Raw genomic sequence first — 55,939 nt, 5'->3', positions numbered from 1 at the left:
TTTGTATTCTTTAAAGAGGGCGATAAAATCGCAGAAGTGATTGGCGTCGCGAAAGAAATAATTGATGACGGTACCCTTGGCAATCGCAAGGCAGCTTAGTCAAGTGGTCTTTTCTTTTTGGCTAGTAGAAAGGGTCGTTTTAACAAAATTTCAGAACGACCCAAGATTTAAAAAACGGATTGAGTTTTTCTTCCGGCCTTAACTCAATTCAATCAAAACCGTTCTCCTCAAACCAACTCTCCAAAATCAAACACGCGGAAATGCTGTCCACTTTGCCTTTTTTTAACGCGCGAAAACCGCTGCGCTCAAAAATTTCGCTACGGGCTTGAGTAGTGGTCAAGCGTTCATCTTGAAACGCCACTTTTATGCCGAAACGCCCGTTCAAACGATTGCCAAATTTGCGAGCGCGTAAGGTGAGCTCTTGTTCCGAGCCATCCATATTAAGCGGTAACCCCACAACGACGATCTTTGGTTTCCATTCTTTCAGACATTTTTCAATTTCGTTCCAATTTGGAATACCGTCCTGTGCTTTAAATGCAGGTAAGGCTTGTGCTGTGCAAGTAATATTTTGTCCGACGGCACAACCGATACTTTTTGTGCCGAAATCGAAAGCCAATGCGGTGCTCATCAGCTATGTCCCACTTGCGCACAGGCAAAATTGTGCGAATTAATGCCGAGTAACCGGCTTGCCGCGAGATAGCGTTCTTCATAAGGCGCGTCGAACAAAATGCTTTCATCGGACGGTACTACTAACCATGTATTATCCATGATTTCTTGTTCCAACTGGCCCGCTCCCCAGCTCGAGCAGCCAAGCGCCACTAAATATTTTTCTGGCGCCTGCAGTGAACCGAACGTATCTACTACATCGGCGGAAGTAGTCAGCGAAAGTTCATCAGTGATTTTGTAACTATGCTGAAAATCGTTGGCGGTTTTCTTATGTACGATAAAACCGCGTTCCATATGCATCGGACCGCCGGCAACCACCATCGCATCATCAAAAGTGCGATCGTTTTTCATCATAAAATTAAGTTTAGAATACAGTTCAGCAATGCTTAAATCCGTCGGTTGATTAATTACGATGCCCATTGAACCTTGCTCATTATGCTCGCAAATAAAAACTACAGTGCGATGAAAATAATCGTCTAAATGCGGCATTGCGATAAGAAATTGTCCTTGTAAATCCATCATTCGCCTAAGTCTCCAAAATAAATTTGTAATGCACTGATTGCCGCCAGCGAGGCAGTTTCCGTGCGTAACACACGCTTTCCTAATAATATTTCGATAAACCCCTGCCGTTCTGTTTGTGCAATTTCTTGTGGCGATAAGCCACCTTCTGATCCGATTAACAAACGTACGCCTTCGGGCGGAATTTTCGGCAAGGTCTTAATGGAATATTGGGCGCGAGGATGTAAATTCAACTTCAGTGCGCCGTCATTTTCTGCGCACCAATCTTGCAATTTCATTATAGGACGTATTTTCGGCACCGCATTGCGACCGCATTGTTCGCAAGCAGCGATAGCGATTTTTTGCCATTGTTGAATTTTTTTATCCATGCGTTCGGTTTCTAATTTTACACCGCAACGTTCTGACCACAACGGTGTAATCACATTTACGCCGAGTTCGACGGATTTCTGAACGGTAAATTCCATTCGATCACCGCGCGAAATCACTTGGCCTAAATGGATCTTCAAGTTTGATTCTTTGTCGACGAATTCACGCCCTAAAATTTCTGCTTTCACAATTTTTTTGCCGGCTTCCGTAATGCGTGCCGGATAAATGTGATTACTGCCGTCAAAAAGCTCAATTTGTTCGCCTTCGCTCATACGCAGTACACGCCCAACATGGTTTGCAGCGTCATCGGAAAGTCGGCATTGGATTTGATTTTCAAGTGATTCAGGGTGATAAATTCGAGGTATACGCATAATCTGTTTTATCTTCATTTAAAAGTAAGCTAACAAAATCCAAGGGATTTTGATGGCCGGTTTGACCAATAATAGTGACATCGTAAGTAATCGCGAAATTATGTAGCAGTTGCACAATGCTAAAATTACCCTTGCAAAATAGCACCGCATTGGAGCCACTTTCAATGCGGTGCTGTTGTTTGATGTAAACTCATGCTTAATTCAAATGGTTGTTTTGTGCATTTGCTACATAATTACGAGTAATCGTGCAGGTGATTACGCTTAATTTTTGATAGTTTTTATTTAGGCGCGTAAGCCGACGCCTTTTTCGATTAAGACGTAAGCGAGCCAATATAAGCCGATCACCAATGAACCTAAGACGAGAAACGAACAGTAAATCGGCACGTCGCTGATACCTAAAAAGCCGTAACGAAAGCCGCTAATCATATAAACAATTGGGTTAAATTTCGATACCGACTGCCAAAAATCCGGCAATAGTGAAATCGAATAAAACACGCCGCCTAAATAAGTGAGCGGAGTGAGTACGAAAGTCGGGATAAGCCCCACATCATCGAAGTTTTTTGCAAAAATTGCGTTAATTAATCCGCCAAGCGAAAAAGTCATTGTGGTGAGAAACAACGTACTAAAGATCATCCACCAAGAATGAACGTTCAATGTAATGAAAAATAGCGTTACCAATGTCACTAAAGTGGCGGACAATACGCCCCGTAAGACGCTGCCGGTGATATAGCCGCAAATGATGTTATGGCTTGAAAGCGGCGATACTAATAATTCCTCATAAGTCTTATTGAATTTACTCAAGAAAAAAGATGATACGGTGTTGACGTAAGATGCGCTGATCGCCGTCATCATCATTAATCCTGGCGCGATAAACCGCATATAGCTTACGCCCTGCATATCGCCGATACGAGCACCGATAAGTTGCCCGAAAATCAAGAAGTAAAGTGTAGTAGTGATCACAGGTGGCACCAGAGTTTGCTTCCAAATGCGAATCACGCGTTTGGATTCTTTCATTGCCAACGTGAGGAATCCGATTAAATTCATATTAATTTGCTATTCTAAGGAAAAGTTCTTCCAGACGATTGGATTTATTTCGCATACTCAACACTTCTATATTTTGTGCGGTGAGTTGCGAGAATAAGTTGGTGAGTCCTTGCGAGCGTTTGACTTCCACTTCAAGCGTGTTTTCATCCAGCCATTGGTACGGGTAATTGTCGATATGAAATTCGGTATTTTGTGCGATATTTTGCAAATCTAGCATAAAAACTTCCGTTTCCAGCTTTGCCAATAATGCTTTCATTGAGGTGTTTTCGATTAATTTCCCTTGTCGAATAATGCCGATATTGCGGCAGAGATTTTCCGCTTCCTCAAGATAATGGGTCGTTAAAATGATCGTAGTGCCTTGTGCGTTAAGTTCACGTAAAAAATTCCACAAAGATCGGCGTAATTCGATATCCACGCCGGCGGTCGGTTCGTCTAGAATCAACAACCTAGGGTCATGCATTAATGCGCGGGCGATCATTACTCGGCGTTTCATTCCGCCGGAAAGCTCGCGGATAAGATGGGTACGTTTTTTCCACAAATCGAGTTTTTGTAACCATATTTCTGCACGCTGGAGGGCTTCTTTCAACGGAACGCCGTAAAAACCCGCTTGTTGAGTGAGCACATCAATGACTTTTTCAAATTGGTTGAAGTTAAACTCTTGCGGTACTAAGCCGATTTGTTGTTTTAGTCGGGCTTTTTGCGTGTCTAAATCATAGCCGAACACTTTCACCGAACCGGAGGTTTTGTTCACCAATGAGCTGACGATGCCGATAATGGTCGATTTTCCGGCGCCGTTGTGGCCAAGTAAAGCATAAAAATCCCCTTGTTCAACGGTAAGATCAATGCCTTTTACTGCCTGGATACCGGCACTATAAGTTTTGATGAGATTTCTGATTTCAAGCGCGTGCATAAATTGGTTAATAAGAAAATTAAGGACGTATCGTTGATATTCTTTACGATATTTTAATTTCAGGCCACTTAAAACAATATTGATTGCAATCGTATCTTGGGCGATGGAATTAATCGGAAAGATTTTGCGGTAAACGTTCTAGAATCGAATGCCAATAGGTTGCCGAACGCGCATTATGTTTACGAATGCATTCCACCACCGCATTGGCGTTGCCTGTTTGACAGATTTGTTGCATTTCCAGATAGAATTGTCTGGCTAATTCGCGGTGTTTTTGCTCTTTGAAAAATAATAAACCGATACGTTGATAAACGCCTTGCAGGCTATTGAAAATTAAGCGGTAAAAGGGTTTATTGGCGACCACGGTAAATTGGCGAAACAGACGATAATCAAATTCGGTGTAATCTTTCGCCGTATTTTTCAGTTCATTTAAATCATGAAATAACATTGCAGATTGCTGAGGTGAATTTTTCACTGCTTCATAAATATAGGATTCCGACATTTTGCTGCGTAACGACAACATATTGTCAATAATCAGCGGTGCGGAATTTTGATCGAGCGTAATTAAGGTTTCAATAATACTCGGGCTTGCGGTATCCCAAATATTATTTATTTTTGTCGGTTTGCCGTGTTGAATCGTCAACCAACCATCGCGTGCTAAACGCTGTAATACTTCACGCAAGGTGGTTCGAGTCACTCCGATTTTATCGGCAAGATCACGCTCGGAAGGTAAATGAGTACCTGCCGGAAACACATTATCCCAAATACTTTTAACGATATATTCTTCGGCCAGTGCGGCAGGACTTTGTGCTTTTAAAATGGTACTTTCCATATTATTCATAATAAAAAATAACGAATAAACCGTAGCGAGAAGGTCTAACAAGATCAAAAAAGAGCGATTTATATAGTAAATCTTTATCTTCGGTATTATCCTTTAAAGCTCTCTATATTACAATGAGAGCACAATAAAAAAACAGGAGTAACTTATGACTTACACACAAGCATTTATGAAAAACTTTCTTGGCGCGAGCCCGGATTGGTATAAACTTGCGATCGTGTCTTTTCTGATTATTAACCCTATTCTTTTCTTTTTTGTGAGTCCCTTTCTGGCCGGTTGGCTTTTGGTCGCCGAATTCATTTTCACCCTTGCCATGGCATTAAAATGCTATCCGTTACAACCGGGCGGTTTACTTGCAGTTGAAGCCATTGTTATTGATATGACAAGCCCTACGCACGTAAAAGCGGAAATTATGGCGAATTTTGAAGTAATTCTGCTTTTAATGTTTATGGTGGCGGGAATTTTCTTTATGAAGCAACTGCTACTTTTCGTGTTCACTAAATTGCTCGTAAAAATTCGTTCAAAAATTGCGCTTTCTTTGGCATTTTGTTTCAGCGCGGCATTTTTATCGGCGTTTCTTGACGCATTAACCGTGGTTGCAGTTATTATCAGCGTGGCGATGGGCTTTTACGGCGTGTATCACAAAGTGGCGTCCGGTCACACATTAAAAGATGCGGTAGATATTGCCGATGATAATAAAATCGGCAATAACCATGAAACCCTTGAAAAATTCCGGGCCTTCTTGCGCAGCTTAATGATGCATGCCGGTGTGGGTACCGCATTGGGTGGTGTGATGACGATGGTTGGCGAACCGCAAAACTTAATTATCGCCGAGCAAGCCAAATGGAATTTTATCGAGTTCTTTTTCCGTATGGCACCGGTGACGATTCCTGTGTTTATTTGTGGTTTGCTGACTTGTTACTTAACCGAAAAATTTAAAATTTTCGGTTATGGCGAAGAATTACCTGAAGACGTTTGGAAAATCCTGGCGGATTTAGACCACGCTAATTCCGCCAAAATGTCCAAACAAGACAAGCTTAAATTAGGCATCCAAATGTTAATTGCGGTTTGGTTGATTTTAGGCTTGGCCTTCCACTTAGCTGCCGTCGGCTTAATCGGTTTAAGTGTTATTATTCTGGCCACCGCATTCACTGGCGTAACAGACGAACACACCATCGGTAAAGCTTTCCAGGAATCCTTGCCGTTCACCGCATTACTTGTGGTGTTTTTTACGGTAGTGGCGGTTATTATCGACCAAAAGTTATTTGCGCCGATTATTCATTATGTTTTATCCGCCAGTGAAAGCGCACAGCTCGTGTTGTTCTATATATTTAACGGTTTGTTATCAGCCATTTCCGATAACGTATTTGTGGCGACGGTTTACATTAACGAAGCCAAAAACGCATTAACCAACGGCGTAATTGCACCGCATCAATTCGAATTGCTTTCCGTTGCCATCAATACCGGTACAAATTTGCCGTCCGTGGCGACTCCAAACGGCCAAGCGGCGTTCTTATTCTTGCTGACTTCTTCCCTTGCACCGTTAATCCGCCTTTCTTACGGTAGAATGGTTTATATGGCCTTACCTTACACGCTTGTATTATCTTTGGTCGGTTTATTTGCCATCGAATTTATTTTACCGTCGGCTACCGTTTGGTTTGCGAATTTAGGCCTAATTTTGCCGATCTAAGGAGAAAAAATGCTCGCATTATTTAAACAATTTTCAGAAAAACGTTCCGCTTGGTTTTTACTGGCATGTTCAAGTTTAGCGCTAGAATTAACTGCGCTTTATTTCCAATACGGCATGGGCTTGCAACCTTGTGTGCTCTGTGTGTACGAACGTTTAGCCGTAGCCGGTTTATTTATTGCGGGCATTATCGGTATTTTTGCGCCAAGTGCTCTTTTTATGCGCTTAATCGCGTTGCTGCTTGCGCTATTTAGCGCAGTAAAAGGGTTGCTTATTAGTGTTCGCCATCTTGATTTACAAATGAATCCGGCGCCGTGGAAGCAATGCGAAGTTGTTCCGGACTTTCCGGAAATGATGCCGCTGCACAAATGGCTTCCGAGTATTTTCGGTCCTACGGGCAGTTGTAACGACAGTCAATGGTCGTTGTTTGGTATTAGTATGGTGCAATGGTTGGTATTTATTTTTGCAGTGTATGTGGTGGTGTTGACGCTGATGTTTATTGCACAGATTAAAAAAAGTCAAAAACAGCGAAGATTATTTCACTAAAATAACAAGAAATTTAGCCAATAATATTGGCAAATATGCTGTTTAGTATTGCGTTCGGCGTTATTATCGCAGTGTCAAAACAGCACCGCATTGGAAGCCGTGAATTAGCTAAGCGGTAAAATCGACTGTTTCGGCGAATTCTTGAAGAGGACGACCTAGCTAGAAATCGTCCTTTGCGAATTTTCGCCTACATCAACGGCTAAGCCATGTAAATTAATACTGAGTTTACGGCTTAAACCAAATAACGCTCGCCATTCTTCCTGTTTTCCCTTCTCTTCGATAAGAAAAAAACAGTTCTTTTTCATTGACGGTGCAGTGATGGCCACCAAAGATTTCGCGGATGCCGAGTTTATTGAGGCGTTGTTCGGCGATTTGGTATAGGTTGCCTAGATATTTGCCTTCTTGTGTCGGGTCAGGCTTGAATGCGGTGCTGGCTGAGAGATCGAAGGCCGCAAACTGTTCGACGACATTGCGTTCCACTTGGAATGCGGTCGGTCCTATAGCAGGGCCGAGCCAGGCAATAATATCTTGTGTTGGAGTTCGGAAGCATTTCACCGTTTCTTCCAATATGCCGTCGCATAATCCTCGCCAGCCTGCATGAGCAGCAGCGACTTCGGTGCCTTGTTTATTGGTGAAGAGCACCGGTAGGCAATCGGCGCTCATTACAACGCAAACTTGGTTTGGTTGATTGGTATACGTCGCATCAGCTGCCAAATTGTTGCCGAAATAGGGCAGTTGAATTACTCGTGTACTGTGGGTTTGAGTTAAAAATAGTGGTGTTTGCGGGAGATTGAATTTTTCTACCAGCAAAGCGCGATTGGTTTTTACCGCGTTTTCTTCATCGCCTACGTGATCGCCGAGATTGAAACTGTTGAACGGCACCGCACTGACACCGCCTACGCGTGTGGTGGTGAAGGCTTGGATATTGGCCGGCGCCGGCCAATTTGGAAAAACTGCGCGCATATTAATAATCCAATTCGCTTTTGTGTTTGATATAGTCGGTTTTTAATGCGTTCAGCAATTCGACAAAATCCTCCGGTAACGGCGCGTACCATTCCATCATTTCGCCGCTGATGGGGTGCGCTAAACGCAACATTACGGCATGTAGCGCTTGGCGTCTGAAATTGCGCAACACTTCCATAAATTGCTCATCGGCATTTTTCGGCGGGCGCGGGCGTCCACCGTAGGTTTGGTCGCCTAATAAGGGATGGGCAATATGGGCCATATGTACGCGAATTTGGTGGGTTCGACCGGTTTCTAAACGTAAGCGTAAACGTGTGTAGTTGCGGTAATTTTCCATAATGCGATAGTGAGTGATCGCTGGTTTGCCCATCGGATGTACCGCCATCAGTGTACGTTTGGTAGGATGGCGCGCCATCGGCTGCTCTACTGTGCCGCCTTTAGTCATAATGCCGGATGCCACAGCTTCGTATTCGCGGGTGATTTTGCGTTTTTGCAGTTCGCGCACTAATTTTGTTTGTGCCGGAATAGTTTTCGCTACCACCATTAAACCGGTGGTGTCCTTATCTAAGCGATGCACGATGCCTGCACGTGGAACTTCCGCGATTGGCGGATAATGATAGAGCAAGGCATTTAGCACGGTGCCGGTTGGGTTGCCGGCGCCTGGATGTACTACCAGATCTTTCGGTTTATTAATGACTAAAATATCGTCATCTTCGTAAACGATATTGAGTGGAATATTTTCAGGTACAAAACGCGTTTCCTCTTCTACTTCTACGGTGATTTCGATTTGTTCCTCGCCGAGGACTTTTTCGCGCGGTAGATTAGCAACGCGCCCATTTATTTTCACAAGTTCCGCTTCAATCCAGGTTTTTAGACGCGAACGGGAATATTCGGGGAACAACTCGGCGAGAGCTTGGTCTAATCGCTGCCCTATTTGTCCGGGCTGAACTTCAGCAGAAAGGGTAATTTGCGGCATAAAATCTATCTCAATAACTTGAAAAAGTTGGCTTATTTTCCAATGTTCTATAAAATGGCGGCCAATTGTATCTTATTTATTAGTTTTCGTAAAAATTAAGGAAAAAACAATGCGTAAAATAAAATCTTTGGTGGTGTTTGCGATGGCTGTGTTTATTGTCGGATGTTCAAGCGCCAATAAAAGTGTGGAAGATTCTTCGGTGGAGGAACTTTATAACAAAGGTTCAAACGCATTGCAAGAAGGAGGATATTCGGAAGCGATTCGTTATTTGAATGCGGCTACGGAGCGTTTTCTTGGCAGTACTTATCAAGAGCAAGCGATGCTAGACTTAATTTATGCGAATTATAAATCGCAAGATTATACGGCGGTATTAGTGACCGTCGATAAATTTTTAAATCAATTTCCGCAAAGTCCAAACCGTGATTATGCAGTATACATGGCGGGTTTAACGAATTCGGCAACAGCGGATAATCCGATTCAAGATTTCTTCGGTATCGATCGCGCAACCCGTGAGACTAGCTCGCTGAAGACCGCATTCGCGAATTTCCAAAGTCTTGTACGAGCCTTCCCAAATAGTCCGTATTCGCAAGACGCGCTAGCGCGTATGGCTTATATCAAAGATTCTTTAGCACGTCATGAATTAGATATTGCAAAGTTTTATGCCAAACGTAATGCAGACGTTGCTGTGGCAAACCGCGTAGTAGGAATGTTGCAACAATATCCTGATGCGCAAGCCACTTATGAAGGTTTATTCTTAATGCGTGACGCTTACCAAAAGATGGGTTTAGAAACGCTTGCAAAGCAAACTCAACAAATTATTGACGCGAACAAAGACAAACAGTTCGGTAATGTTAAGAAACCGGCAGAACCGGAACTTGTCGTACCGACAGCAAAATAAAAGCAGAAAGAACCCCGATGTATATCGGGGTTTTTCTTTAACAGCAAATATCTTGTACCACGAATTGTAATTCGTGGCGTGCAAATAATTTTTGTTTGTGGTGTTTTAGACGTCTTAAACGCAAATTGCGTGATGATGAAATATCGCGTGATTTCATTTTCTTTAAAAAAGTTTTACGTTTTAACATTTTTACCTACTGTTTGAATACTGTTCTTATCAAGGATAATGAAACAATAACTGATTAAGCGATTACACGGAATTTTCGGTAAGTTTTTGCAAACCGAAATGACGGTAAGTTTGCGAAGTCGCAATGCGTCCTCTCGGAGTACGCTGTAAAAAACCTTGTTGGATGAGATAAGGCTCCAACACATCTTCAATAGTATCGCGTTCTTCACCGATTGCCGCTGCAAGATTATCCAGCCCTACCGGTCCGCCGTCAAAGCGTTCAAGCAGCGCGGTCAGTAATTTTCGGTCTAAATAATCAAACCCTGCATCATCCACATCGAGCATCAAAAGCGCTTGTTTGGATAGAGCGTATGAAATAATTCCATTATTTTTTACATCCGCATAATCACGGACGCGACGCAGTAAGCGATTAGCAATGCGCGGTGTACCGCGAGAACGACGCGCAATTTCAAATGCCGCTTGAGGTTCTAATTGCAGATTTAAACAGGCTGCACTTCTCGCCACAATAGAGGTTAAATCTTCCTCGGAGTAAAATTCTAAGCGCTGTACGATACCGAAACGATCACGTAGCGGTGAGGTTAACGAGCCGGCTCGTGTCGTTGCACCGACAAGAGTGAATGGCGGCAAATCTAATTTAATGGACCGTGCGGCCGGCCCTTCGCCGATCATAATATCTAGCTGATAATCCTCCATCGCCGGATAAAGCACTTCTTCAATTGCCGGCGAAAGGCGGTGAATTTCATCAATAAACAATACATCGTGTGGCTCAAGATTAGTTAACATCGCCGCCAAATCGCCCGCTTTTTCCAATACAGGCCCGGATGTGGTGCGAATATTCACGCCCATTTCATTGGCAACAATATTCGCCAACGTCGTTTTCCCTAATCCCGGCGGGCCGAAAATTAACAAATGATCCAACGCGTCTTGACGCAATTTTGCCGCTTTAATGAAAATCTCCATTTGTTCGCACACCTGTGGCTGCCCTACATAATCTGCCAATAATTTCGGGCGAATAGCGCGATCAATTACGTCTTCATCAAGCTTCGCTTGGCCGCTAATAATTCTGTCTACTTCAATCATTAAGCTATCCTATTACAAAGCCGTTTTTAAGGCTTCGCGAATTAATTGCTCACGGCTTAATTCCGGTTTCGTCACACGTTTTACCATTTTTTCCGCCTCCGTCGGTTTATAACCGAGCGCAATTAATGCGGCTACTGCTTCTTCGGCTGCGCTTTCCGAATGCGGTGCTGTCAGCGATGTTGAAATATGGCTGTTTTCCACGAAGAAATCGTTTTGTATCAAGCCCTTAAATTTGCCTTTTAATTCTACTAATAAACGTTCTGCCGTTTTCTTGCCTACCCCGGGAATTTTAATTAATTTCGACAATTCTTCGTGTTCAATCGCATAAGTGAATTGTTCCACCGACATGGCAGACAAAATTGCTAACGCCAGTTTTGGTCCGACGCCGTTGGTTTTGATCAGTTCGCGGAATAAAGTACGGTCGGTTTTTTGCGCAAACCCAAATAGTAAATGGGCATCTTCACGCACTACAAGATGAGTAAATAAAGTGGTTTCTTGCCCAGTTTCAGGCAGATTATAGAAACTCGTCATCGGCAATAGTAGCTCGTAGCCCACGCCTTGTACGTCGAGTAAAATTTCAGGAGGGAGTTTTTCTAACAGAATGCCTTTTAAACGGCCAATCATAATCGATCCATAAGCAAAAATTTTTGCATAGAATAAAATAAAACTGGACGAACATCCAGTTAAATTTTTAAACGGAAGCGACCTCGACTGTATCGAGTTTGCAAAAGTGTAGCCGGTTTTTCCTGTATTTTATGTTGACTTGCCGCACCGGCAACGTGAAAAGAATGTTGTATGGAATGGGCGTGGGTAATGGCGATTGCCAAAGCATCGGCTGCGTCGACTTGCGGCTTGTCGGAGAGTTTAAGAATGCGGGTAACCATTTCCTGTACCTGAACTTTATCTGCTGAACCGATACCGACTACAGTTTGCTTCACCAAGCGCGCCGCATATTCGAACACCGGTAAATCATGATTCACCGCCGCGACTATCGCCGTACCACGCGCTTGTCCCAGCTTTAATGCCGAGTCAGCATTTTTTGCCATGAAAACTTGCTCAATGGCAAACATATCCGGTTGAAATTGCGTAATAATTTCTGTTACACCTGCATAAATTCGTTTTAAGCGGGTCGGCAAATCTTCCACTTGGGTGCGAATCGTACCACTACCAAGATATTCCAATTGCCGTCTATTCTGCTGAATCACACCATAACCGGTCACACGGGAACCGGGGTCAATGCCTAAAATAATGTTCATGGTTTTAAATAAAAATGGGTAGCTTTCCTACCCATTTATTACATAATTACAGTTGTGCAGCGACTTCATCGCTAATTTCACCGTTGTGATAGACATTTTGCACGTCATCACAGTCTTCCAACATATCAATTAAACGAAGCAGTTTCGGTGCGGTTTCAAGATCAAGATCCACGGTAGTTGACGGAATCATCGTTACTTCCGCTTCTTGCACTTTAAATCCCGCAGCTTCAATGCCATCGCGTACGGAACCTAATTCTTCCCACGCGGTATAAATTTCAAAAGAGCCATCATCTTGCGGCTGAACATCATCTGCTCCGGCTTCAATTGCAGCTTCCATTAGCGCGTCTTCATCCGCCTGGTTTACTAAAATCAGCCCTTTTTTGCTGAATAAATAACCGACAGAACCTTCTGTTCCTAAGTTACCGCCACATTTAGTAAAACTCGGGCGTACTTGGGAAATAGTACGGTTGGCGTTATCGCTTAAGCATTCCACCATCACTGCCGTGCCGCCAGGGCCGTAACCTTCATAGATTTTGGTTTCCATATTGGTGTCATCGCCGCCGCCCACACCGCGCTCAATAGCACGATTGATCGTATCGCGGGTCATATTGTTGCTTAAGGCTTTATCCACCGCCGCACGTAAACGTGGGTTAGAACCGACATCGCCGCCACCGATTTTTGCTGCGGTCACTAATTCGCGAATTAATTTAGTAAAAATTTTGCCGCGTTGCGCATCTTGCGCTGCTTTGCGGTGTTTAATATTTGCCCACTTACTATGGCCTGCCATATTGTTTCCTTCTATTTTGTTAAATCGAGTAAATATTTTCTTATCGCTTCTGCGTTATTTGGGGATTTCGTGATTTTAATTGCTTGTGTTGGCGAAACCCATTGAAAAGCGAGATGTTCGGTTAACTCAGGAATAAATTCCTGTTCCACCGACAACAGAAACCAATGCTCTCGGCAATGGGTCACATTCGGTGCGTATTTATAACGGAAATGCGGAAAAATTTCAAATTCTACGCTTTCATTGCAGTCAAAAAGTTCGGTCGAATTTTCCGAAATTTTTAACCGCACTTCTTCCCAAACTTCACGCATTGCAGTTTCTTTTGGTGTCTCACCGGATTCAAGGGAACCGGTGACCGATTGCCAAAAATCGGTATCATCACGGCGTTGAAGCATCAAAACTCTACCGCTATTTTGAGCATAAATAACGACCAGTACGGATTGATTATTTTTATATTTCACCCAGATACCTGCTTTACTTAGGAAATTTTTCTCTAATAAAATGCTATAAAAAAACAACCGCACTTTGAAAATGGATCTCAAAGTGCGGTGGATTTAGGTGACGTTTTTAGCTTAGCCAACCTGCTTGTTGCGCAATAAATAAGGCAGCAAATGCGGTTAAATAGAATAAGCCAATAAAGGATAACCACAATAATCCGCCTTTCACGCTGTGTTTGGCTTTCATAGTTAAGGATAAATTTAACCAAGCAAAAACCGGTGCGGAAACAAAGGAAGCGATCATCGCGAATTTTAACATTGGGCCAACGGCGTTATTAAAGTAGAAAATAATTGCCAAACCGGATAATGCCGCCAAAACCATCGCGATATTTAAGGTTCTCACCGAACTCTCGTGTTTGCCGAGCAATAAACGCAAGGATTCAACGTTAGTACGCGAATAGCCGTCGATAACGGTAATTGTGGTGCCAAACATACACATAAATGCAATCACGGCAATCAGTAAACGTGCCCATTCACCAATCGTGCTGGCATACATATTGATAAGTTGTGCAATATATTTACCACCCACCATTTCCACGGTTTCAGGTGAACCAAATTGTACCAAAGCACCAAGCGCTAAGAACACAACTGCTAAAATAGCCGTGCTGATGTACCCTACGTTAAAGTCAAACAATCCGTCCTGATAGGAGACTTTGGTCAAGCGACGTTTTGCCACCACCCACATGGAGTTAATGGCAGAAATTTCAATTGGTGCCGGCATCCAACCCATTAATGCTACCAAAAATGCTAAATTTGCTAATTCCCATGGCGAAGGCGCAACAAAATCTGCTGGTGCGACACCCTGCATGCCGTTACGCATGAGGGCAACCACCACGGCACTGACTGTTGTAATGGTTAAGGCGATCATGATGATTTTAGATAAGCTGTCCAGCAGGCGATATTTGCCTAATAATAAAATCCCGGTGGTTACAAGAATCACCAATGAACTCAATACTGGCATAGGCAATGGAATCGGAGTGATGAAGGTTAAAATCGCTGCGGTTAATAAACCGACCGCCGCTGTGTTAATTACGGTTGCAAAAATGTTCAGAATCAGAAATAACCACAAATAGAATTTACCTTTTTGGCGATACCCTTCCAGCAAGGTATTACCGGTATCAAGGGTGTATTGCACGCCAAAACGGAAGAAAGGATATTTAAATAAATTGGCAAGAATAACAATGCTCACCAACTCCCAACCGTAAATCGCACCCGCTTGGGTGGAGGCGATAATATGTGAGCCGCCGACGGCAGCGGATGCCATCACTATTCCCGGCCCTAAGGCGGCAAATTTACTTGCCCAGGTGGATTTTTCTACTGGATTTGAAACTTCACTCATAAAATTTTCTCTTATAAATTAACTAGGAAACAGAGGCTGCTATTTATAATAGAATTTTATTCTTGAGTAAAGGAGGTAAGATTCCTTTCTCTAAGGAACTATAAAGATAAAAAACTAATAATTTATTATTTTTAGAATATAATTTTAAAACTTCGCTGAGTAATAAGTAAACGTGCCAAGAAAATGATAGGTTTTAGTAAATAAAATTTTTTAGACTGAAAAAATTACGGTGTAAAATTTTAGCGCAGAACATTATTTTCTCATTTTCTTTCGTAGTAAATTAAATGAGCACGGTTTGTTCTTCCTACTTTTTTGCACCATTTTGCTTTTATTGGATAGGGCAATATTTCCCCATAAAAAATCTGCATCCAATAAGTTGATTGTGATTTCAACTTATTGGATGCAGATAAAGTACATATTTTTATGGGATTTTATTAAAATTCTTTTAGAAAAATAATTAATTTAACCAGAAGAAGTAGCCTACTGTGGCAATAACGAGCACGCAGACAATATTTAATACGAAGCCAGCACGAACCATTTCTTTTTGTTCCACACAGCCTGTTCCGAACACAATGGCATTTGGCGGAGTCGCTACAGGTAACATGAAGGCACAGGAAGCGCCTAAACCGATAATTAGGGCTAAACCGATTTCTGGAATGCCTAAAGATTGCGCAATAGAAATAAAGATTGGTACCAATAATGCAGCACTCGCTGTGTTGGACGTAAATTCGGTTAAGAAAATGATAAAGGTTGCTACTAATAAACCGATTAAGTAGTAATGCTGGTCTTGCACTAAGAAAACGATGCCGTCAGCAAGAATTTTGCTAGCACCGGAATCTTTTAACACAGCACTTAACGTTAAACCGCCGCCGAATAACATTAATACACCCCAATCAGTATTCTCTTGAATTTGTTTCCAGTTAGCGACACCCGTTGAGCAGATAATAATTGCGGCAAGTAATGCGACTACGCTATCAAAGCTGGCTATATTCTTTTGTAATCCCAATAAGCCGGAAATTAACGGATTAATTTGTCCACTGAAAATCCAACAAAATGCAATAAAACCAAAAATTACAAGGGTTAGAATACGTTGTTGATTCATTTCGATTTTTTCAAAAGATTGTTCAAACTTTATATTTAATTTAGGTTTGAACACAATCCAAAGTGTACCGATCATTAGAGGCATCAAAATGAGCATGATTGGCAGTCCGTACCATAACCAATCGGAGAATGTAAGGTGCAAATTACTTGCTACGATAGCATTTGGCGGGCTACCAACGAGTGTTCCCATACCACCGATACTCGCACTATAGGCAATCCCCAATAATACGAAGACGTAAGTATTATGTTCTTTTTCACGATCCATTTGGCTTAAAATTCCCATTGCGAGTGGCAACATCATGGCTGCGGTGGCAGTATTACTCATCCACATGGAAAGGAAAGCGGTACTTAGGAAAAGATAAATTACGGCGATCAAAAGATTACCTTGAGCCAAAGTCATAATTTTGTTGGCAATCATTTTATCGAGTTTTTGCATATGTAATGCGGTTGCTAAAGCAAAACCACCGAAGAATAAGAAAATAGTCGGATCGGAAAACGTAGCTAAAGCTTGTTTAGTGGTGACGAGATTAAGTGCAATTGCCAATAATGGCACAAGTAATGCGGTGATAGTAACGTGTAGGGCTTCACTTAACCAAAGTACGGCGATAAAACCGAGCAGAGCCAAACCGGCGTTTTCTTTAGGCGCGAAAGGTAAAAACTTCAATAAAAAGAAAAACAGCACGATATCTGCGATGAATATAATGCTATTTTTATGGCTTTTGCGTGAAGATAATTCGTTCATAGGTTCCTCCACATTAGCTACTCAGATGAACGAAATTTATGTTAAAGGAATGTTATTGACTTGCAACGGGCAAAATTCAAAAGTGTGATCAAGTGCAAAAAAAATTTCGGTACTACATAGCAAATGCACAAAACCATCCGAGTAAAGTATGAGTTAGCCACCTAAAACAACACCGCATTGAAATTCGTTCCAATGCGGTGCTGTTTTAGGATCTCATTTTAGCGTTGTCTAATTGCTACCTAATTTTGATAAAAGGCGCAGTTGTTTTTAATCGCACTTTTGAATTGCCTATTCGTTATCAAGATTTTCTAAATCTAGAGGTTCTTGGGAAAGAATAATGCCGGTGAGATCCGCATAAATGTAGTCTTCCGGGAAAAATGTCACGCCGCCGAAATTAACCGGAATATCGTTTTCGCCGATATTACTTTCATCAGCGCTCACCGGAATCGGCGCAAGAGCATGAATACCGAGATGAATATTTTCAAGCTGTTGAATTTGGCGTACCGCACCGTAAACAATAATGCCTTCCCAGCCGTTATCCGCCGCAAGTTGCGCTAATTCTGCATCTATCAAACCACGGCGAACCGCACCGCCGCCGTCGACCACAAGCACGCGCCCCTTGCCGTTTTCTTCCAATACTTCAGCGATTAAGCCATTATTTTCAAAGCATTTAATGGTGGTGACTTTACCGTAAAACGTGTTTACGCCGCCGAAACTTGAAAAAATAGGCTCCACCACATCCACTTGATCCGCATAAAGATCACAAAGTTCTGAAGTATCGATAAACATAAATTTTCCCCAGTTTGTTCAGAAATTTAACTCAGATTAGTATAAGCCGATTTAGCCGATAAGCAAGCCTAAACTAAATAACATATTGATTAATAAAGAAATCATCGACATTTGTGCAAGCATCGGGCGCAATGCGTTTGGCGTTTTGCTGCGGTATACAAAAATCGCGTGTTTGGCGAGTAACGGTAATGCAAGCACAAATAAATAATTCATCCATGAAGTGGCCGTGGTTAGCGTAAAAATTAAATAACATAAAGCCGCAATCGTTAATAAAATACAATGATACACGCGCCCTTTGTGCGAACCTAAACGTACCGCTAACGTGTTTTTACCGGCTTGGGCGTCTTGTTCGATATCTCGTAAGTTGTTGATATTTAGCACCGCACTGGCGAGTAATCCGGAGCCGATAGCGGGCAGAATAATGTGGCCGTCAATACTGTGGGTTTGTAGATAATAAGTACCGCCCACGCCGAGTAAGCCGAAAAACATGAGAACGGAAATATCGCCCAGCCCCATATAACCGTAAGGTTTTGCGCCGACGGTATAAGTAATGGCGGCGATAATGGCTAAAATACCCAATCCGGCAAAGGCCAATAAATCCGAAAGATTTTCATAGGCGATGCCGATTAAAAAGCTGCCGGAAAGAAAGCTGGCAATGACCATAAAAATCAATCCCCATTTCAGCTCTTGCGCGGAAATGGCGCCTTTTTGAATGCCGCGTAACGGTCCAATGCGGTCCTCTGTGTCGCTACCTTTTTGGTGATCGCCGTAGTCGTTGGCAAAGTTGGAAAGCACTTGTAATAAAATCGTAGTAAGCAAACAAAACACCATGACTGGGCTGTTAAATCCTTGCGGATTAGCCCAATAGCCCAATGCCGAGCCGGTAAAAATCGAGGCTAAGGCTAGCGGTAAGGTTTTCGGGCGAGCGGTTTCCCACCACATTTTCAATTTTTCATTTGTCATTTTTTTTTGACCGTACTTTTGATTACAATAAGTCGCGCATTTTACACTGAAACGCCCTGTTTATGAATGATTTAACCTTATCGCCTATCGGCTTTATCCACACGCCTTACAAAGAAAAATTTTCTGTACCGCGCCAACCTAACTTAGTGCAAGACGGCGTCGGTATTGTCGAATTATTGCCGCCTTATAATTCGCCTGAAGCCGTACGCGGTTTGGAACAATTTAGTCATCTTTGGCTGATTTTCCATTTTGATCACATTCAACCGGGAAAATGGCAAGCGACGGTGCGTCCGCCGCGTTTAGGCGGTAATCAACGAGTCGGTGTGTTCGCCTCGCGTGCCACTCATCGCCCTAATCCGCTCGGCTTGTCAAAAGCGGAATTACGTCAAGTAGAGTGCATCAATGGCAAAGTGTTTTTGCATTTGGGCGCTGTGGATTTGGTAGATGGCACGCCGATTTTTGATATTAAACCGTACATTGCCTACGCTGACAGCGAACCCGCTGCGCAGTCCGGTTTCGCACAAGAAAAACCGGCGGTAAAATTGAACGTCAGTTTTACTGAACCTGCCTTCAATGCGGTGCTGAAATACGAAGTCAAACGACCGCATTTAGCCCGTTTTATTCGCCAAGTTATTGAGCAAGATCCGCGTCCTGCCTATCAACAAGGTAAACCGAGCGAGCGGATTTACGGCATCAGTTTATATGAATTTAACGTGAAATGGCGGATTAAAGCCGGCACCGTGGATATGGTGGAAGTGTTGGAAATTGAAAAACATAAGGCAAGATGAGCTTGCCTTTGGTATGAAAAACGGCCGGTTTCAACAGGCTTTTTTTAATTAATCCTGCGGCAATGCATTCACCACTGCTTTCACTAAAGTTGCTAACGGAATAGCGAAAAATACTCCCCAGAACCCCCATAACCCGCCGAAGATAAGAACCGAAATGATGATAATCAACGGATGTAAATTGACTGCTTCGGAGAACAAATAAGGCACCAGAAGGTTACCGTCTAACAATTGACTAATCGCAAAGGCGATAATGATGTACCAAAATGTCGGACTAATGCCGAACTGGAACAGCGCCACCAAGGCGACAGGTATCGTTACCAGCACCGCACCGATGTATGGCACCAATACAGAGAGCCCTACGGCAAAGGCCAATAAAAGCGGGTAATTTAAGCCGAAAATAAGGAAAATTAAGTAGGTGACGAGCGTCACGATCAAAATTTCCAATAGTTTACCGTGAATATAATTGGAAATTTGTTGTTGCATTTCCGTCCACACTTTAAAGGCAAGATTGCGGTTGCGCGGCAGAAAACGGCTTACGCCTTGTAAAAGCTCGCGTTTGTCTTTGAGCATAAAGAACATCATCAATGGTACGAGAAACGCGTAAATGCCCAATGAAACCAAGTTCATAATGGAGGCAAGGGAGAGTTTCACGGCCGATTCGCCGAAACCCAAAATTTTTGCCCGAGCGGCGTTGAAAAAGGCATCGATCATCGAATAATCAATCAGTTCAGGATAATGTTCAGGCAAGTCAAGTAACCATTCGTTGAGTTTGTTAAACATCGCCGGCAGGTCGCTAAGCAAGGAAACGGTTTGGTTCCATAACATCGGTACTAAAACCAGGAAAAAAACCGTCGCTACGCCGATAAAACTACCAAATACTATGATCGTGGCGAGTAGGCGTGGCAGTTTAATTTTGCTATCTAAAAAATGAATCGGTATTTCTAGCAAATAGGCTAACACGATGGCGATCAGTAAAGGTGCGATAAGATCGCCGAAAAAATAAATGGCGATAAAACCGAACAGCAAAATCGCCAGTAATCCCATTGCTTGCGGATCGCCTAATCGGCGCACATACCAGCTTCTTAACATATCTAACATAATCAAATCCTAAATGAGCATTTTGCGCCATTATAAGTTAAAATCTGGCCCGGTTATAGCTAACAAAAGGGAAATTCTATGTCCGTTATTATTTATCATAATCCGCGCTGTTCAAAAAGTCGTGAAACCTTGGCGTTGTTAGAAATGCGAGGCGTTCGGCCAATGATCGAACTTTATTTGCAAAAACATTATTCCGTAGCCGAATTACAAGATTTAGCTAAAAAGTTGGGCATTACCGAGGTGCGTCAAATGATGCGCGTAAAAGACGATTTATATCAATCGTTGAATTTATCTGATCCTACACTTAGCAATGCGGATTTGTTAAATGCGATCAGCGAAAATTCCGCCTTATTGGAACGGCCGATTGTGGTGAATGGCGACAAAGCTAAAATCGGTCGACCGCCGGAATCCGTGCTGACGATTTTGTAATTTTAACGTTTACGCGTATAATACGCCCGCCGTGAAAATCCCTTCACGGCTTTTTTGAGGAAAAAGAATGACCAAAAAAACAAAAAGCGCGGTTGAAAACCAGCCTGTCTATCTGCACACGCGCGGTGTGGTGAAGGATAATGCAATTATGGCACTGCTGCACGATAAATTATTCCGTCAACGTGTGGAGACAAAACGTAAAGGTAAAGGCAGTTACCAACGAAAAGCAAAACATATAGGGAAATTTTTTGAAAAGCCCGATTATAAATTTTTTGATTACAGAAACTTTATAATCGGGTTTTTCTTAAAGTAAAAAAGCGGTAAGAGGTAGAAAATGTCAAACAGAACTGAGATTTTATTTAACACCACGTGGAACGTACGCATTAGCGATCCGGGCGAAGAGGGCGCGCGCAGTCATTTTTTTGAAACCGTTTATTTAACGCTCACTGCATATTTCGAAGAAAAAGGCATTCGTTACGAATTTGTGCGTCGCATAGAAAATGAGGTGAAAATTCAACGTTCGTTTACTGAATTAAACGAATTATTCAAATTTTTAGGTGATTATTTAGATGCTGTTTCTCTTGGTATGTTAGGCGTGAAAATCGGTAATCTAGGCGTGCAAGCCGAATAAGTTTTATTCAAAAAAACAAGTGCGGTGAAAAGCAATAAGATTTTTGGAAATTATGTTGTTGCGCAAAGCCGAAATGACCTCATAAAACAGCACCGCATTGGAGGCGACTTCAATGCGGTGCTGTTTGTGACTTCTACTTCACTCAGATGGTTTAGTGCGTTTACTACATCCGAGGTTTTTAAGTGTGCTTTTTTAATTTGGAAAATTACAGAATGTCTAATAATTCGACTTCAAATACCAACGGCGAAAACGGCGGAATTGAAGCGCCGGCGCCACGTTCGCCGTAAGCGAGCTCGTGCGGGATGGTGAGTTTCCATTTAGAGCCTACCGACATCATTTGTAAGGCTTCCACCCAACCGCGAATTACGCCGGTTACCGGAAATTCCGCCGGCTGGCCACGCGCTACGGAACTATCGAAGGTGGTGCCATCCGGCAAGGTGCCGACGTAGTGTACGCGAACCGTATCCGTTGCCGCTGGTTTGGCGCCGTTGCCCTCAGTGATGATTTCGTATTGTAAACCGCTGTCAGTTACTTTTACGCCATCTTTTTTGGCATTTTCCGCTAAGAAAGCTTTACCTGCTTCTTCAATTGCTTTGAATTGCGCTTGTTGCGCTTCCGCCGCTTGTTGTTGAAGTTGTTGTACGGAAAGCATTAACTCGTTGATTTCTAATGCCGGTTGATTGTGCTTTAAGGCGTCGGAAATGCCTTTCGCCACCGCTTCGACAGAAATATCCATTTGGCTGTCGAGTAGTTGTTGACCGATTTGTAAACCGATACCATAACTGCCTTTTTCAGACAGACTTTCTAATTTCACCTGTTCAAAATTCATAATGTTTTCCTTTTTGTTAAGAATTCGTTTTATAGGCCAAAATTTCGCCTACGCGCACTGGCTCGCCTACGCTCAAATGATCTGCCAACCGTACCCGGTTTGCTTGGAATAAATTAATCACCGTGGAACCGAGTTGGAACCAGCCCATTTCTTGACCTTTCGTTAATTTGATCGCATTTTCGTCTTCATAGCTCCAAGTTTTCACTTCGTTATGACGTGGCGGATTAATCACGCCCGCCCAAACGGTGCCGATGCTTGCGGTAATGGTAGCGCCGACTAGGATTTGCACCATGGTGCCAAATTCGGTATCAAATACGCAGATCACGCGCTCGTTACGCGCAAAGAGGTTCGGTATGTGCTGTGCTAAAAACGGATTGACAGAGAATAAATCGCCTGGCACGTAAATCATTTTGCGCAATGTGCCGTCGCACGGCATATGTACGCGATGATAATCGCGCGGCGAAAGATAAGTGGTGATAAATTCGCCGTTTTTAAACGCTTCCGTTAATTCTTTATCTTCCGCCAATAAATCTTCCAAGCGGAAAAAATGGCCTTTGGCTTGCAATAAACGATTGTCGTCAATAGCACCGCATTGACTGACGCGACCGTCGGCAGGTAGGCTCAATGCGGTGCTATTTTGGTTGATTGGACGGGCACTTTGTTTCAACGGGCGAATAAAAAATTCGTTGAAGCTGGCGTAATCGCTGAATTGTTCTTTTTGCGCAATGCTCATATCAATATTGTATTTTTTCGCAAAGACTTTAATTGCAAAATGCGTCACAGCGCCCCACTGTTGTTTAGCGAACCAGCCGGCAAGGCGAGTTAAATAAAGCTGCGGCATCGCATATTGAAACGCAACTTTCAGGCGTTGCCAGTAAGAAATGGCGTTCATATTTGTTTTCCTCATAAAAAATGAGGCGTGATTATAGCAATTTTTGCCGTTCTTCCAACTCTTAAATTTCTGGATGGAAATCATCGCGGTTTTTGTTTAAGTACGGAAAATAATCGCCTCTTAGTATTGTTCAACGAAGCCAAAAAGAGTATATTCAGCGCCAAATTTTTCCATTTTTTATAGAACGGAGTTTATTATGTTTGGTTTATCCCCGGCGCAAATGATTATTTTATTAGTGGTGATTTTATTGGTTTTCGGTACAAAAAAATTGAGAAATGCCGGTTCTGATTTGGGCGCTGCAGTAAAAGGCTTCAAAAAAGCAATGAAAGATGACGAATCTCAAGTTAAAGATGCAGAATTTAAGTCCATTAACGATGGCGCCGCGAATACCGCCAAAACCGAGACCACCGCTAAAGAGAAAGAACAGGCTTAATCCGTGTTTGATATTGGTTTTTCCGAACTGGTTTTATTAATGCTGGTGGGCTTGGTCGTGCTAGGGCCGAAACGTTTGCCGATAGCCATTCGTACCGTAATGGGCTGGGTGAAAACCATTCGTGGTTTAGCGGCAAATGTGCAAAACGAACTAAAACAAGAATTGAAACTGCAAGAATTGCAGGACAGCATTAAAAAAGCGGAAGCGTTAAATTTGCAGACCCTTTCACCTGAATTGAACAAAACCGTGGAAGAGTTAAAAGCACAAGCAGACAAAATGCGTGCGGAATTGGAAGCAAAGGCAGCTGAAGCCGGTACCACGGTAGAAGAGCAGATTAAAGAAATTAAAAGCACGGCCGAAAATGCTGCTAGTTCTGCGAATTTGGCGGAATGTGAAAGCATACAAACGCAACCAAAATCGGTTGAAAAAGGGACGGAAGCCTCAGATCTCACCGCATTGGAAGCCCATGAACAGGCAGAACTCACCGAGCGTTTGTCCGATTATTATCCGCCGGATGAAACAGAAGTAGCGCTGGCGCCTAAGCCGCAATCGAAAGAATCCCAATCATAGCGAGTGTTTATGAGTACCGTGGATGAATCCCAACCTCTTATTAGCCACCTTGTCGAGTTAAGAAATCGTCTGTTACGCTGCGTGATTTGCGTACTGTTGGTGTTTGTCGCCTTGGTGTATTTTTCTAACGATATTTATCATTTTGTTGCCGCGCCGCTGATGACGGTAATGCCGAAAGGCGCGACCATGATTGCAACGAATATTCAAACGCCGTTTTTTACACCGATTAAACTCACGGCTATCGTAGCGGTGTTTATTTCCGTGCCTTATTTGCTTTATCAAATTTGGGGGTTTGTAGCGCCGGCATTATATCAGCACGAAAAACGCATGATTTATCCGTTGCTGTTTTCCAGTACGATTCTGTTTTATTGCGGCGTCGCCTTCGCTTATTACGTAGTGTTTCCGTTCGTATTCGGGTTTTTTACTCAAACTGCGCCGGAAGGCGTGGCGATTGCGACGGATATCAGTAGTTATTTAGATTTTGCCTTGGCCTTATTTCTTGCTTTCGGCGTCTGTTTTGAAGTGCCAATTGCTATTATTTTGCTTTGTTGGACGGGCGTCACAACGGTGAAATCCCTTTCCGAAAAACGTCCTTACATTATTGTCGCCGCATTTTTTATAGGGATGATTTTGACTCCACCTGACGTTTTTTCACAAACCTTACTCGCCGTACCAATGTGCTTGTTATTTGAGCTAGGTTTGCTTGTCGCGCGGTTTTATCAACCTAAAGAGGATGAAGCAGAAGTGCCGGCGGCCGAATCTTCTGAAGGTGACAACAAGCCGGAATAGTAAACAATCAACCGATTAGGGCGCCGCCCCTTTCTCGTTATCGGTTTGGGCGCATTTCAATGCGGTGCTGTTTCGCTACTTCAACATACAGAAATTGCTAAATATTGAGATAGATAAAGGATAACGATATGACTCAACAAATTTTTACCGGATTTCCGGTACGTCGCTTGCGCCGTTTGCGTAAACATGACTTCAGCCGTCGTTTAGTCGCGGAAAATAAACTTACGGCGGACGATTTAATTTATCCGGTGTTTATTTTAGAAGGTGAGAATTATCGGGAGCCGGTACCTTCCATGCCGGGAGTAGAACGTTTGACGATCGATCAATTATTGATTGAAGCGGGACTTTTGGTGAAATATGGTGTGCCGGTTATTGCGTTATTTCCGGTGGTTGAACAAAGCAAAAAATCCTTAATGGCGGAAGAAGCCTACAACCCAAACGGTTTGGTGCAACGCGCGGTGCGTGCGTTAAAATCGGCCTATCCCGAACTTGGCGTACTCACCGATATTGCGTTAGACCCTTATACTATTCACGGTCAAGACGGTATTGTCGACGAAGAAAACTATGTATTAAACGACGTTACTTCGGAGATTTTAGTGAAGCAAGCGCTGTCCCATGCGCAAGCCGGCGCAGATATTGTGGCACCGAGCGATATGATGGATGGGCGTATCGGGCGTATTCGTCAGGCTTTGGAAGAAAACGGTTTTATTAATACGCAAATTATGGCGTATTCGGCGAAATATGCGTCGAATTATTACGGTCCGTTCCGCGATGCGGTCGGTTCTTCCGGTAATTTGAAAGGCGGTGATAAAAAAACGTATCAGCTTGATCCGGCAAACGGTGATGAAGGCTTGCAAGAAGTAGCACTTGATTTGCAAGAGGGGGCGGATATGGTGATGGTGAAGCCCGGTATGCCATATTTGGATATGGTGTATCGTGTGAAACAATATTTCGGCGTGCCGACTTTCGCTTATCAAGTCTCAGGCGAATACGCCATGCATATGGCGGCTATTCAGAACGGTTGGCTGAAGGAAAAAGAATGTATTATGGAATCGCTTTTATGTTTTAAACGCGCGGGCGCCGACGGTATTTTGACCTACTTTGCCAAACAAGTGGCCGAATGGCTTTATTTGGAAAATAAAAATAAGGCGTAATTTCCCTTCTTAGTTATCGAAATTAGATTTTATATATTAAAAACGAGGAAATATTAAATATTTCCTCGTTTTTTCTTATTTCTTTAATTCTTAGATAATAAAACCGTTGTAATCTTAATTTGAGCGTTGCATATTGTTTCCACTCCGTTTACAGACGGTGCTTCACAATAAAAACAAACACACAACATCAACGAAACTAAGAGGAAACACATTATGTCAACAGTCGCATCCTTAGACGCATTTTTAACTAAAATCGCTCAACGTGACGCTCACCAGCCCGAGTTTTTACAAGCCGTGCGTGAAGTGTTCACTTCAATCTGGCCATTCTTGGAGAAAAATCCAAAATATCGCTCTGAAGCCTTGTTGGAGCGTTTGGTCGAACCCGAACGTGCCATTCAGTTTCGAGTGGCATGGACCGACGATAACGGGCAAATTCAAGTAAACCGAGCGTTTCGCGTGCAATTTAACAGTGCTATCGGTCCATTCAAAGGCGGTATGCGTTTCCACCCGTCGGTGAATTTATCCATCTTAAAATTCTTAGGGTTTGAACAGATTTTCAAAAATGCGCTGACTACCTTGCCGATGGGCGGTGCTAAAGGTGGTTCAGATTTTGATCCGAAAGGTAAATCAGATGCGGAGGTTATGCGTTTTTGTCAAGCCTTGATGGCGGAACTTTATCGTCATATCGGTCCGGATACCGATGTGCCGGCAGGCGATATCGGTGTCGGTAGCCGTGAAGTGGGGTATCTTGCGGGCTATATGAAAAAATTGTCTAACCAAGCCGCTTGCGTATTTACCGGCCGCGGTCTTTCTTTTGGCGGCAGTTTAATTCGTCCGGAAGCAACCGGTTATGGCTTAGTGTACTTCGCGCAAGCAATGTTAGCGGAAAAAGGCGACAGCTTTTCCGGCAAAACCGTTTCCGTTTCCGGTTCCGGCAATGTGGCGCAATACGCCATTGAAAAAGCCCTTCAATTAGGCGCGAAAGTGGTGACTTGTTCTGACTCTGCCGGTTATGTGTACGATCCGGAAGGCTTTACAACTGAAAAATTAGCGACATTATTAGAAATCAAAAATGTAAAACGTGGTCGTGTAAAAGATTACGCGGAACAATTCGGACTTCAATATTTTGTCGGCAAACGTCCGTGGGAAGTGAAAGCGGATATCGCCCTTCCTTGCGCAACTCAAAATGAGTTGGAAATTGACGATGCACGAACATTAATTGCCAATGGTGTGAAGTTAGTGGCCGAAGGTGCGAATATGCCAACGTCGATTGAGGCGACCGACGCATTTTTAGAGGCCGGCGTATTATTCGGGCCGGGCAAAGCGGCGAATGCGGGCGGTGTGGCGACTTCCGGCTTGGAAATGGCACAAAGTTCGCAACGTTTATATTGGACCGCTGAAGAAGTAGATGCGCAATTACACCGCATTATGTTGGATATTCATGCAAACTGTAAAAAATACGGTAGTGTTGCGGAGCAAGTGAATATTAATTATGTGGTCGGTGCGAATATTGCCGGCTTCGTAAAAGTGGCTGATGCGATGTTGGCACAAGGTGTTTACTGATCGTTAAAAAATTTGTCAAAACGGCCTTATTTTTTAGAGTAAGGCTGTTTTTATTTTGTCTTTTATCTTTCTAAAAATCGGTTTTAACTTGCCTTTTTGTTCAAAAGGTGTAGAATTTTCGCGCTTTTTGTCTATATATACAGAGAAAAAAGTAAGTTTAACTCTCATTTAACTTTCGATATTTGAGGGTTTTCTTTTTGTAATCAAATTATTAGAGGAAGGTTATGGTAACCATTCGTTTATCTCGTGGCGGAGCTAAAAAACGCCCATTTTACCAAATCGTTGTTGCTGACAGCCGTTCACCGCGTGATGGTCGTTTCATTGAGCGTATCGGTTTTTTCAATCCAATCGCACAAGGTAAAGCAGAACGTGTTCGTATCGATTTAGACCGAGTTAACCACTGGGTTGGTCAAGGTGCTTCATTGTCCGATCGCGTTGCGAGTTTAGTAAAAGAAGTGCAAAAAGCCGCTTAATTTTACTTTTAAGAGGTGATGAAGATGCAACAACAAAGAATCGAAACCGTCGGCAAATTAGGCTCGACTTATGGCATTCGCGGTTGGTTACGCATTTATTCATCCACAGAACAAGCTGAAAGTATCTTTGAATATCAACCTTGGTTTTTGAAAATCAAAGGGCAATGGCAACCGACTGAGTTGGAAAACTGGCGTCATCATAATCACGAACTGGTTGTGAAATTAAAAGGCGTGGATGATCGAGAAGCGGCGCAAATTCTGGCAAACGTGGAAATCGGCGTTGATTTATCGGTATTTCCAACTTTGGAAGAAGGTGATTATTACTGGCACGATTTAATTGGTTGCTCGGTAGTCAATCTGGAAGGTTATGCCATGGGAACCGTGACTGAAATGATGGAAACCGGTTCCAATGATGTGTTGGTGGTGAAAGCCAACCTGAAAGATGCTTTCGGAAAACAGGAACGGTTAATACCGTTTTTGTATGAACAAGTAGTTAAAAGAGTCGATCCCGCCACTAAGACGATTACAGTGGATTGGGACGCTGGTTTCTAATCTCAGGTATGCCGTAGCGCTTTGCGGTAACATTAACATAAGGCTCAAAACTTAAGGCTAAATTATGTGGATTGGGGTAATAAGTCTGTTCCCTGAAATGTTTAAAGCAATTACGGAATACGGAGTAACCGGCAGGGCTGTTAAGCAAAACCTGTTACAAGTGCGGTGCTGGAATCCAAGAGATTTTACGCACGATAAGCATAAAACTGTAGATGACCGTCCTTATGGCGGAGGTCCGGGAATGCTGATGATGGTGCAACCATTAAAGGATGCGATCGATTCAGCAAAAGCAGTAGCAGGCGAAGGTGCAAAAGTGATTTATCTCTCGCCACAAGGTCGTAAACTTGACCAACCAGGTGTAGAAGAATTAGCACAGAATCAGAAATTGATTTTGTTATGCGGCCGCTATGAAGGCATTGATGAACGGTTGATTGAAACCGTAGTCGATGAAGAATGGTCGGTAGGCGATTATGTATTAACCGGCGGTGAATTGCCGGCAATGACGTTAATTGACGCAGTTGCCCGATTTATTCCCGGTGTGCTCGGTAAACAGGCTTCCGCTGAGGAAGATTCGTTTGCTGATGGATTACTTGATTGTCCGCATTATACGCGCCCCGAAGTGCTTGACGGATTAACCGTGCCGCCCGTGCTGATGTCGGGACACCATGAGGAAATTCGCAAATGGCGATTAAAGCAATCGTTATTGAGAACATGGTTACGACGCCCTGAGCTACTGGAAGGCCTAGCTCTGACTGACGAACAACGTAAGCTGTTAAAACAGGTGCAAGCCGAATATAACAGTAAACTCAGTTAACTCTAGGATCAAAAAGGATCAAAAATGTCTAACATCATTAAACAACTTGAACAAGAACAGTTAAAACAAAACGTACCTAGCTTCCGCCCGGGCGACACTTTAGAAGTGAAAGTATGGGTTGTTGAAGGTAGCAAACGTCGTTTGCAAGCGTTCGAAGGCGTGGTTATTGCAATTCGTAACCGTGGCTTGCATTCTGCATTTACCGTACGCAAAATCTCCAACGGTGTTGGCGTTGAACGTGTATTCCAAACTCACTCTCCGGCAGTTGATAGCATCGTGGTGAAACGTAAAGGTGCGGTACGTAAAGCGAAACTTTACTACTTACGTGCACTTTCCGGTAAAGCGGCTCGTATTAAAGAGCGTTTGGGCGAATAATTTCATAACAAATAACGCTTATTTAAATCTGCATCCGAAAGATCGAACTGTTTTCGATTAAGTAGGATGCAGATTTTTTTATTACTAAATTTGTTTGAGGCTTGATGAACTTATTGATTATGGGATATGAATGCGGTGCTATTTCGATCGTGTAACAAATGTGTCTACCGAAGACTGACATAGTCTTTTATGCTACATGAGTAAAAAAGTCTCTCAGCCCGATTAGCACATTATTCACCGCTACCGTTGCCAAAATTAACCCCATCACACGGCTAATAATGGCTGCTCCGGAGTTACCGATAAAGTGCTGAATACGGTTTGCAGCAAGCAGTAAAATATAGGTAATTAACAACACCGTCAGCATTATTCCCGCTGTGATAAATTGTTCGGTGAAGTTAAAGCGATGGTTGTCCGTCAGTAACACGATAGCCATCATTGCGCCGGGAGAGGCAATCGACGGTACAGCCATCGGATAGACCGCGATTTCGGTAATATTTGCCTTCATTTTCATTTCTTGTTCCGGTTTGCTTTCACCAAAAATCATGCTTAAGGCAAATAAGAAAAGTACCAAACCACCGGCGATTTGGAAGGCAGGAAGCGGCACTTGCATGGCTTCGAACAGTACTTGGCCACCGATTAAAAAGAAAAGCAGAATGCCGGCGGAAATGACTACTGCATTGCGTGCGATTTTGCGGCGTTCTTCAAGGGAAAATCCGATGGTTTTGGAAAGATAAACAGGAATCGAACCGATTGGGTCGATGACCGCCCAAAGCACCACGAATTGCACGACAAGAGAATCAAACATTGACTTTCCTTAGTGAGAAATGAAAACACGGGCATTCTATCAAATTAACGCAAAATTATGTAGCTGTTGCCCAAGCCTGAATTGACCTCACAAAATAGCACCGCATTGAAGCGGCTTCCAATGCGGTGCTATTTTGCGACTCCAACTTATGCTTCTTTAATTTTTTGCCGGCTTGAAAACACGGAAAAAACCGAGTGCGCTTTGCAGTTCGTCGCCGTAAAAAATCAGCGGAATTCGTGTTCGTTGCCAAGGCGGCACAGCAAGTTCTTGCCAGATTTTTTTGATGGTTTCGCATGGACGGTTCGGGTGACGTTTCACTTTACCGTGATAACCAAAACGAACGAAAATCGGCAAATTTGTCGGCGGTAATTCAATGGAATATCGTTGCCAGCGGAATATGAATTTTTCCGTCGTACAAGTTAAATCAAGTTCCCCAAGATTATCGGGTAGAACAAGCACGGAATCATTCAATTCAAGACAGATTCCGTCAAGATCGAGGAAGTCGCTCGTAAGATATAAACAAGATTGGTATCTGCGGAGCACTTTCTCATTAAGCCGAAATGCGGGGTTGGCGTCTTCTTTGGCACAAATAACATCTTGAATCAATTGCTCCAACCGATATTTACTCGGCATTTCGCAACCATTTATCGCCAGCCATTTACGTAACAGCGCCGCCTGTTTGGCGGGTGAATATCGGGCAAAATCAAACAGTTGAAACTCTGTCGGCGTTTGGCAATGTTGCGCGAAGGTTTCTTGTAGTAATTCATCAATAAGTTGTTGCTGTTCAAAGCAATGCTGCGCCGAACGCGCCACCGATTCGTCAAAATGGCGCCAGCGCTCGCGTAGTTCGGGCAAAATTCGATGACGCAGAAAATTGCGCTCGTAGCGCTCGTCGTCATTGCTTTCGTCGTGAATCCAAGCCAGTTTTTCCGCACGGACATAACCTTCCAATTGCTCGCGACTAAAATTAAGTAATGGGCGGAAAATCGGCATTCCCAACAGTTCGTTTGAGCACCGCATTGAAGCCAGTCCCCGCAAGCCGCTGCCGCGTTTGAGCGCGAGAAAAAAGGTTTCCGTTTGGTCATTCAAATGATGCGCCGTCGCTAAGACTTCATTAGGCCGAATATGGCGACGAATCGCCCGGTAACGCGCTTCGCGCGCTGCGGCCTCGATGCCGTTTCGACCGTCCACTTGCACGCGTTCGATGATTAATGGAATTTTGAGTTGCTCGCATATATTTAGGCAATGTGCCGCCCAATGATCCGCATTGGCGCTGAGTCCGTGATGAATATGAATGGCGCGTAAGGTTAGATTGGAGTTGAAATGCGCGCATTTTTCACGCAGTTTTTGAAAAAGCGAAACTAACGCGGTGGAATCCAAACCGCCGCTGAAAGCAATGAGTACTTGTCGTACGGCGGTTTGTTCAATTTGGCGTGTAAAAGCGGAAAACAGATCCATCAGGCGATTTTTTCGGCTTTGTAGTTGCTGCTCGGATTTAAGATCTCAAAACGTGCGGCAATGGTTTGCAATTCATAGGAGTTGAGATCAAAGGTGGTTTTCATCACGCCGGTCACTTCGTTATTCATGGCTTCAAAGGCTTCAACATCGGATTTGCCGTTAAGTAAATTTGCCAAGAAAGTTCCGGCAATCAAATCGCCCACGCCCACGGGTTCGAAATCAAACCGATAAAGTGGCCGGCTTAAGTGCCATATGCCTTGCGGTGTCGCCATAATGATTTCAAAGGTGTCGGGATCGTTAATTTTGCCCACTTTGCCCAAGTGTTTCACTAACACTTTTTTTACCCCTTTGGCAAGCAACGCGCGCACCGCTTGCAAGACGTCGTCAAAGCTATTGATAGGGAAATCGCTCAGTTCGCGCAATTCGCTTAAGTTTGGCGTCATAATATCTGCGACGGGAATCGCTTTTTCAATTAAAGCTTCGCGTACGCCGTTCGCCACAACGCAGACTTTTTCTGCATTCGGCATCACCGGATCGCACAAATAAAGAACGTTAGGGTTACGTTTTTTGATTTGTTGCAAGGCGTAAAGAATTTGATCAACCTGTTCAGCCGAGCCTAAATAGCCGGAAAGCAGCGCATCGCATTGTTGTAGTTTTTCGATGTCATCCAAGCCGCTAATCACTTCACGGATTTGTTCTTGCGGGATCACCATGCCCGTCCATTTGCCGTATTGGGTATGGTTGGAAAATTGTACGGTGTTGAGCGCCCATACATCGATGCCAAGCAACTGCATCGGGAAAGTGGCTGATTTATTGCCGGCAAAGCCGTACACCACATGGGATTGAATGGAAAGTACGTTTTTCATGTTCGTCTCTTTTTGAAGCTTTTCTTTAAGGATCAAAAAAGAGCGGCTGACATAACCGCTCTTTTTTTAATGGCTTTAACAGTAGCCGTAAGACATTAAGCGATCGTAACGTCGGCGTAACAATGTTTCTTGATCCAGTTTGTCGAGTTCGGCGAGATCTTTTCTTAAGCGTTGTTTAAGATTCGCTGCCATCGTTGCGTAATCACGATGAGCTCCACCTAATGGCTCTTGCACGATATTGTCGATTAACCCTAATTCTTTTAAACGCGCGGCGGTCAAACCCATTACTTCTGCGGCAGTCGAGGCTTTTTCCGCACTTTTCCAGAGAATGGATGCGCAACCTTCCGGCGAGATTACCGAGTAAGTGGAATATTGCAACATATTAACTTTGTCGCCCACACCGATAGCTAACGCGCCGCCGGAACCGCCTTCGCCGATGACGGTACAAATCACCGGCACCGTTAACTGCGCCATTTCGCGCAAGTTGCGAGCAATTGCTTCCGCCTGACCGCGTTCTTCCGCACCGATGCCCGGATAAGCGCCCGGCGTGTCGATGAAGGTGATAATCGGTAATTTAAAGCGTTCCGCCATTTCCATTAAACGCAGCGCTTTACGGTAACCTTCCGGCGCCGGCATACCGAAGTTACGTTTCACCTTGTCTTTCACGGTACGACCTTTTTGGTGCCCAATTACCATTACCGGACGCCCGTCCAAACGCGCCAAACCGCCTACAATCGCTTTATCGTCGGCAAACGCGCGATCGCCGGCGAGTTCTTCAAACTCGGTGAAAATATGCTCAATATAATCTAATGTGTATGGACGATGCGGATGGCGCGCCATGCGGGAAACCTGCCAAGCATCCAGATTAGCGAAGGTTTTTTGGGTCAATTCGTCGCTTTTCTTTTGTAAGCGTTTAATTTCGTCACTGAGATCGACTTTATCGTCGGATGCCGCGCGTAGGGCTTCGATTTTTGCCTCTAATTCCGCAATCGGCAGTTCAAAATCTAAATATTCCTGGTTCATTTTTTTGTCCTAAATAATACCGTAAAAAATTGGCCGCACTTTATCAAGAATTCAGAGGCGGCGCAAATGCTTTTCACTGGTTGGCGGCGCTTACAAAGGTTCTTTTTTGAATAAAGAAAGCGCGAATAAAAATGCGCAACAAATCACCACGGAAGGGCCGGCCGCCGTGTCGTAAAATGCCGACAGCAATAAACCGCCGATGACGGCGAACATGCTTATGAGCACCGCATTGAAAACCATCGATTCGGGTGTTCGGGCAAAGCGTCGCGCGGCAGCGGCAGGGATAATCAGTAAGGAGGTGATAATCAGCGCGCCAACGAATTTCATACTTAACGCGATGGTCAAGGCGGTCAAAATCATCAAAATAAAACGCATCTTTTTGATGTTAACGCCTTCCACTTGGGCAAGTTCCGGCGAAACCGTTGCGGAAAGCAACGGTTGCCAAAAATAAATGAGCACGGCTAATACCGTAACCACGCCGATGCTAATGTAAATTAAATCCGTGTAATTGATCGCCAATAAATCGCCGAACAAATAACCCATTAAATCCACTCGCACGTTTTTCAGCAAACCGACGGTGACTACGCCGAGCGACAAACAGCTGTGGGCAATAATGCCGAGTAAAGTATCGACGGAAAATTGTGTGTTGCTTTCCAGCCATACCATGGCGACGGCAAGAAGTAGCGTGAGCATGACAATTGCCAAGTAAGGATTCACTTGTAAGAAAATGCCCAATGCTACGCCAAGTAAGGCGGAGTGCGATAGCGTATCGCCGAAATAGGCCATTTTGCGCCACACCACAAACGCACCAAGCGGTGCGGTGATGAGTGAAAGCAAAATGCCGCTTAACAAGGCCGGAAAAAGAATTTCAAACATAGGCGTTCCTTAATGCCGACCACGTTCGGTAGAAGCGTTGCAAGCGCATACGTCGCCGTGTAAATCGTGATGATGATTATGATGATGCGTATAAAAGCCGACATTTTGTGAGAGTTGGTCGCCCCATAAGCGCATAAAGGTCGGATCGTTCGATAAGGTTTCCGGCGTGCCGGCGCAGCAAATGTGTTGGTTTATGCACAACACTTCTTTACTGTCGGCCATCACGATATGTAAATCGTGCGACACCATTAATACCGCGCAATTAAGTTGTTGTTGGGTTCGCTGAATCAGTTGATAAAGCTCCGCCTGGCCGCTGATATCCACGCCTTGAGTCGGTTCATCTAGCACCAACAAATTGGGTTTATTCAAAATGGCACGCGCCAATAACACGCGCTGCATTTCTCCGCCCGACAAGCGTTGCATATTGTTATTACGCAAATGCGCGACGGAAAGCTGCTCCAATGCGGTGCTGATTTCACCGGCCGTGACGCCTTTTTTTAAGGCGAGAAAACGTTCTACAGTGAGCGGTAAACTGTGATCTAAATGAATTTTCTGCGGTACGTAGCCGATGCGTACGTTTTTGTGATAAATCACTTCGCCGGATGTCGGCTTTTGCAATTTTAATAGGATTTTCAGCAAAGTGGATTTGCCGCCGCCGTTCGGGCCTACGATGGTAATGATGGAATTGGGGTAAATGTTTAAATTGATATTTTGTAACGCGGTTTTTTGTTCGAACGCCACATTGATATTTTTGAGTTCAATTAATGGAGAAAGTGGATCGCGTTGCACGGAACGAATTTGCATAATGTCGCCTGTGTAAAATTTAGCGCGTAACATTAGCGTATTTTGCTTTTTTTCTCAAGGCGTTCCGTTTCGATACGGCAAATTTTGCCTCCGTTTTGCATCGTTTTCATGTAAAATGAACCTCTTTTACGATTGGCAGTCTGACAGACGTCTTATTTTTATCAGGTACCCGTTTTGCAACACGTTAAATTAGCCCGCGACAGACGAAAACGAAAATCCCGCATTAAAGCGGCGATTTTTTTTGTCGCATTGGCGCTTATTTTTAGCGGTGCGATGTTGGGACTGAAAGACCGCGCGCAATCCGACGCGAGCGTGCAAAGCGAGCTTGCACCGGAAATGATCGACGACACGCAATATCAATCTCTCCATCCCGAAGAAACCGACAAAACGACACAAAATACTCCGCCGACGAATGCTCCGCAAAAGGATGACGCCACCTCTTACGACGATGAATTGCAAGCGCAAGATGACGAAGCGGAAGAAGTCAAGCCACAATTCGATGAACTCGACGCGCTTCCGCAAAATGCCCAAGACGCCTTAAGCGGTTTATTAGACGCGGCAGATCAAGCGCTGCGTATTACTGATCAATTCAGCTACACCGTTGCGCAAGGCGACACGTTAAAAGATGTGTTAGAGCTTTCCGGTTTAGAAGACGATACGGCGAAACAACTTATCGCTTCCTATCCCGAACTGCAGAGTTTGAAAGCAGGTCAGCAATTTTATTGGATTTTGGATAAAAGTGAGCAGTTGGAATATTTAAACTGGCTCGTTTCGGAAAAAGAAGAACGCATTTATGAACGGACGGAAGAAGGCAAATTTAAACGTCAGATTTTAGAAAAACAAAGCGTTTGGAAAAAAGAAGTGTTGAAAGGCCAAGTAAACGGTTCTTTGGCAGCCGGTTTGCGCGCCTTAGGTTTGGACGGGCGCCAGATCGCTCAATTGAGCAGCGCATTGCAATGGCAAATCAGCCTACAAAAACTTAAAGAAGGCAGTCGGTTTTCCGTATTGGTTTCGCGTGAATACTTAAGCGATAAACTCACCGGTCAAGGCAACGTGGAAGCGATTCACATCGTGGCCGAAGGCAAAAGTTATTATGCCGTTCAAGCGACAAATGGCCGTTATTACAACCAACAAGGCGAAACTTTAGGCAAAGGTTTTGCACGCTATCCGTTACAACGTCAGGCGCGGGTTTCTTCTCCTTTTAATCCAAATCGTCGTCATCCGGTGACGGGGCGGGTTCGTCCGCATAAGGGCGTGGATTTTTCGGTGCCACAAGGCACGCCAATTATCGCGCCGGCGGACGCTTTGGTAGAAAAAGTGGCTTATCAAGGCGGTGGCGCGGGTCGTTATATCGTCTTACGTCACGGGCGTGAATATCAAACTGTGTATATGCATTTAAGCCGCTCTTTAGTGCGCGCCGGACAAACGGTGAAAAAAGGCGAACGTATCGCGCTTTCCGGAAATACCGGAATTTCGACGGGGCCGCATTTACATTATGAATTTCACATCAACGGACGCCCGGTAAACCCACTTTCCGTGAAGTTACCCGGAACCAGCAGCGGCATGAGTACGGCGGAACGTAAGCAATTCTTAGTTCGAGCAAAAGAAGCCGAAAGAATGTTGAGATTGTGATGATATCGGCCGAACCTTCAAAATACCACCGCATTGGAAGCGATTTCAATGCGGTGCTATTTTGAGAGGACACAATGGAAATACGCTCGCGCTTTGCGGCCGTTTGGCGTGCATTTTTGCAGCATGATTAACATTATCTTTAGATTAGTATGGCAATCTGCTTTTTCGCGACGAACACCTGACAAACCGCTCGCTTACCGCTATAATGCCGAAATTCTTTTATTCGCGGATGAGGTCATGCAATTAATTCGAGGGCTACCGAATGCAAGCCTGATTTTACAAGGCAGTGCATTGACTATTGGCAATTTTGACGGCGTGCATTTAGGGCATCAAGCAATTTTGCGCCATTTGCGGGCGAAAGCCGATGAATTGCATTTGCCCATGGTGGTGATGCTGTTTGAACCGCAGCCGCGCGAATATTTTTCTACCGAAAACGCGCCGGCGCGTTTAATGCATTTGCGCGATAAATTGTTTTACTTTGAACAGGCAGGCGTGGATATTGTGATCGTGGCGAAATTCGACCGCTCTTTTGCCGCCTTGCCCGCACAGCAATTTATTGAAGATTGGCTGGTGCGCAAATTAAACGTGAAATTTTTAAGTATCGGCGACGATTTCAAATTTGGCGCCAAACGCTTGGGCAATTTTGCCATGTTGCAACAAGCGGGTGAAAAATTCGGTTTTACCGTGGAAGATAGCCACAGCTTTTGCCTGAACGAACTACGTATCAGTAGTACCGCCATCCGTGAAGCCTTGGCGAAGAACGATTTAGCGTTGGCGAAAAAATTGCTCGGACGCCCATATCGCATTTTAGGGCGCGTGATTCACGGCAACGAACTGGGTCGCACCATTGGATTCCCCACCGCTAATATCCGTTTGCACCGTCAGGTAAATCCGGTGAAAGGGGTTTACGCAGTAAAGGTTCGGTTAAAATCCGGCGCGCTTTTTAACGGTGTGGCAAACATCGGCACACGCCCGACCATCAACGGCATGAATCAATTATTAGAAGCGCATTTATTTGATTTTCAAGGCGATCTTTACGGACAATGGTTGGAAGTGGAACTCTGCCACAAAATCCGCAACGAAATGAAATTTCCCTCCTTTGAGGATTTAAAAAAACAGATCGCACAGGATGTGGAAACGGCAAAAACGTTTCTTGAGGGAGTTGAATAATGCCGGTGATTTTACGTTTTAAAGGTTATATTTTCTTTTTTTACTCTAATGAAGGTAATCCCTTAGAACCCGCGCATATTCACATTCGAAACGCCGAATCGGAAGCAAAATTTTGGTTGGAACCGGAAATTTTCCTAGCACGAAATGATGGCTTTAATTCTAAAGAATTGAGAGAAATTTTTTCAATTATTGAAAGCAATCAACCACAATTTAAGGAGGCTTGGTATGACTACTTCGGCTAAACATGTACGTTTCGATGAAAACATAATGTGGGTTGAGCTGGATGATGCGCGTATTTTAGGTATTCCTTTAGTTTGGTTTCCAAAATTGTTACGAGCGACAAAAGCGGAGCTGGAAAATTATGAGCTCAGTCGTCGCGGTATTCATTGGGACGCGTTGGATGAAGATATTTCCATTGACGGATTACTGGCAGGGCGGGGCGATGTGACGCACAGTCCGCAACAAGTGGCTTAAAACAAATTTTAATTTTTACACAACACTGGAATAGAACATGACTGATTATAAAAATACCCTAAACCTACCCGAAACGGGCTTTCCGATGCGTGGCGATTTAGCCAAACGCGAGCCTGTGATGTTGAAAAATTGGTATGAAAAAGATCTTTACCAAAAAATTCGTCAGGCAAGCAAAGGTAAGAAATCTTTTATCTTGCACGACGGCCCTCCTTATGCCAACGGCACCATTCATATCGGTCATGCAGTTAATAAAATTCTGAAAGACATCATCGTGAAATCCAAAACCGCGCTGGGTTTTGATTCTCCTTATATCCCGGGCTGGGACTGCCACGGTTTGCCGATTGAACTGAAAGTAGAAGGCTTGGTAGGTAAACCGAACGAGAAAATTTCGGCGGCGGAATTCCGTCAAAAATGCCGTGAATATGCGGCGGAACAGGTGGAAGGTCAGAAAAAAGACTTTGTGCGCCTTGGGGTGTTGGGTGACTGGGATAATCCGTATTTGACCATGAATTTCCATACCGAAGCCAATATTATCCGCACCCTTGGTAAAGTGATTGCTAACGGCCATTTATACAAAGGCTCCAAACCGGTGCACTGGTGTTTGGATTGCGGTTCTTCCTTGGCGGAAGCGGAAGTGGAATATGAAGATCGCGTGTCTCCGTCTATTTATGTACGTTTCCCGGCGGAAAGTGCAGTGGAAATTGAAGGTAAATTCAACGCCGTGGGTAAAGGCAGTGGCAAACTTTCTGCGGTTATTTGGACTACTACTCCTTGGACGATGCCGTCTAACCGCGCGATTTCAATTAATCCGGAATTAGAGTATCAACTTGTTCAACTGGGTGACGAACGTGTGATTTTAGCCGCGGAACTGGTGGAATCTGTCGTAAAAGCAACAAGCATTGAAAATATAGAAATTTTAGGTTCGGCGAAAGGTATGGATCTTGAATTATTGCGTTTCCATCATCCGTTTTATGATTTCACCGTGCCTTTAATTTTAGGCGATCATGTCACTACTGACGGCGGTACCGGTTTGGTGCATACGGCACCGGATCACGGTTTGGACGACTTTATTGTGAGCCAAAAATATAATGTGCCAATGGCAGGTCTTGTAGGAAATGATGGTAAATTTATCTCCAGTACGCCGTTCTTTGCAGGCAAAGGCGTATTTGAGGCCAATCCGTTGGTCATCGAAAAATTACAAGAAACGGGGAACTTGTTGAAATTAGATAAGATTAAACACAGTTATCCACACTGCTGGCGTCATAAAACGCCGATTATTTTCCGCGCCACACCACAATGGTTCATCGGTATGGAAACCCAAGGTTTACGCGGACAAGCCTTGGGTGAAATCAAACAAGTGCGTTGGATTCCGGACTGGGGTCAAGCGCGCATTGAAAAAATGGTGGAAAATCGTCCTGACTGGTGTATTTCCCGTCAACGTACTTGGGGCGTGCCGATGACTTTATTCGTGCACAAAGAAACCGAAGAATTGCACCCGCGCACGTTGGAATTGCTTGAGGAAGTGGCAAAACGCGTAGAAAAAGCCGGCATTCAGGCATGGTGGGATTTAGACGAAAAAGAATTATTAGGTGCAGATGCGGAAACTTACCGCAAAGTGCCGGATACGTTGGACGTGTGGTTCGATTCCGGCTCCACTTATTCTTCTGTTGTGGCGAATCGTCCGGAATTTAATGGTCAAGACATCGATATGTATTTGGAAGGTTCCGACCAACACCGCGGCTGGTTTATGTCTTCGCTCATGCTTTCCACCGCCACAGATAAAAAAGCGCCGTATAAACAAGTATTAACACACGGCTTCACGGTGGACGGTCAGGGGCGCAAAATGTCTAAATCCATCGGTAACATCGTGACACCGCAAGAAGTCATGGATAAATTCGGCGGCGATATTTTACGTTTATGGGTGGCGTCCACCGATTACACCGGCGAAATGACGGTGTCTGACGAAATCTTAAAACGCGCGGCGGACAGCTACCGTCGTATCCGTAACACGGCGCGTTTCTTGTTGGCAAACTTAAACGGCTTTGATCCACAACGCGACGCAGTGAAAGCGGAAGACATGATTAGCTTGGATCGCTGGGCGGTGGCTTGTGCGTTAGAGGCGCAAAACGAAATTAAAGACGCCTACGACAACTATCAATTCCATGCCGTGGTGCAACGCTTAATGCGTTTCTGCTCGGTGGAAATGGGCTCGTTCTATCTTGATATTATCAAAGACCGTCAATACACCACCAAAGCGGACAGCCTTGCCCGTCGTAGTTGCCAAACCGCCTTATGGCATATTGCAGAAGCGTTGGTGCGTTGGATGGCACCAATTCTGTCATTCACCGCGGATGAAATTTGGGGTTACTTACCGAAAACCGCTACGCCGCGCGCCGAATTCGTGTTTACCGAAGAGTTTTACCAAGGCTTATTTGGCTTAGATGAAAGTGAAAAATTAGACGACGCTTACTGGCAAGCCCTGATTAAAGTGCGTTCCGAAGTGAACCGCGTGCTGGAAATCGCCCGTAATGAGAAAGTGATCGGCGGTGGTTTGGAGGCGGAAGTCACCGTCTATGCTAACGATGAATATCGCGCGTTATTGGAAAAACTCGGCGATGAACTCCGTTTCGTGCTGATTACTTCCAAAGCAGTAGTTAAACCGTTGGCGGATAAACCTGCTGATGTAGCAGAGGGCGAATTGGAAGGCATTGCGGTGAGCGTTGCGCGTTCCAACGGCGAAAAATGCCCGCGTTGCTGGCATTATTCCGACAAAATCGGCGTCAACCCGCAACATCCGACCCTTTGTCCGCGTTGCGTGGAAAATGTGGCAGGTAACGGCGAAATCCGTTACTTTGCGTAATCATTACTTTTAAAATGCAAAAGTACGGTTAACTTTCGGTACCAGCAAAGGCATATGATGTAGCAAAGATATAAAGCCATCCGACTGAAAGATGGATTTATGTTGAACAAATAGCACCGCATTGAAAACGGCTCCAATGCGGTGCTATTTTGTGAGAGTAATTTCAGCGTTGTGCAACGGCGACATCATCTTGCAAATTTTGACCGCACTTTTCTTTATTTAGGAATCCTTATGGCAAAAAATAAATCCGGTCTTTCTTTTCTTTGGCTTAGTGCAGTGGCTTTTGTGCTTGATTTGCTCACTAAATATATTGTGGTGCAAAAATTCGATTTATACGAAAGCGTGAATGTACTGCCGGTATTTAATTTGACTTACGTACGCAACTATGGTGCGGCCTTTAGCTTTTTGGCGGATCATAGCGGTTGGCAGCAATATTTCTTTATCCTGTTGGCGTTGGGGATTTCCGGTATGTTGATTTATTTCTTAGCCAAAAACCGTGCAACACAAAAACTCCAAAATGCGGCTTATGCATTGATTATCGGTGGCGCGATGGCGAATATGGCCGATCGCGCTTATAACGGTTTTGTGGTGGATTTCTTGGATTTTTATTGGGATATTTATCATTATCCGGTATTTAATGTAGCGGACATTGCCATTTGTATCGGCGCCTGTTTGTTGGCGTTAGACGCGTTCAAAAGCGAAAAGAAAAAAGTAAAAGACGAACAGAAGAGCGGTCAAAAATGAAGATAATTTTAGCTAATCCGCGTGGTTTCTGTGCCGGCGTGGATCGTGCCATCAGCATCGTGGAGCTGGCGCTGGAAATTCACGGAGCGCCTATTTATGTGCGGCATGAAGTGGTACATAACCGTTTCGTGGTGAACGGCTTGCGTGAACGCGGTGCCATTTTTGTGGAAGAATTAAGCGAAGTACCGGACGGCGCCATTGTGATTTTCTCCGCCCACGGCGTGTCCCAAGCGGTGCGTCAGGAAGCGAAAGAACGCAATCTGAAAGTCTTCGACGCCACTTGCCCATTGGTAACCAAAGTGCACATGCAAGTGGCGCGTGCCAGTCGCAAAGGCACCAAAGCCATTTTAATTGGGCATAAAGGCCATCCCGAAGTGGAAGGCACCATGGGGCAATATAGTAATGACGACGGTGGCATTTATTTGATCGAAAGCGTGGAAGATATTGCACGCTTACCGGTGCAGGAAAATGACGAACTCACTTTTATGACGCAAACCACGCTGTCCTTAGACGACACGGTGGAAACCATCGCGGCCCTGAAAGAAAAATATCCCGCTATTCAAGGCCCGCATAAAAACGACATTTGCTATGCCACCACCAACCGTCAGGAAGCGGTACGTGAACTGGCGAAACAATCGGATTTGGTGCTTGTGGTAGGATCTAAAAACTCGTCTAACTCTAATCGTTTGGCGGAATTGGCTTCTCGGATGGGGGTGAAATCACAGCTTTTGGATGATCCTTCAGATATTCGCGCCGATTGGTTTGATGGCGTGCAAACCATCGGTATTACAGCCGGTGCATCCGCTCCGGAAGAACTGGTGCAATCTATTATTTCCCGACTGAAAGAATTCGGCGTCACCACCGTGGAAGAGCTTCAAGGCTTGGAAGAAAATATGTTCTTTGAAGTTCCGAAAGAGTTACGGGTAAAAGAAGTAAATTAAGAAAAACGGTATTTCTTATTGAAATACCGTTTTTTATGTTAAACCGATATTCAGCAAATTCGATCTTGCCGTCCGGCGCGAATTCAATGCGGTGCTGAAATCAAAGGTTGTTGTTCCATGTTTTTGCTTTAAATTTTGCGGTCTGTTTTCAGCTTTTTCCGCAAAATTAAAAAACGACAAGCATAAGGATTCTGCTCGTCTTTCTCGCGGTATTGTTCGAATTCAATTTCCCATTCGTCCCAGTTCAATAAAGGGAAAAACGTATCGCCGTCGATGTCCGCTTGGATTTGAGTTAAATACAATTTATCCGCATACGGCAAATATTGTTTGAACAATTCGCCGCCGCCGATCAACATAATTTCTTCTGACTCTTTAACCGCCTCCAGTGCGCTTTCGAGGCTTTCCTTCCAAATTACGCCTTCGTATTCGTAAGGCTTGCGGGAAAGCACGATATTTATTCGTTTCGGCAACGGGCGGCCAATGCTTTCAAAGGTTTTACGCCCCATAATCACCGGTTTGCCGGTCGTGTTTTGACGGAACCAAGCAAGGTCGGCGGGCAGATGCCAAGGCATTTGATTATCTTTACCGATCACGCCGTTTAAGGTGGCGGCAACGATTAAACTAAACGTCATAAAACTTCTCCTTAAAATGCGTCCGCACTATATCACAGCGCCGCATAATTTTAATGCTTTTTAACCGCTTTGATGCTAACGTATGTGGCGTTTCGACCCGGTAAAATAACGATAAGCGAGCTAAAAATGAATAAAAAAACGATTGTAGTGAAATTCGGCACCAGCACTTTAACTTTAGGATCGCCGAAATTAAATGCGCCGCACATGGTGGACATCGTGCGCCAAATTGCGCAACTGCATCAGCAAGGTTATCGCGTGCTGATCGTCACTTCCGGAGCGATTGCCGCCGGGCGTCATTACTTGAATCATCCGTCACTGCCGCCGACCATCGCCTCCAAGCAACTGCTCGCAGCGGTGGGACAAAGCCAGTTGATTCAAGCTTGGGAAAAATTGTTCGCGATTTATGATATTTACATCGGACAAATTTTGTTGACCCGCGCCGATATTGAAGATCGCGAACGTTTTTTGAATGCGCGCGACACCTTGCACGCATTGTTGGATAATCGAATTATTCCGGTGATTAACGAAAATGACGCCGTGGCGACGGCAGAAATTAAAGTGGGCGACAACGATAATTTATCCGCCTTGGTGGCTATTCTAGTGCAAGCCCAACAGCTTTATTTGCTGACGGATCAACAAGGGCTGTTTGATAGCGATCCGCGTAAGAATCCCGACGCGCAACTCATTCCCGTGGTGGAGCAAATTACCGAGCATATTCGCGCCATTGCGGGCGGCAGTGGCACCCACCTTGGCACGGGCGGCATGATGACGAAAATTATCGCGGCAGATGTGGCGACACGGTCCGGTGTAGAAACGATTATTGCTCCGGGCGCTCGTCCGAATGTGATTTTTGATCTTGCCCACGAGCACCGCATTGGAACCAAGTTTATCGCGCACCAATCAGATCGTCTGGAAAGTCGCAAACAATGGCTGTTTGCCGCGCCATGCGCCGGTGTGTTGACGATTGATGAGGGCGCGGAAAAAGCCATGCTTGAGCAAAATAAATCGCTGCTGCCAGCCGGTATCGTTACGGTGGAAGGCCGCTTTTCGCGCGGCGAAGTGGTGAAAATCCGCAATCCGGCGGGCAAAGACATTGCGCTTGGCATGCCGCGTTACAACAGTGATGCGTTGCTGTTAATCAAAGGTAAAAAGTCGCAAGATATCGAAGCGATTCTCGGCTACGAATACGGCGCCGTGGCGCTTCATCGCGATGACATGATTATTTTATAAACAAAAAAGATTAATGGTATTTTTTGCCCCATAGTTTAGTTGAACATTCAAAATAGCACCGCATTGGAAGCGTTCCAATGCGGTGCTATTTTTTAATCACAAAATCATGCTTTGATTCAATAAATCTTCGATAAACGCCGGCGTCTGTCGGTTCTGTCCGCCGCTGCTTTTATTGTGCAAGTAAAGTGCTTAATGCGCGATAAATCGCTCGGGCGGTTTCATCGGTAAGCGCATGCTCTTTTTCATCGCTGATTACCAGTGCGCTTTGTTTGCCAACGGCGGAGAGTTGCATAAAGTAAGTGCCTTTTTCTAAATCTGGTCGGGTTATGCCCAAACGCAACCATTCCTCATTATCTAATGGCGAATATTTAAGTTCGCGCTGCCCGCGTCCCGGCGTAGCAGATTGGGTTTCAAAGCCGATTTTTGGTAACGCATAACTTAATTTTTGCCAAGCTTGCGCGAAGGTTGCTTCCATGCTCAATGCAGTTTTGCCGTTGCTGTCAGTGATTAAAGTAGATTGAAATGGGCCGACGGTGGCGTTGCTCAAATCTTGTTGTTGCTTGTTATAGGCGTTGGTCAGCGCCGCTACGAAACGATTCAAACGATCGGCCGTATAGCGTTGTTTTTCCGTGATATCCGGCGTAAATAAAATGCCGTCGCGGCGCATTTGTGCTACTGAAACCGCTAACGCGCCGCTATCGCGTACGGATACCTGCTCCACTTGATAACGAATTTCGGTGTCGGCTTTATCGTCGGCGCGTCCGGTGCTATGCCAATCCGTCAGCAAAATCGCGCCATTGAGCGTGGAATCAATGCCTTCTTCTTTTAATAAACGTTGAATCTGTTGGAGGTTATAAAGAGAGGTTTGCTCCTCTGAATACACGATAAGTGCACGTTCGCCGTCAAATTGGGTTAGGGAATTTTTGATGATAGCCAGAGGAACGGACGGCGGGCGAATGTCGATGGTGGCGCTTTTTTTAATATCAACTTGTGGCAATTCGAAGGTATTGTCCGCTTTAGGCAAATTTACGCCGCCGCTGGCCAATGGAGAAAAATTGGGTACGGAGGCATCTGATTTCTGATAGGTGTCATTGGCATTTTGTTGTTTTTCGGGATCGCCGGAGCAAGCGCATAATAAATGGATGCTCGCTAATCCTAAAAGTAGTTTTTTCATGGAGAAATCCTTTAAATAAATAAAAAATGACTGCACTTTGACAGTCAATTTTCTAATTAATTTAGAGTCGAATATTCGACTCTGAGGGAATCAAAGCAAGCCGGCAGTTTTTAATGCTGCTTCGACTTTCGGTTGTGCGCTTTCGCTTAATACGGTGAGCGGCAAGCGTAGAAATGGTGATTTGATGAGGCCTAGACGATAAGCCGCCCATTTCACCGGAATCGGGTTGGATTCGACAAATAAATCATGGTGGAGCGCCATTAAACGGGCATTAATGGCTTCCGCTTTACTGAATTCGCCGGCGCGGGCTAAATGACAGATCTCCGCCATGTCTTTGGCTGCAAGATTATTGGTAACTGAAATTACGCCTTCTGCGCCGAGCTTCATTGCTTCCAAACCGGTCGCGTCATCGCCGCTTAATACGATGAAATCGTCGCCGGCTAATTTTTTAATTTCGGTTATGCGGCTGACGTCGCCGGTCGCTTCTTTAATACCGATGATATTTTTAATTTTCGCCAAACGTGCCACGGTTTCCGGTTTCATATCGCTGCCGGTACGTCCAGGTACGTTGTAAAGAATTTGGGGTAAGTCGGTACATTCGGCGATTGCTTTGAAGTGTTGATACATACCTTCTTGGGTTGGTTTGTTGTAGTAAGGTACGACTGAAAGACAACCCGCCACGCCGCTATCGCGCAATAGTTTGGTCATCATGATGGCTTCGCTGGTAGCATTCGCACCGGTGCCGGCGATAACCGGAATTCTGCCTTTGGCAAGTTCTACGGTTTTTTCAATTACTTTCACGTTTTCTTCAATACTCAGCGTTGCGGATTCGCCGGTGGTGCCAACGGAGACGATGGCATCAGTGCCGGCGTCGATATGATATTCAACCAGTTTTTCTAAAGTATCAAAATCAATGCAGCCGTGGCTATTCATCGGTGTAATTAAAGCTACGATGCTGCCGGAAAATAAGGAATTTTGCGTAGACATAGAACCTCCGTTTATGCGTTATGATTTTTATGTTTGAAAAGTATTCGTTAGGATCGCTAAAATAGCTCAAATTTGCAAATCATTTTTTATTTTGAAAATGGAGGATTTTCTATGAAAACATTACAAGCAGGCGATGCGGTGCCGCAATTTACATTAAACGACCAAAATAATCGACCTGTTTCATTAGCGCAATTTAAAGGTCGAAAAGTACTGATTTATTTTTATCCGAAAGCGCTTACGCCGGGTTGTACTACGCAGGCTTGTGGTTTACGTGATGCCAAAAACGAATTGGAAAAATTAGGCGTAGTAATTTTGGGTATCAGTCCGGACAGTCCTAAAAAATTGGCACAATTTGCCGACAAAAAAGATCTTAACTTCACTTTGTTGGCTGATGAAGATCATCAAGTGGCAGAACAATTCGGTGTATGGGGCGAGAAAAAATTTATGGGCAAAACTTATGACGGTATTCATCGTGTTAGCTTTTTGCTTGATGAGAGCGGTAAAATTCAGCATGTTTTCGATAAATTTAAAACCGGCGAGCATCATCAAGTAGTATTGGATTTTCTCCACCAACAGCTTTAAAAATTGGCCACGCTTTTTATTTTGAATCAAAGTGTGGTCGAAAATTGTTGTCTTATTAAATAATTCGTATTTACGGCATTCTATCCTTTTGCTAGAATTTCCCACCTAATTGAAACTAATTCTCAATTACTTTTCTATTTAAGATTAAGGATAAAACGATGCCTCAACTTTTTGAATTTCTTCAACAATATAGCGATTACATTATTATCGGACTTTTGCTTTTGATGAGCGTAATTATGCTTGCGATGGCCATTGAGCGTTTCATTTTTTTGAGCAAAATTAACGTCGGAAAATATTCCAATATTCATGCTTTGGACATCGATTTGAATCGCAATATGACGATTATTTCTACTGTCGGGGCAAATGCGCCTTATGTAGGGCTATTGGGGACGGTTATCGGGATTTTACTCACGTTCTACCAAATCGGTCAGGGCGGCGGTAATGTAGATGCCGGCGAAATTATGTTACATCTTTCTTTAGCCTTGAAGGCCACCGCATTGGGTATTTTAGTGGCGATTCCTTCTATGGTGTTTTATAACGGTTTAAACCGTAAAATTGAAGTGAACCGTTTGAAATGGAAAGTGCTAAATTCACAAAAAGATAAGGAATAGCCGTGAAAAAATTTGATGAAATCAATATTATTCCTTTTATCGACATCATGCTGGTATTGTTGGCGATTGTATTGGTTACCGCATCTTTTATCTCGCAAGGCAAAATTCAAGTAAATGTACCGAAAGCCAGTACAGCGGTGGCGTTTAAATCGGACGAATTAGCCAAATTGCTCACCGTAACAGCAAATGGCGAGCTGTATTTCAATGATAAAGCGATTTCTCAAGAAGCGTTGGAAGCGGAAATTAGTCAATGGAATAAAGATCAAAAAGTCACATTGAAAATTGATGCCGAAGCCAGTTTCCAGGATTTTGTCAGTATCACCGATTTGCTTGCGAAAAACGATATTAAAAATGTGGCTATCGTATCCATGAAGGATAAAGGTGGTAATGCGGGTTCTTCAAGCGCCCCGGCAGCCAAATAGGAAGAGTTATGCAACAAGCGAAACGTTCATCCTTGGGGTTGTTAATTTCCGTTCTCGTACACGGTGCGATTATCGGCGCCTTGCTGTGGAATTGGCACAAACCGAGCGATAGTGCGAATAACCATGCCGGTGAACTTTCCACCAGTATTTCGATGGAAATGTTACAAGGTATGCGCATCGAAGAGCCGGAACCTGCGCCTGAACCGTTGAAAGCCGAACCTGAACAACCAAAAGAAGAAGTAGTGGCCGATCCGACTAAAAAGCTGGAGCCTGAAAAGAAAAAAGAACCGGAGAAAAAAACGGAAGATAAGCCGAAACCACCTAAAGAAAAACCGAAGAAAGAGGTGAAACCCGTTGAGAAATCGACGAATTTACCGAAAAATTTACCGACAGGCGATAAAAACGTGAATTCATTGAATTCGGCTAATTCTAAAGCGACAACAACGGGAGCGACAAATACTAATGCAAATATGGCGGGAACGGATTCTAGTACCGATGAAATCGCTGCTTATAAAGCCGCCTTATATCGTGAAATTGAACGACGCAAAGAATATCCGCAACGTGCAAGAATGATGCGCAAACAAGGCGTTGTACATATTGCATTTAATGTGGGCAATGATGGTTCTTTAAGTGGCGAAAGCGTAATAAAATCGTCGGGTGACGAAAGTCTGGATAACGCCGCATTGAAGGCAGTGAGAAATGTCAAACCAATCGGTCCTAAACCGGCAGGACTCTCCGGTAGCATTTCGGTACCTATCCGGTTTAGTTTGCAATAAAGAAAAAAGCAGAGTTTTGGCTCTGCTTTTTGGTCATAAGAAATCCGCATGGCTAAATAATTAGTCAGCGGATTTTTTAGTTAATAACGTGATTTAAAATTTAAAAGGCCAAGCGATCGCGATTTTTTTCAAGCGTCGCTTTACCGATGCCTTGCACTTCAAGTAATTGTTCTGCTGTGGTGAAATTACCATGTTTCTCACGGTATTGTACGATAGCTTCCGCTTTTTTCGCCCCGATACCGGTTAATGCTTTTTGGATTTCACCTGCCGTTGCGGTATTAATATTGAGTTTATTGCCCATATCGGCGGTTTGTTGGGTTTCAGCGTTTGCGGTTTGTACCATAGCAACGGGTTCCGCCGCTTTTTCTGCCGCAAAAACACTGCCGTTAAATAATGCACTGCCAAGTACGTAAGCACTGATAAAGGTTTTGACTAATTTCATAGGGTATCCTTGTTAATGGTTAAAATGTTGATAGAATCAACGCCCGCTATTTTCCAATTTCCCTAAAAACCAACAATAAATCGACCTAACTTTTGCGATCCGATTCGCAAAAATAATCGGGTTGTCCGATAAAAATTATGATTTATACGATTGAAAAGTAATATTTTTATTAACCGATATGTTGAAAACACGCATATTTTCCATCGCATTTTTTCTTTCGCTTTCAGCGTCTGCGGAGCAATTCGTTTCACTTACTCTTTGTAGCGATCGTTTGTTGACAGAATTAGCGCGGCCCGAACAAATTTCCGCGCAATCGCTTTATTCCAAAAATCCGTTGATGATGTTGGATAAAGTAAACCGTGACAAACCTGCGCTTGAAGCTACACTTACGTCATTATTGCCCTATCTCGATAAAACATTATTAATTAATGAGACTTTTTATCCGCGACTAGCAGCCGATTTAAAAAAACTCGGTGCCAAAATTGTGCCGATTAACGATAGCCCGCAAACGCCTGAAGAATTATTTGCGCTGATATTGCAACTCGGTAAGCTGACGGGTAATGAAAGGCATGCGGAAGCTTTGATTGATAAATTAAAATCGCAACACTCTCGTTTAAATCTGTCGTCTAGCACCGATACGCTTATACTTTCCGATACAGGCCCCGTCGGCGATTTTCCACAATATTCTATTTTGCTTGATTTGCTCGGTTTAACACCCTTAAAAATGCCGCTTACGACACAAAATTTTTCATTGGAAAAGGTGCTGCTTGCAGAACCGAATGTGTTGATTGAAATCTCCGATCGGCAAAGTTATAACGAACAGGCGGAATTGTTGCACCATCCATTTTTGCAAAAGCTTTTTCAGAATCGGCCACATTTTCACATCCCGATGAAATACACTTATTGCTTCGATCATGGCGTGTGGATGGGGGCGGAGATGATTTATCATCAGCAGAAATAATTTATCTCGCCTCTGCGTGATATTTTTATTCGTTCGTTTGCGGACAGGGTGAAAAATAAACTGATTCCGGAAAGCGTTTGCACAACTTCAACCATTCCACCTTAGCAATTTGCACTTTTAAGATAAATTCTCCTTGCTCGGTGACTTGCTCGTTCAGCACCGCATTGAGCCGATACAGTGCATGGCGAAGTTTTCCTTGGTGTGGCAGAAGCGTGAGGGTCAATGAAAGCATCTCGTTTTTTAGCCGCGTTCTAATTGCCTCCAACAGTAAATTCGTGCCTTCGCCGCTATGTGCAGAAAGGTAAACCGCGACCGGTTTATGTTCATCATCGTATTCAATGTGCGGTTCCACGTTTTCCAATAAATCAATTTTGTTATATATCAATAAAGTCGGTACGTGGTTCGCGCCGATCTCATTTAGCACCGCATTGACGGCCTCAATATTTTCCCATTTCCGCACGTCGGTAGCATCAACCACATGCAATAAAAGGCTCGCTTCTACTGTTTCCTGCAAGGTGGATTTGAAGGCGGAAATCAGAGCGTGCGGCAGTTGACGTACAAAGCCCACGGTATCCGCAACAATCGTTGTGCCGACATCTTGAATTGATAGGCGGCGCAAGGTCGGATCAAGCGTGGCGAACAGTTGGTCGGCAGCGTAAACATCGGCTTGTGTGATAGCATTAAACAAAGTGGATTTGCCCGCATTGGTATAACCGACCAAAGAAACGGTGGGAATCTCCGCTTTTTGTCGAGTTTGGCGATTTTGACGGCGTTGTTTTTCCACTTTTGCTAAACGATTTTGCAACTGAGCAATGCGCACTTTAATTAAACGACGATCCGTTTCCAATTGGGTTTCACCGGGGCCGCGTAAACCTACCGCACCTTTTTGTTGATCCAAACCGGTTTTACGGCGCACGAGGCGCGCGGCTAAATGGTTGAGTTGCGCCAGTTCCACTTGTAATTTCCCTTCGTGCGAACGGGCGCGTTGGGCGAAAATATCTAAAATTACCCCGGTGCGATCCACCACGCGGCAACCGCATAAGTTTTCTAAATTGCGCGTTTGCGCAGGTGTAAGTAGGTGGTTTACCAGCACCGCATTGGCATTGTGTGTTTTCACTGCCGCGGCGATTTCTTTTGCTTTGCCTTCGCCTACGAAATATTTGGCGTGCGGCGCACGACGGCCGACGGTAATGATTTCTAACACAGCCGCTCCGGCAGAATCGGCAAGCAGAAGAAATTCTTGTAGTTCTTCGATATTTTGGTTTTGCGAAAAGTAAACCTGTACGACAATAACATTGTCGCATCGTGAATTGGTTTTGGAAGATAAAGAAAGTGCGGTTGAAATTTCCGTTAAATTTTCAACCGCACTTTTAATATATTGATTATTCATTCAAGAAGGTTATTCGGCTTGCGTTTCTCTTTCTTCTGCCACTTCCGCCGGCGTTGCAGCATGATGGTTACTGTTGTGGTGAGACACGGAACGCGCCGGTACTACGGTGGATATTGCGTGTTTGTAGACCATTTGATTTACAGTGTTTTTCAATAAAATCACGAATTGATCAAACGATTCGATTTGACCTTGTAATTTAATTCCGTTCACAAGATAAATCGATACAGGAATACGCTCGCGACGTAGCGCATTTAAATAAGGATCTTGTAAAGATTGTCCTTTTGCCATTTTGCTATCCTTTTGTCGTTATTATGAAAAGTTTGATAGAAACTTGTTGTCTCCGCGCTCAAATATAGCAACAAACGCCGAATTTGTCTATTTGCTTTCCCGTAACTTTTTCAACACCAATTTCATTTTGTCGTCAAGTGGCGCGTTAAAACGCAAAGTTTCAGCCGTTTTAGGATGCTCGAAACGAATAGAAAAAGCGTGTAAAAATAAGCGATTTAAACCGAGTTTCTGCATTTGTTCATCAAATTCCTTATCGCCGTATTTGTCATCTAACGCGATCGGATGTCCTGCATATTGAGTATGCACGCGGATTTGATGGGTGCGACCGGTTACCGGTGAGGCTTTTACCAAAGTAGCATTCGGATAACGTTCTTCAATTGAGAAACGGGTCTCCGAAGGCTTGCCTTGTTCGCTTACTCGCACGATTCGCTCGCCGCTGGAAAGCTCGTTTTTTAATAACGGCGCTTGAATCGCTTTTATATGCGATTGCCACTGCCCACGCACTAAGGCGAGATAATCTTTTTGTACGGTTTTTATGCGTAGTTGCTCATGTAAATTGCGCAATGCGGAACGTTTTTTGGCAATGAGTAAAATGCCTGAAGTATCGCGATCTAAACGATGCACAAGTTCCAAAAAATGCGCTTCAGGGCGCAGTGCACGCAAGGCTTCAATAACGCCGAAGTTTAATCCGCTGCCACCATGCACCGCGATGCCGGACGGCTTATTTAGCACGATTAAACAATCGTCTTCAAACAGGATTTGGTTTTCCAGTGCAGCCACTTTATTTAAGTTCTTGGAAACCTGCGTATCGTTTTGCTGCGCTACGCGTACCGGCGGTACACGCACCACATCGCCCGTTTGTAATTTATATTCCGGCTTAATTCGTCCTTTGTTTACCCGTACTTCGCCTTTACGCACAATGCGATAAATCAAGCTTTTTGGTACGCCTTTAAGTTTCGCCAACAAATAATTATCAATGCGTTGTCCGCTTTCGTCCTCACTAATGACCAGCGTTTTCACCACCGCATTGATAATTTTCTCTTTTTGTTCCGTCATGTTTTTCCCTTTTGAAAATGGGTACGAATCATATCATAAAAGCGTTTGGAGGATAATAATCGCCTTGCCAATTTACGGCTTTCCGTGGATAATAGAGCGTCTTTTTGCGCCTTAAATTCGGCGCTGAAAATTGACAAGATTTGTTGTTCAAAACTCAATGCGGCGTTCGGCATAAGACATTGATAATCAACAATTTTTCTTGAATCAAACCAGCCGCTTGCAACGCGTGTGGAATATCGTGTTGTTTTATAAAACGATTATTTATTGTTTACTAACGTTATCAATGCACCCAGCAACATACAATCGTGAGATTGACTGACGCGTGAAACACGAGGTCGATAACGAAGCAAAGTGCGGTTTATTTTCAAGGTATTTTTAAAATCTAAAAAAGAGAATTGACAATGAAAAGAATGTTAATCAATGCGACTCAAAAAGAAGAGTTGCGTGTGGCGCTTGTGGATGGACAACGCCTTTTTGACCTGGATATCGAAAGTCCGGGACACGAACAAAAAAAAGCCAATATCTACAAAGGGAAAATTACCCGCGTTGAACCAAGCCTTGAAGCGGCTTTTGTCGATTATGGCGCAGAACGTCACGGCTTTTTACCGTTAAAAGAAATTGCACGTGAATATTTCCCGGCGGACTATGTATTCCAAGGTCGCCCGAATATTCGCGATATTTTGAGCGAGGGCCAAGAGGTTATCGTTCAAGTGAATAAAGAAGAGCGCGGTAATAAAGGCGCTGCATTGACAACCTTTGTTTCCCTTGCGGGGAGTTATTTGGTGATTATGCCAAATAATCCGCGTGCCGGTGGTATTTCCCGTCGTATTGAAGGCGATGAGCGCACTGAATTAAAAGAAGCCTTAAGTTCTTTAGATGTGCCGGAAGGTGTGGGTTTAATCGTGCGTACTGCCGGTGTGGGTAAATCACCGGAAGAATTGCAATGGGATTTAAAAGTGCTATTGCATCATTGGGATGCGATTAAACAAGCCTCTCAAAGCCGTCCGGCGCCGTTTTTAATTCATCAAGAAAGTGATGTAATTGTGCGCGCAATTCGCGATTATTTGCGTCGCGACATCGGCGAAATCTTAATTGACAGCCCGAAAGTGTTTGAAAAAGCCAAAGAACATATCAAACTAGTGCGTCCTGATTTCATTAATCGCGTGAAACTTTACCAAGGCGAAGTACCGCTTTTCAGTCATTATCAAATTGAATCGCAAATCGAATCCGCCTTCCAACGTGAAGTGCGTTTGCCATCCGGCGGTTCCATTGTGATTGATGTGACCGAAGCCTTAACCGCCATTGATATCAACTCTGCGCGTTCGACTCGTGGCGGCGATATCGAAGAAACTGCCTTAAATACCAACCTTGAAGCGGCCGACGAAATCGCGCGTCAATTACGTTTGCGCGACTTAGGCGGTTTGGTGGTGATCGACTTTATTGATATGACGCCGGTTCGTCATCAACGTGAAGTAGAGAACCGCATTCGCGATGCGGTGCGCCAAGATCGTGCACGTATTCAAATCAGCCGTATCTCCCGTTTCGGTTTGCTGGAAATGTCGCGTCAACGTTTGAGTCCGTCTCTTGGAGAATCGTCACATCATATTTGTCCGCGTTGTCAAGGCACCGGTAAAGTGCGTGATAATGAATCCCTATCTTTATCCATTTTGCGTTTAATCGAAGAAGAGGCCTTAAAAGAAAACACCAAGCAAGTGCATACTATCGTGCCGGTGCAAATTGCTTCTTACTTATTGAATGAAAAACGTAAAGCTATCAGCAGCATTGAAAAACGTCATAATGTGGATGTCATCGTTGCGCCAAATGAGG

At 44.1% G+C, this 55,939-nt stretch carries 63 protein-coding genes and 1 pseudogene (2 of these 64 only partly in view); 31 read left to right on the top strand and 33 right to left on the bottom strand.

Annotated elements, in window-relative coordinates; translation table 11 throughout:
- On the top strand, positions 1-99 hold the final stretch of the coding sequence (locus tag AB3F25_RS07830; protein WP_373603288.1) for a class II glutamine amidotransferase. The gene continues 729 nt to the left of window position 1, outside the view; the window shows 99 of its 828 coding nt (coding positions 730-828); its start codon lies beyond the left edge, outside the window; its stop codon occupies positions 97-99.
- Positions 100-208: 109 nt separating this feature from the next.
- On the opposite strand, the gene ruvX is transcribed toward AB3F25_RS07830, so the two are convergent.
- The 6 genes from ruvX to fadR form a co-directional block, all read right to left on the bottom strand.
- The gene (gene ruvX, locus AB3F25_RS07825) at positions 209-628 is read right to left on the bottom strand and encodes a Holliday junction resolvase RuvX (RefSeq protein ID WP_373603287.1); all 420 of its coding nucleotides are present in this window, start codon (positions 626-628) and stop codon (positions 209-211) included.
- Positions 628-1,188, bottom strand: a complete 561-nt coding sequence (locus tag AB3F25_RS07820; protein ID WP_373603286.1) for a YqgE/AlgH family protein — start codon at positions 1,186-1,188, stop codon at positions 628-630. The genes ruvX and AB3F25_RS07820 overlap by 1 nt, the downstream gene beginning before the upstream one ends.
- Positions 1,185-1,922: a 16S rRNA (uracil(1498)-N(3))-methyltransferase gene (gene rsmE, locus AB3F25_RS07815; RefSeq protein ID WP_373603285.1), complete on the bottom strand. Its 738-nt coding sequence runs from the start codon at positions 1,920-1,922 to the stop codon at positions 1,185-1,187. Before rsmE ends, AB3F25_RS07820 begins: the two co-directional genes overlap by 4 nt.
- A 282-nt stretch (positions 1,923-2,204) precedes the next feature.
- Entirely contained in the window at positions 2,205-2,966 is a 762-nt protein-coding gene (locus AB3F25_RS07810) for an ABC transporter permease (protein WP_373603284.1), read from the bottom strand.
- Between the two features lies 1 nt (position 2,967).
- Positions 2,968-3,876, bottom strand: a complete 909-nt coding sequence (locus AB3F25_RS07805) for an ABC transporter ATP-binding protein (RefSeq protein ID WP_373603283.1) — start codon at positions 3,874-3,876, stop codon at positions 2,968-2,970.
- Positions 3,877-3,985: 109 nt separating this feature from the next.
- A complete protein-coding gene (gene fadR / locus AB3F25_RS07800) occupies positions 3,986-4,705 on the bottom strand; it encodes a fatty acid metabolism transcriptional regulator FadR (protein ID WP_373604350.1) in 720 nt (239 codons plus the stop codon).
- Between the two features lie 154 nt (positions 4,706-4,859).
- Between fadR and nhaB the strand changes: the two genes are divergently transcribed.
- Together nhaB and dsbB are read left to right on the top strand one after the other, a co-directional pair.
- Positions 4,860-6,401 (top strand): Na(+)/H(+) antiporter NhaB, encoded by a 1,542-nt coding sequence (nhaB, locus tag AB3F25_RS07795; protein ID WP_373603282.1) that lies wholly within the window; start codon positions 4,860-4,862, stop codon positions 6,399-6,401.
- Between the two features lie 9 nt (positions 6,402-6,410).
- Positions 6,411-6,944 carry a disulfide bond formation protein DsbB gene (gene dsbB / locus AB3F25_RS07790; protein WP_373603281.1) on the top strand — a complete coding sequence of 178 codons (534 nt, stop codon included), beginning with the start codon at positions 6,411-6,413 and terminating at the stop codon, positions 6,942-6,944.
- 225 nt (positions 6,945-7,169) lie between these two features.
- Here the strand turns inward: dsbB and pgeF are convergent, their stop codons facing one another.
- Complete coding sequence (pgeF, locus tag AB3F25_RS07785; RefSeq protein WP_373603280.1) at positions 7,170-7,907, bottom strand: peptidoglycan editing factor PgeF; 738 nt, start codon at positions 7,905-7,907, stop codon at positions 7,170-7,172.
- A gap of 1 nt (position 7,908) precedes the next feature.
- A complete protein-coding gene (gene rluD, locus AB3F25_RS07780) occupies positions 7,909-8,883 on the bottom strand; it encodes a 23S rRNA pseudouridine(1911/1915/1917) synthase RluD (RefSeq protein WP_373603279.1) in 975 nt (324 codons plus the stop codon).
- A 109-nt stretch (positions 8,884-8,992) separates the two neighbouring features.
- Between rluD and AB3F25_RS07775 the strand changes: the two genes are divergently transcribed.
- Positions 8,993-9,781 (top strand): outer membrane protein assembly factor BamD, encoded by a 789-nt coding sequence (locus AB3F25_RS07775; protein ID WP_373603278.1) that lies wholly within the window; start codon positions 8,993-8,995, stop codon positions 9,779-9,781.
- A gap of 249 nt (positions 9,782-10,030) precedes the next feature.
- Here the strand turns inward: AB3F25_RS07775 and ruvB are convergent, their stop codons facing one another.
- The 9 genes from ruvB to AB3F25_RS07730 all read right to left on the bottom strand — a co-directional run bounded on the left by ruvB (position 10,031) and on the right by AB3F25_RS07730 (position 18,518).
- Complete coding sequence (ruvB, locus tag AB3F25_RS07770; protein ID WP_373603277.1) at positions 10,031-11,047, bottom strand: Holliday junction branch migration DNA helicase RuvB; 1,017 nt, start codon at positions 11,045-11,047, stop codon at positions 10,031-10,033.
- Between the two features lie 12 nt (positions 11,048-11,059).
- A complete protein-coding gene (ruvA, locus tag AB3F25_RS07765) occupies positions 11,060-11,671 on the bottom strand; it encodes a Holliday junction branch migration protein RuvA (RefSeq protein WP_373603276.1) in 612 nt (203 codons plus the stop codon).
- Between the two features lie 59 nt (positions 11,672-11,730).
- The gene (gene ruvC / locus AB3F25_RS07760; RefSeq protein ID WP_373603275.1) at positions 11,731-12,303 is read right to left on the bottom strand and encodes a crossover junction endodeoxyribonuclease RuvC; all 573 of its coding nucleotides are present in this window, start codon (positions 12,301-12,303) and stop codon (positions 11,731-11,733) included.
- Between the two features lie 46 nt (positions 12,304-12,349).
- Positions 12,350-13,090 (bottom strand): YebC/PmpR family DNA-binding transcriptional regulator, encoded by a 741-nt coding sequence (locus AB3F25_RS07755; RefSeq protein ID WP_373603274.1) that lies wholly within the window; start codon positions 13,088-13,090, stop codon positions 12,350-12,352.
- Between the two features lie 11 nt (positions 13,091-13,101).
- Positions 13,102-13,548, bottom strand: coding sequence for a dihydroneopterin triphosphate diphosphatase (gene nudB / locus AB3F25_RS07750; RefSeq protein WP_373603273.1), 447 nt, complete (start codon positions 13,546-13,548; stop codon positions 13,102-13,104).
- A gap of 106 nt (positions 13,549-13,654) precedes the next feature.
- Positions 13,655-14,923 carry an NRAMP family divalent metal transporter gene (locus AB3F25_RS07745; protein ID WP_373603272.1) on the bottom strand — a complete coding sequence of 423 codons (1,269 nt, stop codon included), beginning with the start codon at positions 14,921-14,923 and terminating at the stop codon, positions 13,655-13,657.
- Positions 14,924-15,380: 457 nt separating this feature from the next.
- Positions 15,381-16,766 (bottom strand): DASS family sodium-coupled anion symporter, encoded by a 1,386-nt coding sequence (locus AB3F25_RS07740; RefSeq protein WP_373603271.1) that lies wholly within the window; start codon positions 16,764-16,766, stop codon positions 15,381-15,383.
- A 288-nt stretch (positions 16,767-17,054) separates the two neighbouring features.
- Positions 17,055-17,555 carry a ribonuclease E activity regulator RraA gene (gene rraA / locus AB3F25_RS07735; protein ID WP_373603270.1) on the bottom strand — a complete coding sequence of 167 codons (501 nt, stop codon included), beginning with the start codon at positions 17,553-17,555 and terminating at the stop codon, positions 17,055-17,057.
- 51 nt (positions 17,556-17,606) lie between these two features.
- Positions 17,607-18,518: a 1,4-dihydroxy-2-naphthoate polyprenyltransferase gene (locus AB3F25_RS07730; RefSeq protein ID WP_373603269.1), complete on the bottom strand. Its 912-nt coding sequence runs from the start codon at positions 18,516-18,518 to the stop codon at positions 17,607-17,609.
- Positions 18,519-18,580: 62 nt separating this feature from the next.
- On the opposite strand from AB3F25_RS07730, the gene tsaA reads away from it, so the two are divergent.
- Entirely contained in the window at positions 18,581-19,306 is a 726-nt protein-coding gene (tsaA, locus tag AB3F25_RS07725; protein ID WP_373603268.1) for a tRNA (N6-threonylcarbamoyladenosine(37)-N6)-methyltransferase TrmO, read from the top strand.
- A gap of 48 nt (positions 19,307-19,354) precedes the next feature.
- Here tsaA and AB3F25_RS07720 read toward each other — a convergent pair whose 3' ends face one another.
- Entirely contained in the window at positions 19,355-20,404 is a 1,050-nt protein-coding gene (locus tag AB3F25_RS07720) for an AI-2E family transporter (protein ID WP_373603267.1), read from the bottom strand.
- A gap of 78 nt (positions 20,405-20,482) precedes the next feature.
- Here AB3F25_RS07720 and arsC point away from each other — a divergent pair, with 78 nt between their 5' ends.
- From arsC to AB3F25_RS07705, 3 genes are all read left to right on the top strand, one after another.
- The gene (gene arsC / locus AB3F25_RS07715; protein ID WP_373603266.1) at positions 20,483-20,833 is read left to right on the top strand and encodes an arsenate reductase (glutaredoxin); all 351 of its coding nucleotides are present in this window, start codon (positions 20,483-20,485) and stop codon (positions 20,831-20,833) included.
- 67 nt (positions 20,834-20,900) lie between these two features.
- A complete protein-coding gene (locus tag AB3F25_RS07710; RefSeq protein WP_373603265.1) occupies positions 20,901-21,146 on the top strand; it encodes an alternative ribosome-rescue factor A in 246 nt (81 codons plus the stop codon).
- Between the two features lie 21 nt (positions 21,147-21,167).
- Positions 21,168-21,464 (top strand): DUF5377 family protein, encoded by a 297-nt coding sequence (locus AB3F25_RS07705; RefSeq protein WP_373603264.1) that lies wholly within the window; start codon positions 21,168-21,170, stop codon positions 21,462-21,464.
- A gap of 205 nt (positions 21,465-21,669) precedes the next feature.
- Here the strand turns inward: AB3F25_RS07705 and AB3F25_RS07700 are convergent, their stop codons facing one another.
- Entirely contained in the window at positions 21,670-22,293 is a 624-nt protein-coding gene (locus tag AB3F25_RS07700) for an FKBP-type peptidyl-prolyl cis-trans isomerase (RefSeq protein ID WP_373603263.1), read from the bottom strand.
- Positions 22,294-22,309: 16 nt separating this feature from the next.
- Positions 22,310-23,185 carry an archaetidylserine decarboxylase gene (gene asd, locus AB3F25_RS07695; protein ID WP_373604349.1) on the bottom strand — a complete coding sequence of 292 codons (876 nt, stop codon included), beginning with the start codon at positions 23,183-23,185 and terminating at the stop codon, positions 22,310-22,312.
- 196 nt (positions 23,186-23,381) lie between these two features.
- Here asd and tatA point away from each other — a divergent pair, with 196 nt between their 5' ends.
- The 9 genes from tatA (at position 23,382) to rplS (ending at position 29,908) form a co-directional block, all read left to right on the top strand.
- Positions 23,382-23,618 (top strand): twin-arginine translocase TatA/TatE family subunit, encoded by a 237-nt coding sequence (tatA, locus tag AB3F25_RS07690; RefSeq protein WP_373603262.1) that lies wholly within the window; start codon positions 23,382-23,384, stop codon positions 23,616-23,618.
- 3 nt (positions 23,619-23,621) lie between these two features.
- Positions 23,622-24,188, top strand: a complete 567-nt coding sequence (gene tatB / locus AB3F25_RS07685) for a Sec-independent protein translocase protein TatB (RefSeq protein ID WP_373603261.1) — start codon at positions 23,622-23,624, stop codon at positions 24,186-24,188.
- Positions 24,189-24,197: 9 nt separating this feature from the next.
- Positions 24,198-24,977, top strand: coding sequence for a twin-arginine translocase subunit TatC (gene tatC, locus AB3F25_RS07680; RefSeq protein ID WP_373603260.1), 780 nt, complete (start codon positions 24,198-24,200; stop codon positions 24,975-24,977).
- A 128-nt stretch (positions 24,978-25,105) separates the two neighbouring features.
- A complete protein-coding gene (gene hemB / locus AB3F25_RS07675; protein ID WP_373603259.1) occupies positions 25,106-26,131 on the top strand; it encodes a porphobilinogen synthase in 1,026 nt (341 codons plus the stop codon).
- Positions 26,132-26,344: 213 nt separating this feature from the next.
- Positions 26,345-27,694, top strand: coding sequence for an NADP-specific glutamate dehydrogenase (gene gdhA, locus AB3F25_RS07670; RefSeq protein ID WP_373603258.1), 1,350 nt, complete (start codon positions 26,345-26,347; stop codon positions 27,692-27,694).
- Between the two features lie 224 nt (positions 27,695-27,918).
- On the top strand, positions 27,919-28,167 hold the full coding sequence (gene rpsP, locus AB3F25_RS07665) for a 30S ribosomal protein S16 (protein WP_194812935.1): 249 nt from the start codon (positions 27,919-27,921) through the stop codon (positions 28,165-28,167).
- A gap of 24 nt (positions 28,168-28,191) precedes the next feature.
- The gene (gene rimM, locus AB3F25_RS07660) at positions 28,192-28,719 is read left to right on the top strand and encodes a ribosome maturation factor RimM (RefSeq protein WP_373603257.1); all 528 of its coding nucleotides are present in this window, start codon (positions 28,192-28,194) and stop codon (positions 28,717-28,719) included.
- A 64-nt stretch (positions 28,720-28,783) separates the two neighbouring features.
- A complete protein-coding gene (gene trmD, locus AB3F25_RS07655; RefSeq protein WP_373603256.1) occupies positions 28,784-29,533 on the top strand; it encodes a tRNA (guanosine(37)-N1)-methyltransferase TrmD in 750 nt (249 codons plus the stop codon).
- A gap of 24 nt (positions 29,534-29,557) precedes the next feature.
- The gene (rplS, locus tag AB3F25_RS07650) at positions 29,558-29,908 is read left to right on the top strand and encodes a 50S ribosomal protein L19 (RefSeq protein ID WP_006719364.1); all 351 of its coding nucleotides are present in this window, start codon (positions 29,558-29,560) and stop codon (positions 29,906-29,908) included.
- Between the two features lie 187 nt (positions 29,909-30,095).
- Here the strand turns inward: rplS and AB3F25_RS07645 are convergent, their stop codons facing one another.
- From AB3F25_RS07645 to znuC, 6 genes are all read right to left on the bottom strand, one after another.
- A complete protein-coding gene (locus AB3F25_RS07645; protein WP_373603255.1) occupies positions 30,096-30,713 on the bottom strand; it encodes a MarC family protein in 618 nt (205 codons plus the stop codon).
- Positions 30,714-30,869: 156 nt separating this feature from the next.
- The gene (gene tilS, locus AB3F25_RS07640; RefSeq protein WP_373603254.1) at positions 30,870-32,171 is read right to left on the bottom strand and encodes a tRNA lysidine(34) synthetase TilS; all 1,302 of its coding nucleotides are present in this window, start codon (positions 32,169-32,171) and stop codon (positions 30,870-30,872) included.
- Positions 32,171-33,037: a pyridoxal kinase gene (gene pdxY, locus AB3F25_RS07635; protein ID WP_373603253.1), complete on the bottom strand. Its 867-nt coding sequence runs from the start codon at positions 33,035-33,037 to the stop codon at positions 32,171-32,173. The genes tilS and pdxY overlap by 1 nt, the downstream gene beginning before the upstream one ends.
- A 75-nt stretch (positions 33,038-33,112) precedes the next feature.
- Complete coding sequence (gene accA, locus AB3F25_RS07630; RefSeq protein WP_373603252.1) at positions 33,113-34,060, bottom strand: acetyl-CoA carboxylase carboxyl transferase subunit alpha; 948 nt, start codon at positions 34,058-34,060, stop codon at positions 33,113-33,115.
- A 90-nt stretch (positions 34,061-34,150) separates the two neighbouring features.
- Entirely contained in the window at positions 34,151-34,936 is a 786-nt protein-coding gene (znuB, locus tag AB3F25_RS07625) for a zinc ABC transporter permease subunit ZnuB (protein WP_373603251.1), read from the bottom strand.
- A gap of 9 nt (positions 34,937-34,945) precedes the next feature.
- Positions 34,946-35,740 carry a zinc ABC transporter ATP-binding protein ZnuC gene (znuC, locus tag AB3F25_RS07620; protein ID WP_373603250.1) on the bottom strand — a complete coding sequence of 265 codons (795 nt, stop codon included), beginning with the start codon at positions 35,738-35,740 and terminating at the stop codon, positions 34,946-34,948.
- 174 nt (positions 35,741-35,914) lie between these two features.
- Between znuC and mepM the strand changes: the two genes are divergently transcribed.
- From mepM to ispH, 7 genes are all read left to right on the top strand, one after another.
- On the top strand, positions 35,915-37,372 hold the full coding sequence (gene mepM / locus AB3F25_RS07615) for a murein DD-endopeptidase MepM (RefSeq protein WP_373603249.1): 1,458 nt from the start codon (positions 35,915-35,917) through the stop codon (positions 37,370-37,372).
- Between the two features lie 237 nt (positions 37,373-37,609).
- Positions 37,610-38,542 (top strand): bifunctional riboflavin kinase/FAD synthetase, encoded by a 933-nt coding sequence (ribF, locus tag AB3F25_RS07610; protein WP_373603248.1) that lies wholly within the window; start codon positions 37,610-37,612, stop codon positions 38,540-38,542.
- The gene (locus AB3F25_RS07605; protein ID WP_373603247.1) at positions 38,542-38,784 is read left to right on the top strand and encodes a DUF4160 domain-containing protein; all 243 of its coding nucleotides are present in this window, start codon (positions 38,542-38,544) and stop codon (positions 38,782-38,784) included. The genes ribF and AB3F25_RS07605 overlap by 1 nt, the downstream gene beginning before the upstream one ends.
- Entirely contained in the window at positions 38,768-39,016 is a 249-nt protein-coding gene (locus AB3F25_RS07600; protein WP_373603246.1) for a DUF2442 domain-containing protein, read from the top strand. Before AB3F25_RS07605 ends, AB3F25_RS07600 begins: the two co-directional genes overlap by 17 nt.
- Before the next feature lie 37 nt (positions 39,017-39,053).
- Entirely contained in the window at positions 39,054-41,876 is a 2,823-nt protein-coding gene (ileS, locus tag AB3F25_RS07595) for an isoleucine--tRNA ligase (protein ID WP_373603245.1), read from the top strand.
- 231 nt (positions 41,877-42,107) lie between these two features.
- A complete protein-coding gene (gene lspA / locus AB3F25_RS07590) occupies positions 42,108-42,620 on the top strand; it encodes a signal peptidase II (RefSeq protein ID WP_373603244.1) in 513 nt (170 codons plus the stop codon).
- Positions 42,617-43,561 (top strand): 4-hydroxy-3-methylbut-2-enyl diphosphate reductase, encoded by a 945-nt coding sequence (gene ispH, locus AB3F25_RS07585; RefSeq protein WP_373603243.1) that lies wholly within the window; start codon positions 42,617-42,619, stop codon positions 43,559-43,561. Before lspA ends, ispH begins: the two co-directional genes overlap by 4 nt.
- Before the next feature lie 128 nt (positions 43,562-43,689).
- Here ispH and folA read toward each other — a convergent pair whose 3' ends face one another.
- Complete coding sequence (gene folA / locus AB3F25_RS07580; protein ID WP_373603242.1) at positions 43,690-44,193, bottom strand: type 3 dihydrofolate reductase; 504 nt, start codon at positions 44,191-44,193, stop codon at positions 43,690-43,692.
- Between the two features lie 126 nt (positions 44,194-44,319).
- Between folA and proB the strand changes: the two genes are divergently transcribed.
- Entirely contained in the window at positions 44,320-45,423 is a 1,104-nt protein-coding gene (gene proB, locus AB3F25_RS07575) for a glutamate 5-kinase (RefSeq protein WP_373603241.1), read from the top strand.
- A gap of 169 nt (positions 45,424-45,592) precedes the next feature.
- Here proB and bamC read toward each other — a convergent pair whose 3' ends face one another.
- Positions 45,593-46,597 (bottom strand): outer membrane protein assembly factor BamC, encoded by a 1,005-nt coding sequence (gene bamC, locus AB3F25_RS07570; protein WP_373603240.1) that lies wholly within the window; start codon positions 46,595-46,597, stop codon positions 45,593-45,595.
- 90 nt (positions 46,598-46,687) lie between these two features.
- Positions 46,688-47,584: a 4-hydroxy-tetrahydrodipicolinate synthase gene (gene dapA / locus AB3F25_RS07565; RefSeq protein WP_373603239.1), complete on the bottom strand. Its 897-nt coding sequence runs from the start codon at positions 47,582-47,584 to the stop codon at positions 46,688-46,690.
- Positions 47,585-47,695: 111 nt separating this feature from the next.
- On the opposite strand from dapA, the gene bcp reads away from it, so the two are divergent.
- The 4 genes from bcp to AB3F25_RS07545 all read left to right on the top strand — a co-directional run bounded on the left by bcp (position 47,696) and on the right by AB3F25_RS07545 (position 49,975).
- Positions 47,696-48,166 (top strand): thioredoxin-dependent thiol peroxidase, encoded by a 471-nt coding sequence (gene bcp, locus AB3F25_RS07560; protein WP_373603238.1) that lies wholly within the window; start codon positions 47,696-47,698, stop codon positions 48,164-48,166.
- 158 nt (positions 48,167-48,324) lie between these two features.
- Positions 48,325-48,777 carry a TonB-system energizer ExbB gene (exbB, locus tag AB3F25_RS07555; RefSeq protein WP_373603237.1) on the top strand — a complete coding sequence of 151 codons (453 nt, stop codon included), beginning with the start codon at positions 48,325-48,327 and terminating at the stop codon, positions 48,775-48,777.
- 2 nt (positions 48,778-48,779) lie between these two features.
- Positions 48,780-49,199 (top strand): TonB system transport protein ExbD, encoded by a 420-nt coding sequence (exbD, locus tag AB3F25_RS07550; RefSeq protein ID WP_373603236.1) that lies wholly within the window; start codon positions 48,780-48,782, stop codon positions 49,197-49,199.
- Positions 49,200-49,207: 8 nt separating this feature from the next.
- Entirely contained in the window at positions 49,208-49,975 is a 768-nt protein-coding gene (locus AB3F25_RS07545; protein ID WP_373603235.1) for an energy transducer TonB, read from the top strand.
- 100 nt (positions 49,976-50,075) lie between these two features.
- Here AB3F25_RS07545 and AB3F25_RS07540 read toward each other — a convergent pair whose 3' ends face one another.
- Positions 50,076-50,417 carry a helix-hairpin-helix domain-containing protein gene (locus AB3F25_RS07540; protein ID WP_373603234.1) on the bottom strand — a complete coding sequence of 114 codons (342 nt, stop codon included), beginning with the start codon at positions 50,415-50,417 and terminating at the stop codon, positions 50,076-50,078.
- 178 nt (positions 50,418-50,595) lie between these two features.
- Here AB3F25_RS07540 and AB3F25_RS07535 point away from each other — a divergent pair, with 178 nt between their 5' ends.
- Complete coding sequence (locus AB3F25_RS07535; protein ID WP_373603233.1) at positions 50,596-51,378, top strand: helical backbone metal receptor; 783 nt, start codon at positions 50,596-50,598, stop codon at positions 51,376-51,378.
- A gap of 25 nt (positions 51,379-51,403) precedes the next feature.
- On the opposite strand, the gene hflX is transcribed toward AB3F25_RS07535, so the two are convergent.
- The 3 genes from hflX to rluC all read right to left on the bottom strand — a co-directional run bounded on the left by hflX (position 51,404) and on the right by rluC (position 54,112).
- Positions 51,404-52,768, bottom strand: coding sequence for a ribosome rescue GTPase HflX (hflX, locus tag AB3F25_RS07530; protein ID WP_373603232.1), 1,365 nt, complete (start codon positions 52,766-52,768; stop codon positions 51,404-51,406).
- A 9-nt stretch (positions 52,769-52,777) separates the two neighbouring features.
- Positions 52,778-53,056 (bottom strand): RNA chaperone Hfq, encoded by a 279-nt coding sequence (gene hfq, locus AB3F25_RS07525; RefSeq protein ID WP_373603231.1) that lies wholly within the window; start codon positions 53,054-53,056, stop codon positions 52,778-52,780.
- Between the two features lie 87 nt (positions 53,057-53,143).
- Positions 53,144-54,112, bottom strand: coding sequence for a 23S rRNA pseudouridine(955/2504/2580) synthase RluC (gene rluC / locus AB3F25_RS07520; RefSeq protein ID WP_373603230.1), 969 nt, complete (start codon positions 54,110-54,112; stop codon positions 53,144-53,146).
- Positions 54,113-54,513: 401 nt separating this feature from the next.
- Between rluC and rne the strand changes: the two are divergent.
- Positions 54,514-55,939: pseudogene (gene rne, locus AB3F25_RS07515) on the top strand (ribonuclease E) (its annotated part continues 1,067 nt past the right edge of the window); the annotation flags it as partial.

Origin of the sequence: Aggregatibacter sp. HMT-949 (assembly GCF_041734645.1) — a bacterium.
Classification (GTDB): Bacteria; Pseudomonadota; Gammaproteobacteria; order Enterobacterales; family Pasteurellaceae; genus Rodentibacter.
The sequence above is the reverse complement of the archived record's forward strand: the minus strand, read 5'-3'. Positions and strand labels throughout refer to the sequence as shown.

Bases quoted from the DNA above. Each gene is read 5' to 3' on its own strand.
- ruvX (WP_373603287.1), bottom strand. From the start codon at position 628: ATGAGCACCGCATTGGCTTTCGATTTCGGCACAAAAAGTATCGGTTGT.
- AB3F25_RS07820 (WP_373603286.1), bottom strand. From the start codon at position 1,188: ATGATGGATTTACAAGGACAATTTCTTATCGCAATGCCGCATTTAGAC.
- rsmE (WP_373603285.1), bottom strand. From the start codon at position 1,922: ATGCGTATACCTCGAATTTATCACCCTGAATCACTTGAAAATCAAATC.
- AB3F25_RS07810 (WP_373603284.1), bottom strand. From the start codon at position 2,966: ATGAATTTAATCGGATTCCTCACGTTGGCAATGAAAGAATCCAAACGC.
- AB3F25_RS07805 (WP_373603283.1), bottom strand. From the start codon at position 3,876: ATGCACGCGCTTGAAATCAGAAATCTCATCAAAACTTATAGTGCCGGT.
- fadR (WP_373604350.1), bottom strand. From the start codon at position 4,705: ATGGAAAGTACCATTTTAAAAGCACAAAGTCCTGCCGCACTGGCCGAA.
- nhaB (WP_373603282.1), top strand. From the start codon at position 4,860: ATGACTTACACACAAGCATTTATGAAAAACTTTCTTGGCGCGAGCCCG.
- dsbB (WP_373603281.1), top strand. From the start codon at position 6,411: ATGCTCGCATTATTTAAACAATTTTCAGAAAAACGTTCCGCTTGGTTT.
- pgeF (WP_373603280.1), bottom strand. From the start codon at position 7,907: ATGCGCGCAGTTTTTCCAAATTGGCCGGCGCCGGCCAATATCCAAGCC.
- rluD (WP_373603279.1), bottom strand. From the start codon at position 8,883: ATGCCGCAAATTACCCTTTCTGCTGAAGTTCAGCCCGGACAAATAGGG.
- AB3F25_RS07775 (WP_373603278.1), top strand. From the start codon at position 8,993: ATGCGTAAAATAAAATCTTTGGTGGTGTTTGCGATGGCTGTGTTTATT.
- ruvB (WP_373603277.1), bottom strand. From the start codon at position 11,047: ATGATTGAAGTAGACAGAATTATTAGCGGCCAAGCGAAGCTTGATGAA.
- ruvA (WP_373603276.1), bottom strand. From the start codon at position 11,671: ATGATTGGCCGTTTAAAAGGCATTCTGTTAGAAAAACTCCCTCCTGAA.
- ruvC (WP_373603275.1), bottom strand. From the start codon at position 12,303: ATGAACATTATTTTAGGCATTGACCCCGGTTCCCGTGTGACCGGTTAT.
- AB3F25_RS07755 (WP_373603274.1), bottom strand. From the start codon at position 13,090: ATGGCAGGCCATAGTAAGTGGGCAAATATTAAACACCGCAAAGCAGCG.
- AB3F25_RS07745 (WP_373603272.1), bottom strand. From the start codon at position 14,923: ATGAGTGAAGTTTCAAATCCAGTAGAAAAATCCACCTGGGCAAGTAAA.
- AB3F25_RS07740 (WP_373603271.1), bottom strand. From the start codon at position 16,766: ATGAACGAATTATCTTCACGCAAAAGCCATAAAAATAGCATTATATTC.
- rraA (WP_373603270.1), bottom strand. From the start codon at position 17,555: ATGTTTATCGATACTTCAGAACTTTGTGATCTTTATGCGGATCAAGTG.
- AB3F25_RS07730 (WP_373603269.1), bottom strand. From the start codon at position 18,518: ATGACAAATGAAAAATTGAAAATGTGGTGGGAAACCGCTCGCCCGAAA.
- tsaA (WP_373603268.1), top strand. From the start codon at position 18,581: ATGAATGATTTAACCTTATCGCCTATCGGCTTTATCCACACGCCTTAC.
- AB3F25_RS07720 (WP_373603267.1), bottom strand. From the start codon at position 20,404: ATGTTAGATATGTTAAGAAGCTGGTATGTGCGCCGATTAGGCGATCCG.
- arsC (WP_373603266.1), top strand. From the start codon at position 20,483: ATGTCCGTTATTATTTATCATAATCCGCGCTGTTCAAAAAGTCGTGAA.
- AB3F25_RS07710 (WP_373603265.1), top strand. From the start codon at position 20,901: ATGACCAAAAAAACAAAAAGCGCGGTTGAAAACCAGCCTGTCTATCTG.
- AB3F25_RS07705 (WP_373603264.1), top strand. From the start codon at position 21,168: ATGTCAAACAGAACTGAGATTTTATTTAACACCACGTGGAACGTACGC.
- AB3F25_RS07700 (WP_373603263.1), bottom strand. From the start codon at position 22,293: ATGAATTTTGAACAGGTGAAATTAGAAAGTCTGTCTGAAAAAGGCAGT.
- asd (WP_373604349.1), bottom strand. From the start codon at position 23,185: ATGAACGCCATTTCTTACTGGCAACGCCTGAAAGTTGCGTTTCAATAT.
- tatA (WP_373603262.1), top strand. From the start codon at position 23,382: ATGTTTGGTTTATCCCCGGCGCAAATGATTATTTTATTAGTGGTGATT.
- tatC (WP_373603260.1), top strand. From the start codon at position 24,198: ATGAGTACCGTGGATGAATCCCAACCTCTTATTAGCCACCTTGTCGAG.
- hemB (WP_373603259.1), top strand. From the start codon at position 25,106: ATGACTCAACAAATTTTTACCGGATTTCCGGTACGTCGCTTGCGCCGT.
- gdhA (WP_373603258.1), top strand. From the start codon at position 26,345: ATGTCAACAGTCGCATCCTTAGACGCATTTTTAACTAAAATCGCTCAA.
- rpsP (WP_194812935.1), top strand. From the start codon at position 27,919: ATGGTAACCATTCGTTTATCTCGTGGCGGAGCTAAAAAACGCCCATTT.
- rimM (WP_373603257.1), top strand. From the start codon at position 28,192: ATGCAACAACAAAGAATCGAAACCGTCGGCAAATTAGGCTCGACTTAT.
- trmD (WP_373603256.1), top strand. From the start codon at position 28,784: ATGTGGATTGGGGTAATAAGTCTGTTCCCTGAAATGTTTAAAGCAATT.
- rplS (WP_006719364.1), top strand. From the start codon at position 29,558: ATGTCTAACATCATTAAACAACTTGAACAAGAACAGTTAAAACAAAAC.
- AB3F25_RS07645 (WP_373603255.1), bottom strand. From the start codon at position 30,713: ATGTTTGATTCTCTTGTCGTGCAATTCGTGGTGCTTTGGGCGGTCATC.
- tilS (WP_373603254.1), bottom strand. From the start codon at position 32,171: ATGGATCTGTTTTCCGCTTTTACACGCCAAATTGAACAAACCGCCGTA.
- pdxY (WP_373603253.1), bottom strand. From the start codon at position 33,037: ATGAAAAACGTACTTTCCATTCAATCCCATGTGGTGTACGGCTTTGCC.
- accA (WP_373603252.1), bottom strand. From the start codon at position 34,060: ATGAACCAGGAATATTTAGATTTTGAACTGCCGATTGCGGAATTAGAG.
- znuB (WP_373603251.1), bottom strand. From the start codon at position 34,936: ATGTTTGAAATTCTTTTTCCGGCCTTGTTAAGCGGCATTTTGCTTTCA.
- znuC (WP_373603250.1), bottom strand. From the start codon at position 35,740: ATGCAAATTCGTTCCGTGCAACGCGATCCACTTTCTCCATTAATTGAA.
- ribF (WP_373603248.1), top strand. From the start codon at position 37,610: ATGCAATTAATTCGAGGGCTACCGAATGCAAGCCTGATTTTACAAGGC.
- AB3F25_RS07605 (WP_373603247.1), top strand. From the start codon at position 38,542: ATGCCGGTGATTTTACGTTTTAAAGGTTATATTTTCTTTTTTTACTCT.
- AB3F25_RS07600 (WP_373603246.1), top strand. From the start codon at position 38,768: ATGACTACTTCGGCTAAACATGTACGTTTCGATGAAAACATAATGTGG.
- ileS (WP_373603245.1), top strand. From the start codon at position 39,054: ATGACTGATTATAAAAATACCCTAAACCTACCCGAAACGGGCTTTCCG.
- lspA (WP_373603244.1), top strand. From the start codon at position 42,108: ATGGCAAAAAATAAATCCGGTCTTTCTTTTCTTTGGCTTAGTGCAGTG.
- ispH (WP_373603243.1), top strand. From the start codon at position 42,617: ATGAAGATAATTTTAGCTAATCCGCGTGGTTTCTGTGCCGGCGTGGAT.
- folA (WP_373603242.1), bottom strand. From the start codon at position 44,193: ATGACGTTTAGTTTAATCGTTGCCGCCACCTTAAACGGCGTGATCGGT.
- proB (WP_373603241.1), top strand. From the start codon at position 44,320: ATGAATAAAAAAACGATTGTAGTGAAATTCGGCACCAGCACTTTAACT.
- bamC (WP_373603240.1), bottom strand. From the start codon at position 46,597: ATGAAAAAACTACTTTTAGGATTAGCGAGCATCCATTTATTATGCGCT.
- dapA (WP_373603239.1), bottom strand. From the start codon at position 47,584: ATGTCTACGCAAAATTCCTTATTTTCCGGCAGCATCGTAGCTTTAATT.
- bcp (WP_373603238.1), top strand. From the start codon at position 47,696: ATGAAAACATTACAAGCAGGCGATGCGGTGCCGCAATTTACATTAAAC.
- exbB (WP_373603237.1), top strand. From the start codon at position 48,325: ATGCCTCAACTTTTTGAATTTCTTCAACAATATAGCGATTACATTATT.
- AB3F25_RS07545 (WP_373603235.1), top strand. From the start codon at position 49,208: ATGCAACAAGCGAAACGTTCATCCTTGGGGTTGTTAATTTCCGTTCTC.
- AB3F25_RS07540 (WP_373603234.1), bottom strand. From the start codon at position 50,417: ATGAAATTAGTCAAAACCTTTATCAGTGCTTACGTACTTGGCAGTGCA.
- AB3F25_RS07535 (WP_373603233.1), top strand. From the start codon at position 50,596: ATGTTGAAAACACGCATATTTTCCATCGCATTTTTTCTTTCGCTTTCA.
- hflX (WP_373603232.1), bottom strand. From the start codon at position 52,768: ATGAATAATCAATATATTAAAAGTGCGGTTGAAAATTTAACGGAAATT.
- hfq (WP_373603231.1), bottom strand. From the start codon at position 53,056: ATGGCAAAAGGACAATCTTTACAAGATCCTTATTTAAATGCGCTACGT.
- rluC (WP_373603230.1), bottom strand. From the start codon at position 54,112: ATGACGGAACAAAAAGAGAAAATTATCAATGCGGTGGTGAAAACGCTG.